Source organism: Flavobacterium adiutor, assembly GCF_048282555.1.
In the GTDB taxonomy this organism is placed as follows: domain Bacteria; phylum Bacteroidota; class Bacteroidia; order Flavobacteriales; family Flavobacteriaceae; genus Flavobacterium.
Genome location: NZ_CP182487.1, coordinates 57,672 through 115,342, shown reverse-complemented (window position 1 = coordinate 115,342; position 57,671 = coordinate 57,672). Strand labels below are relative to the sequence as shown.

Sequence of the window (57,671 nt, the reverse complement as noted above, 5' to 3'; positions counted from 1 at the left end):
CTTGTTTAAAGCATTCAGCTTTTCAGGTCTGTTAATCGTTACTGTAGCGATTTTTTCTTCAATAGAAATTAAAATATTTTTGTAGTTCATGACCGCTGTTTTATGAGTTGGTGATAGGCAGGGAAACTGTAAATGTAGTCCCCTTTCCGTAAGCTGACTCAAAGGTAATTGTTCCTTTGTAATTTTCGATGATGTTTTTTATAATTCCGAGACCAAGTCCCATTCCGCTGGTTTTAGTAGTGAATTTAGGTTCGAAAATCCGGCCTATATCAAGCTTTTGAATTCCGATTCCGTTATCTTTTACTGCGATTTCGACATTATCGTCACGGCGTTTCACAGAAACAACTATTGATTTGTGAAACTGACTTTCGGGAATCGCCTGAGTTGCATTTTTTACCAGATTGGTAATGACCCGAATCAGTTGTGTACGGTCCATTTTGGAAATGATTTCTTCTTCCTCTTTTTCAAAAGAAATATAATCTTCGTTGAAAATATCAAGTGCCAGTTCCACAACCTCAACTACATTTAAAGTCTCATTTTGCTGAGCCGGCATCGAAGCAAAGTTTGAAAAAGCAGAAGCTACAGATGTCATTGTATCAATCTGCTGAATTAGAGTTTCCGAGTAATCGTTCATTTTCTGCTTTACGTCAGGATCATTCGGATCAAACTTTCGTTGAAAACTCTGCACCGTTAAACGCATTGGCGTAAGCGGATTTTTAATTTCGTGCGCAACCTGTTTTGCCATTTCGCGCCAGGCTTCTTCACGTTCGCTTTGCGCTAATTTAATCGCGCTGGTCTCAAGTTTATCTACCATTCCGTTATAAGCTTTGATCAAGAAGTTGACTTCTTTGCTATTTGCCTCTAACACAATCTTTTCGTTCTTCTGATCCAGATTGGTCTCTTCCAAACGATCTGAAATGGTTTTCAGTGATTTTGTAATATACGTTGAAAGGAAATATGCTAATGCGAAAGCCACAATAAGCATAAACGAATACACCTGACTTAAACGAATCAGGAAAGTATTCAATTCGTTGTCGTAATAGCCGTCATCTTCTAAATAAGGAAGATTTAAGATTCCGAGAGGTTTGAATTTTTCATCTTTTATTAAACTATAAGAAGATCTGTTTTTAACACCATTAATCGTTTTAATATCTACAAAACGCTTTTCTATCGAAGAGCGCACCAGTTTTAAAATAAAGTCAGGAATTGGAGGTGCAACCTTATCAACAGCAAAAGACTCCTTTGATGATTTTAGCAGCTTCCCGTCAAGGCTGTAAATATTAATTTCGATTTTGTGAATCTGGGCTAATTCGTGAATTTTGTCCTTAAAAATTAAATCCAGATTGGCTGTTTTTAAAGGATACGTTGTCGTTGCCAGTACATAATTGATGTGTTCCTTAACAGCATTTTCCTTTCGTTCAAGACGTTCCTGATGATATTCTTTGGCTTCATTTTTAAACTGAATAATTGAAATCGAAGCTAATAAAAAAGATGCCACAACAATCAATACAATCATCGACAGGAAAATCCTGATACGAAGGGAGAGCATTGACATTTTGAAGTTTAGCATGTTTTTTTGTTTTTGTTTGTTTCATGTTTCAAGTTTCAGGTTACGTTGCGATTGGCAACTTGAAACTTGAAACCTGAAACTAAAAAAACTATTTCCTCTCTCTAATTCTCTTATAAAAACGAAATCCAAGCATAATTAAAACAGAGAATAAAACAATTCCGATTACGCCGTAGATCCAGTTAATGGCACTTTTTAAAACTACTAAAAAAACAACGGCAAACAAAATAATCGTTGCGCCTTCATTAAACAAACGCATATAGTTGCCTGAATATTTCACCTCATCTTTCTGTAATTGCCTGAAGATCTGATGACATTTTAAATGATAGAGATATAAGAGGAAAACAAAACCTAATTTAATGTGCATCCAGGGCATTTTAAGCCATGCATTTCCTAAATCTGTAAAAAATAGCATCCAAAAAGCAAAAATACTGGCTAAAATCGCTGATGGCCATGTAATAATATACCAAAGGCGGTAACTCATTATTTTGAATTGCGCCTGCAGAATTTCTTTTTCTGGAGATGGTTTTTCACTGGCTTCTATTTGATATACAAACAAACGTACAATATTAAACAACCCTACAAACCAGGTTAGTACGAAAATAATGTGCAGTGATTTTAAGTAATTATAATACTCCATTGTTGTTTTGTTTCAGGTTTCAAGTTTCAGGTTGTTTCTCAAAGTTGAGCATAACTTAAAACCTGAAACTTGAAACAAAATATTATTTTGCCCAATCATTAATCCAATTTGCAACTGTTTCACACCACTCATCATCATCATTCAGACACGGAATTGCCAGAAACTCTTCTCCTCCATTGGCTTCAAAATCTTCTTTAGCACGCATGGCGATTTCCTCTAAAGTTTCTAAACAATCCGAAACGAATGCTGGTGTTACAACCGCTAATTTCTTAATTCCTTTTGCTGGCATGTTATCAATTTCAACATCCGTATAAGGCTCTAGCCATTTATCACCCGCTAAACGGGATTGGAAAGTCAAACTGTATTTATCATCTGGAAGACCTAATAGTTTTACAACCTGTTTAGTCGTTTCATAACATTGGTGACGGTAACAGAATTCATGTGCCGGAGATGGCGTGTTGCAGCAGGAACCATCGATTTTGCAATGTGATTTAGTTACATCGGTTTTGCGAATGTGACGCTCCGGGATTCCATGATATGAAAACAATAAATGATCATAATCAAATCCAACTAAATGTTTCTGAATTGAATCTGCTAAATTCTTGATGTAATCCGGTTTGTTGTAAAACGCCGGAACATCGGTAAATGTCATATTTGGAAATTTTTTCTTGCGAATTTCTTCTGCTTTCACCAAAATAGTTAAAGTTGAAGCCATTGCGTATTGCGGATATAATGGAAAAAGCAATACATCAGTAACGCCTTTTTCATGAAGCTCCTGAAGACCTTTTTCGATTGTCATGCTTCCGTAACGCATTGCCAGAGAAACCGGAACATTTACTAAAGGCTGTACTTTCTTTTGCATTCTTTCTGAAAGAACTACTAACGGAGAACCTTCTTCCCACCAGATTTTCGCATAAGCGTGTGCCGATTCTTCAGGTCTTTTTCTCAGAATAATGCCTCGGACTAATAATGCTCTTAATAAATACGGAACATCGATTACGTATTTATCCATTAAAAATTCATCTAAATACGGTTTTACATCTTTTGGTGTTGGACTTTCCGGAGAACCTAAGTTTACTAATAATACGCCTTTCATTATGTGTTTTGCTTTAAGCTTTGTTTGTTTTTAAAATTTCGTCAAAAGTAAAATTTGCTTCTTTTGTGCAATATGATAATTGTTACTTTTTGATTATTGTTGGATATTCAAAATTGATTTTAAATAATTTGCGAATATTCCTCTAGCAGATTCGGCAGATTCTAATTTGTGCTAATTAGTGAAATTAGTGTTTAAACATTCGCATTAATTGACATCAAATACTTTTTAGGCGTTGTGCCAAATTTCTTTTTGAATGCCGCTATAAAATGACTTCCGGTACTGTAACCGATTTTCAATCCTACTTCGTTTACATTATAAGAACCGCTGTCTAATAATTTTCGGGCAAAATCCATTTTATAATCGAATAGGAATCCGTAAACCGTGTCGCCATAAATTTGCTTGAAACCCATTTTGAGTTTCTTCAGATTCAAACCAATCTGATCTGCTAATTCTTGTAATCCTGGAGGCTCTGCCATATTAGCAATTACGATTTCTTTTGCTTTTCGGATTTTCAAAACATTATCCTCATCAATTAAAAACGGACATTGCTCTGCATTTGGGTCTTCGGTTCTGTTGAAATACAGACTCAGCAATTCGTATCCTTTTCCTTTATAATAAAGGTTTTTAATAGAAGGATGAAGATTATAATGAAAAAGCTGACTCAAAACAATCGCCATTGACGGGCTGATATTTCCTTCGTTGTAATATTTTTTATCCTTATTATCGGGACTTAAAAACGTGATATAATTCGCCTCGGCAGAAAATAAAGCGTGAAATTTCTTGATGGAAACAATTACCGAGATTACCCAGGAATTTTGAGCCAATTCTAAATTAAGTGGCAATTCTTTCTGCGGATTATATAAAAGCAACGATTTTTCTTCTTTAAGTTCTAAAGTATAATTGCCCTGATTGAACAAAAATTTCGCATTTCCTTTTAGCCCGAAATGAAACTGTATCAGACCGTTTCCTATTTCACGCTGCGCAAAAAAAGGTTCTGAACTGTCGTTTTGAAAACGGATAAGCGTAAAATCGTCTTCAATTTTAATTTCCTCCTCCATTGATTTCTTTATTCAGGTTACTATTCCCGTTTTTAATAAAACGAATAATTGGACATTCAAAATTAAATCTTTTTGATGGTTTATCCGATTACCTGCACTTAAATTTATAAAATCTTTATTGTTTGATTATTTAAATGCAAGTTGAAATCACTTATCTTTTTTGATGGAGTTGCCATATTAATAATTACTCCAATTCACTGATTTTAAGCCTAAAATCTGTTTTCTGACTCCAAAATAAATCTGGTATTTTAAGAACAGTGATAATGTTTTAGTTATTCATAACGATTCTAAATTAATGTTTTTCTTATATAAATTAAAACCACTCCTAAAAAGGCACCGTATATCATTTTCAAAATCTCACCATTTTAAAACTTACATATTATGAAAACAAACAAAACAATAAAAAAAATACTTAGGACAGGATTGGTGATTACCCTTCTATTCTTTTCCATTTTGCTTTTTCACATTATTACTGCCAAACCTGCAGTTTATGAAAATCCAAATTTACAGGTAAGCCGAATTGATTTTAAAACAGACATAGATTCTGTTGAGGCCAGACAAATTTGTTCAGACTTAAGATCAATCAAAGGTCTTACTTCGGATTCTATCATAGTGAAAAGAAATGTGGTTGTGTATTTCCACAATAATAAAATCACGAATTCTGAAAAAGTATATAATGAATTAATGAGTAAAAGGCCTTATAATGCGAAGCGTTATATCCTACCAGAAAACTTAGCCAATAAGGAAGTTTGTCCTGTAAATCAAAACAGTATGAGCTATAAATTATCTCAAAAAATAAATCAGTTTTTTAATTAACCCTTTAAATATTTTATTATGAAAAATTTTTCTAAAATTACACTTAGTGTTCTGATAATGGCATCGGCAACTTTAACTTCCTGCAGCAATGATGATGATCCTGCTCCAGTAAAAGCGACTATTTATACTCGTTTAGGCGGAACTACAATGGTTTCAGATCCCGATAACCAAGGACAAATGATTGAACAGGGACGTTTAAGTTTCCGCAAAGTTGTAAACTCTACTATAGGATTAATTGTAGCCGATATTCAGTCAAATGCATCTGGTAATTTACAGGCACACTTTGCACCTCTTTTAGCAGAAACAGGTGATACGCAGGCTACCAATATTGCTAAATTATCAGACAATCTTACTGATTTCTTCTCCTTTAATACAGGCGGTACTAATGCTGTGAATACTTATTCAGGCTTAAATATGGTGGCTGCACATGATCCGGCAGTCAATAAACGTATGGGAACAAAAGCCAGTAATGCAGATTATACAAAATTCGAAGGATATGTTGGTGCTGCAGCTAATGCTAATGGTGTAGCTTCTAATACAGAACTTTACACTGATATTGTAGCTGTATTAGAATCTTTAAGAACGCCAATCGTTCAAAAATAATTGATTTTTCCTCAAAACCCTGCCCGAACAAGGTAGGGTTTTATTTCATGAAGCTGTTTTTATATTTGAATTTCTACCGCAATGAAATTGAATAAGATATAAAACAGAAAGATGATCCGAACTCATAGCGATATTTTTTCGCACGCTATTTAAAACAAAAGTAAGATTGTTATTTAGAATAAATATACATAACAAGGTATCGAATCCTTGATTTCATTATAAATGACAATCAATCCTATTTAGAACAGCCAAAATGAATCAATTTATTCCATAGCGATATAAAAAGTACCTCTAGCGTTGTTTTTATAAATTACTTAGTAATAATTTTGTTGCACTTTTTAACAAAAGTATAATATGGAAAATTTTAATATGTCCAGAACTACCACTTTTTACGCTTTAGGTTTAAGTTATAAAAAAGCAGATGCTACCATTAGGGGAAAATTTAGTTTAGATGCTAAAGCACAATCTGATTTACTTGCCCAGGCAAAAACCGAAGGAATAGAATCATTAATTGTCACTTCTACATGCAACAGAACTGAAATTTATGGTTTTGCCAATCATCCGTACGAATTAATCAAATTACTTTGCGACAACAGTAATGGTTCCGTTGAGGAATTTCGCGAAGTTGCCTATATCTACAAAAATCAGGAAGCCGTAAACCATATGTTTCGTGTAGGAACAGGTTTAGACAGTCAGATTTTGGGTGATTTTGAAATCATCAGCCAGATTAAAATCGCTTTCAACCTTAGTAAATCAGAAGGTTTAATTAATACTTTTATTGATCGCCTTGTCAACAGCGTTATTCAGGCAAGCAAAAAGGTCAAAACAGATACTGAAATTTCTTCTGGTGCAACATCGGTTTCGTTTGCATCGGTTCAATATATTATTAAAAACGTAGAAGATATTGGAAACAAAAATATTCTGCTATTCGGAACTGGAAAAATAGGACGAAATACCTGCGAAAATTTAGTAAAACATACTAAAAATGGTCACATTACGCTTATCAACAGAACGAAAAACAAAGCTGAAATCCTTGCTGGAAAACTAAATGTCATCGTAAAAGATTACGCTAACCTTCAGGAAGAACTACAACAATCTGATGTTTTGGTTGTAGCAACAGGAGCAAAAAACCCAACTATTGACAAAACATTACTGAATTTAAAGAAGCCTTTATTGATTTTGGATTTATCTATCCCAAGAAATGTTAATCCTGATGTGGAACAAATACCGGGTGTAACTTTAATACATCTTGATTATCTGTCACAAATGACAGATGATACTCTTGAAAGAAGAAAACAGCACATTCCGGCTGCCGAAGCGATAATCGAGGATATGAAATTAGAATTCAATATCTGGATGAACGGCCGTAAATATGCTCCAACTATTCATGCTCTAAAAGCAAAACTAAACGATATGGTTGCCGGAGAACTGGCTTTTCAAAAAAAGAAAATGCTCAACTTTGATGAAGAACAAGCTGAATTAATCAGTTCCAGAATTATACAAAAAATCACCAGTCAGTTTGCCAGTCACTTAAAAGACGAAAACACATCGATTGACGAAAGTATTGAGTTTATTGAAAGAGTATTTCAAATCGGACAGCTTGCACCAAAAAATATTCCTTCACCAATTGAAGAAAAATACAAAATCAACCTCTCATAATAGTTAAACAGCATGTTCCTTACTTTTAAGGATCCTAAAAAATATGGCTCAAAAAGTTATCAGAATAGGAACCCGCGATAGTGAGCTCGCACTTTGGCAAGCTCATACAGTCGAAAAAAAATTAAATGATCTAGGCTTTAAAACTGAAATCGTTGCCGTAAAATCTCAAGGAGACATTATTCTCGACAAACCACTTTATGAACTCGGTATCACGGGAATTTTCACCAAAACTTTAGACATTGCCATGATTAATGGCGATATTGATATTGCGGTACATTCGATGAAAGATGTTCCAACGGCTTTACCAAAAGGTATTGTTAAGGCTGCCGTTTTACCAAGAGCAAATGTTCTGGACATTTTGGTTCATAAAGGAAACCCCGATTTTACAAATCCAAGTACTATTGCAACCGGAAGTCTGCGTCGCCAGGCACAATGGTTCAATAAATATCCAAATCATACGGTTGTTGATTTACGCGGAAACGTAAATACGCGGATGCAGAAACTTCAGGATAACGACTGGGATGGAGCTGTTTTTGCTGCTGCAGGTTTGGAACGTATCAATTTAAAACCAGAAAACTACATCAACTTAGATTGGATGATTCCCGCACCAGCACAAGGAGCAATGCTGGTTGTGGCAATGGAAAATGATAATTATACGCTTGATGCACTTTCACAGTTAAATGATATCGAAACTGAAATTTGCACCTACATCGAACGCCAATTTTTAAGAACACTTGAAGGCGGTTGTACAGCACCAATCGGGTCTTTGGTTACCTATAACGAAGACGAAGATACACTGCAATTTCAAGGGGTTTTACTTTCTATTGACGGAAAACAAAAACTGGAAATCAGCAAAACGGTTGATATTTCGGAGTGGAAAAAATTAGGTTACAACTCGGCTCAGGAGATTTTGAATAATGGCGGAACTGAATTAATGCAGAAAATCAAAGAATCCTTGAAAAAATAATGGCAACCCAGGTTCAAATACTATCAACTAAAATACTATCGCCTCTTCATAAGCAGGAATTGATGAAATATGGTATTGAAGTAATCGAAGCCGATTTCATCAAAACCGAAAACAAACCTTTCGAATTAAAATACCTCAACGAAAATCTGATTTTTACAAGTCAGAATGCGGTTCACAGCGTTTTATCACATCCAAAATCAGAAGAACTGAAAAAGAAAAATGTGTATTGCGTTGGACTTAAAACCAAAAATTTATTGACCGATAACGGATTCAACGTTGTTGCCTATACCGGTTACGCTTCAGATTTGGCAGAAATTATCACTTTGATTTACAGCAGTGAGAGTTATACCTTTTTCAGCGGGAATCTTAGAAGAGATACTTTGCCTGAAGCTTTAAAAGAAAACGGAATTAAATTCAATGAAATTCAGGTTTACGACACAACATTGCAGCCGCAGAAAATAAAAGGAAATCCTGAAGCGATTTTGTTTTTTAGCCCGTCTGGAGTTAAAAGTTATCTGAAAGACAATTCCATAAATAAACAAATCTGTTTCTGCATTGGCGAAACCACCGCAGAAGCCTTATCAAAAATCACTAAAAATATCATCATCGCAGATCAGCCTACAATTGAAGACGTAATCGAAGATGTAATTCAGGAATATAAATAACAATAACAAACCTAACAGGTTTTTGAAACCTGTTAGGTTTAAACATAGAAACTCATGTTAAAAAACGACCTATTTTTAAAAGCACTAAAAGGAGAAACAGTTCAGCGTCCGCCGGTATGGATGATGCGTCAGGCAGGAAGATATTTGCCGGAATTTAGAGAACTTCGTGATAAATATGATTTTTTCACACGTTGCGAAACTCCGGAGTTAGCTGCTGAAATCACGGTTCAGCCAATTCGCAGAATTGCTCCGGATGCTGCAATTTTATTCTCAGATATTTTAGTAGTTCCAAGAGCTATGGGAATTCACGTAGAATTGAAAGACAATTTAGGTCCGATTATTCCAGATCCAATTCGTACGATGGAACAGGTAAATCAGGTTTTTGTTCCGGATGTAAATGAAACTTTAGGTTATGTTTTTGACGCTGTGAAATTGACGAAAGAAATGCTGAACGATGAAGTGCCATTAATTGGTTTCGCTGGTTCACCATGGACTATTTTCTGCTATGCTGTTGAAGGAAAAGGTTCTAAAAGTTTTGATACAGCAAAAGGATTCTGTTTTTCAAATCCGGTTGCAGCACATACATTATTACAAAAAATCACTGATACCACTATTTTATACTTAAAAGAAAAAGTAAAATCGGGTGTCAATGCGGTTCAGATTTTTGATTCATGGGGAGGAATGCTATCTCCCGTTGATTATCAGGAATTCTCATGGAAATACATTAACCAGATTGTTGATGCTTTAGCTGAAATTACGCCTGTTATTGTTTTCGGAAAAGGATGCTGGTTTGCATTAAATGAAATGGGTAAAAGTAAAGCTTCTGCATTAGGTGTTGACTGGACTTGTTCTGCAAGAAATGCGCGTTACCTGTCTGGCGGAAATGTTACTTTACAAGGAAATTTCGATCCGTCAAGATTGCTTTCGCCGATCCCGACGATTAAGAAAATGGTTCACGAAATGATCGACGAATTCGGAAAAGATAAATATATTGTCAATTTAGGTCACGGAATTTTACCAAATATTCCTGTAGATCATGCCAAAGCGTTTATTGATGCGGTGAAAGAGTACGGGCAGTAAATAAGTTGAAAGTATTCCGTGTGCATTCCTGCAAGGTTTCCAAAACCTTGTAGGTATAAACTAAATTATCTATATTGAAAACGTCGCAGGATAAGCAATATCAATATGAAATTAGAAGTTTTAGAAAAAGATTGTTATTATCATATATATAACAGAGGAATAAACGGAACAACCATTTTTGAAAATGACACTAACAAGCTTTATTTCTTAAAACAGTTAGCTAAATATTCCAAAGATAAAATTTCAATTTTTGCGTATTGTTTAATGAATAATCATTTTCATTTAGTTATTCGACTTAATTCAGAAGAAAAAGAGGTTACTCAGGCATTTTCAAACTTGTTTAATTCATATGCAAAAGCTTTCAATAAGCAAGTTAACAGAACTGGAAGTTTATTTGAAAAACATTTCAAAAGAATAAAATTAAAAGACGAAAATTATCTGAAACAATTGATTGTTTATGCTCATTTGAATCCGAAACATCATTTTGATTTAGAGTTCAAAAGTTTCCAATTTTCATCCTATCAGACCTATTTATCTGACAAAGAGACAAAAATAGAAAGGAATGAGATTATAAATTTATTTGGAGATTTGGAGAACTTCATTTTTTATCACAATCAAAAGAATGATTTTTTAAACGAAACTTATACTTTTGAATAATAGGTTTCATCTTTCAAACTTTATAAAACCTTAAAGTCTAATAAAATTCTATAAATAGTAATCAATTGATACCTAAAAGGTTTTGAAAACCTTGCAGGAGAACGAACAGAAAATCATGCTCAACAAAGGCTTAAGAGACGAAGAAAAAATTAGAATTGACAATGTGCTCAAAACATTGCGGACTCTTGTTTTTGTACCTCAGCATTTGAATGATTTAGATAAAACAAATATTGAAAATCAATTAAAAGAATTCGCATTAAACATTGAAACTTTAGTTGATTATTCGAATGAAGATTTAATCACTTTATTGATGCGTCTTCATTTTGACTGGGAGCAATTAGAACAGTTTGCAGACTTTTTAATGGATTTTTCAAAAGTCGAAAACTACAATTTTGAAGATAAAGCTTTGGCTGTTTATCAATATATCCAGGCTGAAAGCAAGGTTTTTTCTTTTGGGGTAAATTCGAAAATTGCTTCAGCGAAAGCCAAAAAATAATAACAATGAAAGACAAATTTTACGCATACATACAAAACCTGCAAGACCAAATTGTAGCAGGACTAGAAGCCGTTGACGGAACGACAAAATTCCGTGAGGATTTATGGAAACGTCCGGAAGGCGGTGGCGGAAGAACGCGCGTTATTGAAAACGGAGCTGTTTTCGAAAAAGGCGGTGTCAACATTTCGGCCGTTCATGGGAAATTGCCTGAAACCATGCAAAAGATGTTTGGCGTTGGCGAAGCTGATTTCTTTGCCTGCGGATTAAGTCTGGTGATTCATCCGAAAAACCCAATGGTTCCGACGGTTCATGCCAACTGGCGCTATTTTGAAATGTACGACGAATCAGGAAATGTGATTCAGCAATGGTTTGGCGGCGGACAGGATTTAACCCCATATTATTTGTTTGAAGAAGATGCCAAACACTTTCACCAAACTTGTAAAACGGCCTGCGACAAACACAATCCGGAGTTTTATCCAAAATACAAAAAACAATGCGATGCGTATTTCTGGAATGCACACAGAAACGAAGCCCGCGGTCTTGGCGGTTTATTCTTTGATTATTGCAAAGCAAATGAGTCAATGTCAATGGAAGATTGGTACAATTTTGTAACCGAAGTTGGAAACAGTTTCCTTAAAGCGTATGTTCCTATTGTTGAAAGAAGAAAAAATTTAGAATATACAACAGAAAACAGAAACTGGCAGGAAATCCGACGTGGTCGTTATGTGGAGTTTAATTTGGTTCACGACAAAGGCACTTTATTCGGTTTAAAAACCAACGGAAGAATCGAAAGTATTCTGATGAGTTTACCGCCTCACGTGCAATGGGTTTACGATCATCATCCGGAATCTGGAAGCGAAGAAGAAAAACTGATTAAAGTATTGCAAAATCCTGTCGACTGGATTTAGCACCATACAAATAAGCATAAAAAAGCCCTAAAATTGATGTTTTAGGGCTTTTTCTTTTAGATTATTTAGTACTTAATTCGTCAACTAAATCTAAGGTTTGCAAAATAATATTTTTATCTCCTTTCGATGAGTTGAGCTTTAACTCGAATTTCAGTTTATTATCTACCAGCTTTTTCGCCGAATATAAAGTTACATCTGTAAACTGCTGCGCCAGTCTGTTCAGGCTTTTTATATCAGATGGTTTTGCTTCTCCTGAATTAGAATAAGCTGTTACTAATTTATCCATGCTCACCTGGGCAGCAAAATAATTTTGTTTCAGTTCCTTTTTAACTTCTTTTGAAAATGAATTCTCTTTTGGAAAAATATGATCAATACTGTTTCCGATAATAACGACATCTTTATCTTTAAAAATAAACAAATTACCAAATTCCTGAGTTCCTTTTATTTCGTAGTAATTCCCTTTCTGAGTCAGTCCTTTTTTGCGAACGCCTAATTGTATCAGCTTATCACCAAAAGTAGGGTGAGTTGAAGTAAAAATCACTGAAAATAATGGTATAGCTTTTTTTATGGTTTTCACTACCTCTTTTGACTCAAAATTCTCATCGTACTCATACGTTTTGGTTGTTACTTCTTTTTCTGTAACATCATAAAGAAACATACTTAAATCTCCGTCGAAAAGTGTTGCTGTAGCTTTTTCATCGATAATGGTCGAAATAAGATCAGTTGCGACACCAATATCTTCTTTCAGGATATAGGGATTATTGAAAATTTCAGCGCTCAGGGTCGGAAAACTATTCAGCATTTCCTTAGTATTAAAATGATACGTCAGATAACCAAGTGGCTTTTGAGCAGGAAAATAATTAAAGATATTTTTATTGGCTTTGCGATTACTAATTTTACCCATCAAATCTGCAATTGGTTTGGAGTACTCTACAATTTCCTCAATCCGTGCATTATCATTGTCAAAATAAAAATCGACATTTATCCCTTTTACAAAATTACCCCAGTTTTTCTGACTCGGAAAAAACTTATTATATGTTGTAAATTGTGCCAAAGCCTTATACGCCGAATTAAAACCGTTCAATGCTGCTCCATAATCAACCCAGCAGGAAATATCAGCGTTTTCATGTACTTTATCTGATGTTGGGACCGTAAAACCATTTTCAAAAAGCAATTTTATAAATCTGTTTTGACTGATGGCCTGAATGCTGTCAAAAGCCGTTTGCTCTTTTTGGTAATTCGCATAATAATTATCTGAGTAATCTGCATAGGCAGTATCAACAACTGGAGCTTCGCCCGGAGCTTCTACAATAACTGGGTAAGAATTATCAGTAACAACAACACTATCCATTGCTGTTGTCATTGTATAATCGCTATAAGAGAATCTTTTAGTCAATCCGAAAATAACCAAATGACTGTCATTCCAAGCTATTGTTGTTTTTTTATCACTGGAATTATATACTGAATACTGGCCAAAATCTTCAATTAAAGGTTTCGGAACTGAATCACTTTCTTTGCCATCCTGAAGTAAAAATTTTTTAATATTATCCCTGTTTTTAATTGGAATTGTAATTTGATAATAGGGAATACTATCCGAATAATTCCCATGTGCCGTTATTTTCTCTTCTAACCTTATAAGATCCGCATATTTATTCACCTCCAGTTTCATTTTCCCCTCTTTCGCATTTTTTAAAAGAGAATGATTTAAAACCTCAGCGACACTTACTTTTTTAGAAAGCTGACTTCCATTAAACTGAATAAAATAATCCTGTTTTTTTGAAAGTGTCTGACTTTGGGTTAAACCAAAAGTGAATAAAATGAATAAGATACAAAACTGTTTCATGTGTAAGTATAAATGATTATTGATTTAATTGAATGGTATTGTTCATGAGTGACGATTTTTTAAGAACACTGTACATGCTTTGTTTTAAAAAAACTGTCTTTTTGTTTTTAGAAATTTTGCTGTTCGCATTGGATGCCGATAGAATATTACGGTCAAAAGTGTAAATAGATACGATACTGGCTTTTTCCAGATCTTGTTTTTTCTTTTCGTCTTTAATGAGTTTGTCTGGAATAGGATAGGAAGCCATTCTTTCGAAACTCTTCGAATCAGCAGCAAAATGGATCTGATTTTTTTGCTTGTTCAAAGTATTTACCACTTCGTTTAGTGCTTTCGGATTTTTATAATCTAATTTGATAATAAAAACATAACTGTCAAAATCGGTTTTGGTTGATACATTTGAAATTCCTTCAATTTTTGAGACTTTAGATTTAAATTCATCCAGTTTCTGACTAATTTCCTGTTCATTTGGAATTTTCACACCATCCACCTCTTCGAGCCAGATGGCTGATTTTGTTTTTAACCATGATTGTGAAAAGTCAACCATTAGTGTGTATTCGCCACTTTGGTCGTCGTGATGCTTAATTCTTTCTGTTATTTCAAAACAGCTTGTTAAAAGCAGGCAGCAGCATAATGCAAATATTTTCTTCATGCGGGAAATTTAAATTTCGAGAAACATTCCATAAGAAGATTCTTAATTGAAATTTTAAGAGCAGTACGAATTTAGATAATATTAACGAATTCTCATTCATCCTGAACTCTTTATTTGGACGTTTTTTAATTAACTTTGCGACATTTATTTTAAATTCATCTTTAAAATGAATACGAGCTCTTTACAGACAAATATTCGTTTTAGATTTTATAAAAAACACGCTATGTTCCCATTACAAAGAAACCGCCGTTTAAGAACCAATGAATCTATTCGTTCTTTAGTTCGTGAAACCAGTTTAAGTCCACAGGATTTTATGCTTCCAATGTTTGTGGCTGAAGGAAAAGATGTAAAAGTCGCTATTCCTTCCATGCCCGGAATTTACCGTCATTCATTGGATAACACCATCAAAGAAGTAAAAGAAGCCTGGAATTTAGGTATCAAAGCAGTTAATATTTATGTAAAAGTAAGTGAGAACCTTAAGGACAATAAAGGTGTCGAAGCCTGGAACAAAGACGGATTAATGCAGCAAACTATACGCGCTATTAAAGATGCGGTTCCTGAAATGATTGTAATGCCGGATGTTGCTTTAGACCCCTATTCCATTTACGGTCATGACGGAATTATAGAAAATGGCCAGTTAATCAATGATGCAACTGTTGACGCTTTGACAAGAATGAGCCTAAGCCATGCCGAGGCGGGAGCCGATTTTGTAGCACCCAGCGACATGATGGACGGAAGGGTTCTGGCTATCAGAAAAGCTCTGGAAGAAAATGGACATCATAATGTTGGGATTATGAGTTACAGTGCCAAATATGCTTCAGCATTTTACGGACCGTTTCGGGATGCATTAGATTCTGCTCCGGTAGATTCTCAAAATATCCCAAAAGACAAGAAAACTTACCAAATGGATTATGCTAACCGAATTGAAGGAATTCGTGAAGCATTATTAGACGTTGAAGAGGGTGCAGACATCGTAATGGTAAAACCCGGAATGGCCTATTTGGACATTGTCCGTGAGGTAAAAAATGCCGTTCATGTGCCGGTTGCGGTTTACCAGGTATCTGGTGAGTACGCTATGGTAAAGGCCGCAGCAGAAAAAGGATGGCTGGATCACGACAAAATTATGATAGAGCAACTTTATTGCATTAAGCGTGCTGGAGCTAATATCATCTCTACCTATTTCGCAAAAGAAGCTGCTGCAATTTTAAATAAATAACAATGAAAAAACTATTATTTCTAGCTGCCATTTTAGCTTTTGCATCATGCAAAAAAGAAAGTCAGGAACCATTTGGAAAAGCAACAGAAAACACAACAGAAACTTATTCTGAAGGAGAATCGGCAGAATTCAAAACACCTGAAGATTTAGGAAAAGAAGTTTTCGAAGGGAAAGGAAATTGTACTTCCTGCCATCAGCCTGACCAGAAAGTAATTGGCCCAAGTATCAGGGAAATTGCAAAGATTTATAAAGAAAAAAATGCCGACATCGTTACTTTTTTGAAAGGAAATGGAGAACCTATTGTCGATCCGGATCAGTTTGCTGTAATGAAAACCAATTTTCCGGTAACAAAGGCCATGTCTGATGAAGAATTGAAAGCTATCGAAGCTTATATTTACAGTCACTTGAAATAGTTATAAACAAAAACGGCACTAAGATTTAGCGCCGTTTTTGTTTTTTTTCCTTACCAAATTTTAACCCTCTTTTCTGGCTCAACATACATTTTATCTCCTTTTTTGATATCGAAAGCGTCATAAAAAGCATCAACATTCTGAATTGGAACAACAGCTCTATACATTCCCGGAGAATGAGGATCTGTTTTTACCTGATTTTTTATAGCTTCATCTCTTGATTTTGTTCTCCAGACAGTAGCCCAGGAAATAAAGAAACGCTGTTCTGGTGTAAACCCGTCAATGAGTCCTGGATTTCCATTTGCCTTTAAATACAATTGAAGACCATCATAAGCAGCGTTTATACCGCCTAAATCTCCAATGTTTTCACCTAAAGTAAATTTACCATCAACATGAATTCCCGGCAACGGCTCCAATGCACTATATTGATCTGCCAATGCATCTCCAAGGGCAGTAAATTGTTTCAAATCTTCAGGGGTCCACCAGTCAACAAGATTTCCCTCTGCATTGTATCGGGCTCCTGAATCATCAAAACCGTGTGAGATTTCATGACCTATAACAGCTCCTATTCCACCATAATTCACAGCTTCATCAGCCTGATAATTATAAAAGGGTGGTTGCAAAATAGCAGCTGGGAAAACAATTTCATTGTAAGAAGGATTATAATAAGCATTTACTGTCTGAGGAGACATTCCCCACTCTGACTTATCTACTGGTTTTTTTAATTTTTCAAGACCTTTATTAAAATTCCATTTAGCCAAATTTCTTGAATTTTCAAAGTAACTTCCTCCATCAACAACACCTTTTATTTCTAAAGCAGAGTAGTCTTTCCATTTATCAGGATATCCAACTTTTATGGTAATTTTATTGAGTTTTTCGATAGCTTTTATTTTAGTAGCGTCAGACATCCAGGACAAATTATTAATACGGTTCTGGTAAGCCAGAATGATATTGTGAATCATATCTGTTGCTTTTGCTTTTGCTTCGGCAGGAAATACTTTTTCTACATATAATTTACCAAGAGCTTCTCCAATACTTCGGTTTACAATTTGCAAAGCAATCTCTTCTCTGGGTAACTGTTTCAGGGCGCCTCTCAGGGTTTTACTGTAAAAATCAAAGTTTGCAGCTTCAATATCAGTAGTCAGATGCGATGTTGACCTATTTAATAAAGTCCATTTTAAATACTCTTTCCATTGTGAAACTTTATTTTCAGTAAAAACCTTTTGAAGTGCTTTCATGTAACGTGTTTCTGAAACCACAACTGTATCTAACTTTGCAAGACCAAGCCCGGTAAAATAAGCATCCCATTTAATAGCCGGAGTTAATTTTTGAAGATCTGCTACAGTCATCGGATTGTATTGTAAACGACTATCTCTGCTTTCGACACGGTCTAATCTTGGAGTAGATAAAGCTTTTTCTAATGCTACAATTTCTGATGCGCTTTGTTTTGCTTTTTCAGCAGATTCTCCAATAAACTGCATCATTCTTGCTACATGAAGTTCGTATTTAGCAAGTTTCTCTTTAGAATCTTTATCTTCAGCAGTATAATAATCTTTATCTGATAAACCTAATCGGCTAACGGCGAGAGTTACAGAATTTTTAGAACTGTTTTTTTCATCAGCTCCTATGTATATCTTGAAAAAGTCATTTCCTCCCTGAGGTTCCATTTCGACTAAATACTTTTGAAGATCAGCCAGACTTTTAATAGCATCTATTTTTTTCAGAAACGGCTTCAATGGCTCAATACCTCTTTTGTTTCTGCCAACAGTATCTAAAACTGTAGCGAATAAATTCACTGCCTTACCTTGATCTGTGTTCGATTTATACTTCGGGTTTTTTGATGCGCTTTTCAAAATTTCCATCGCATCTTTATCTGTTTTTTTTATTAATTCATTAAAACTTCCCCAAATAGTACGATCGCTCGGAATTTCGGTTTTATCCAGCCAGGTCCCATTTACATATTGAAAGAAATCCTGTTTTGGGCTAATTTCCTTTTTCATATAGGAAGTATTAATCCCGGGTTCTTTTTGTGTTGTGTTTTGAGCTCCTGCTGTTGCGAATGAAAGCATTGCAGAAAAAGCATAAAACATAGGCGTAGTAAGCACTTTTTTCATTTATATCTAGCTTTTTAGAGTTTCTGCAAACATATTGCTAATATCCGGATCCCTATGTTAAAAATTCGGCTAATAATTTATTAAAGATTGTTTTTCAATTAATTTACGCACCTATCTCTGGTCTAGATGTTAAAAAAAAGTATAACCAAACATTTTTAAAAAGCCCTTTTTGTATTTTTGCTCCAAATTCTTTTTATGAGAGCTCTCCTTTACAAATACCGAAAATTCTTCATCATTTTAGGCGTATTTTCGGCAATCACAATTACCTTATTTTATTTTGCTTTAAAGCCTCAAAAAACATTGCCAATATATAACCCGGCTGATGTAAATCCTGAATTAGTGGATTCTACAGTGCAATACAAAAGTAAATACCACACGATAGCTGATTTTTCTTTCGTTAACCAAAATGGTGATACGATTACTCAGAAAAATTATGAAGGAAAGATTTATGTTGCCGATTTCTTCTTTACAACCTGCGGATCCATCTGTCCAAAGATGACGACCAATCTTGCTGATGTTCAAAAAGCCGTTTTAAATAATCCCAAAGTAATGCTGCTTTCGCATACCGTTTTTCCTGAAACAGACAGTATTCCGGTTCTAAAAGCCTATGCTATAAAACACGGTGTCGTTGACAGCAAATGGAATCTGGTTACAGGCGATAAAAAAGAAATTTACACAATGGCCAGAAAATCATATCTGGCAGTAAAACTTGGAAGACCAGATCAGCTTTATGATATGGTTCATACCGAAAATTTTGTCCTGGTAGATCAAAAACGACGCGTTCGCGGGTTTTATGATGGAACAGACAAAGAAGATATTAAACGTCTTTTAGAAGATATTGATTTCTTGTGTAAAGAATAAAACCCTTATTTTTAGAAACATTTAGCATATTCAGCTGTATTAAATTCCCTTAAATAAAGAATTATTGCCTATTTTTGCAATCTAAATTCAATCTAAATAAGCTTGCAAAACACGATCCACACCCTGAAAAAAGGCGAGAAAGCCATTATCAAAGATTTCGATATAGATTTGATTCCTCTAAAATTATTAGAGATGGGTTGTTTACCGGGCAGCCTGGTCGAATTACTTCAAATTGCTCCTTTTGGAGATCCATTATATTTAGATATTAATGGCTCGCATGTAGCAATCCGTGTTGAAACCGCTCGTGAAATTGAAGTTGAACTTATCAAAAACAATTTATAATGAGCGTTCAGAATATTAATGTTGCCCTTATCGGGAATCCAAATACAGGAAAGACTTCCGTTTTTAATCAGCTTACGGGTTTAAATCAACAGGTGGGAAACTATCCGGGAATTACTGTTGAGAAAAAAATGGGCTTCTGCAAACTTCCCCATAACATCAAAGCCAATATTCTGGATTTACCCGGAACGTACAGCCTCAATGCCAGTTCAATGGATGAAAGTGTGGTGATTGAACTTTTGCTGAACAAAAACGATAAATTATATCCCGATGTTGCAGTCGTAGTTACCGATGTTGAAAACCTGAAACGAAATTTACTGATTTACACTCAGATAAAAGATCTTGAAATTCCAACAATCCTGGTCATCAATATGTCGGATCGTATGAAAAGTAAAGGTATCACACTTGATATTCCGTATTTAGAAGAAAAACTGAAAACTAAAATTGCATTGGTCAGCTCACGCAAAGGTTTAGGAATAAGTGAGCTAAAAGAATTAATTGTTTCTTATAAAACGATTCCGAATGAACCTTGTTTGAATGCTTCGGTTATTGATGAGGTATATTTCGAAAAGTTACAGCATGCATTTCCGAATCAGTTATTATACAAACTGTGGCTGGTGATTACTCAGGATGTAAATTTTTCGAATTTAGACCGAAATGAAATCCGAAGTACTTTTACCAAATCACATTCCGAACTAAAACGTCTTCAGCAAAAAGAGACTATCAAACGTTATCAGTTTATCAATGATGTTTTAAAAGAAGGCTTAAAAGTAGATGCTTCGATGGCAAAAGATGTCAGGGCAAAACTGGATCGTGTACTGACCCATAAAGTCTGGGGTTATGCTATTTTCTTTGCGATTTTATTTTTAATCTTCCAGTCGATATTTAGCTGGTCAACAATTCCAATGGATTTTATTGACAGTACATTTGCTTCTTTAAGCAGCTGGGTTGCCGAAGAACTGCCTAGCGGTATCTTAACTGATTTGCTTTCACAGGGAATCATTCCTGGAATTGGTGGAGTCATTATTTTTATTCCGCAGATTGCTTTTCTGTTTCTTTTTATTTCAATTCTCGAAGAAAGCGGTTACATGAGCCGTGTGGTATTCCTGATGGACAAAATCATGCGCAGATTTGGTTTATCAGGAAAAAGCGTTGTACCCTTGATTTCAGGAACAGCCTGCGCTATTCCCGCTATCATGGCTACCCGTAATATTGAAAACTGGAAAGAGCGTTTAATCACCATTTTAGTTACGCCTTTTACAACCTGCTCAGCCAGATTACCCGTCTATGCGATTATCATTTCATTAGTAATTCCAAAACAACGTGTTTTAGGCATACTGAATCTTCAGGGGCTATCACTGATGTTACTGTATTTATTAGGATTTGGAACTGCAATCCTGTCTGCTTATATTCTGAATAAAGTTTTAAAACTGGAATCCAAAACCTATTTCGTTGTCGAAATGCCTAGTTATAAATTACCGCTTTTCAAGAACGTTGGAATCAATGTTGTAGAAAAAACCAAAGCATTTATTGTTGGAGCGGGTAAAATCATTCTTGCAATATCAGTTATTTTATGGTTTTTAGCCTCGTACGGACCCGGAAAAGAATTTAATGAGGCAGAAGCCATCGTAAAAGAAAGATTTGTCAATACAACCCTGACAGAAACTCAATTTGAAAACGAAGTAGCTTCTCAAAAACTGGAGAATTCCTATATAGGATTAATGGGAAGGGCTATCGAACCTGTCATTCAGCCTTTAGGTTACGACTGGAAAATCGGGATTGCTTTAATCAGTTCGTTTGCAGCACGTGAGGTTTTCGTGGGAACTCTGGCGACCATTTACAGTGTTGGCGACACAGATAATGAGTCAACTATAAAAAGTAAAATGCAGGCAGAAGTACGTTCTGATACCGGAGAAAAAGTCTTTAATTTTGCAACCGGAATCTCATTACTGCTTTTTTATGCTTTTGCCATGCAGTGTGCAAGCACACTGGCCATCACAAAGAAAGAAACAAACTCCTGGAAATGGCCGGCAATTCAGTTAGGCTTTATGAGTGCATTTGCTTATCTGACTGCCTTAATTGCCTATCAAATTTTAAAATAATGAGTCATGATTCAGAAAATTATAGCTTTTGCCATATTGGGTTTTGCGGTTGTTTTTTTGATTAAAAAATTCTTCTGGAAACCTAAAAAGAAAAAAAACTGCGGTGACGGTAATTGTGGCTGCAACTGATTTTTATTATTTCACAGAGATTCACTAAATAACACAAAGCTTCACAGAGATTTTTAAATTTCTTTGTGAAGCTTTGTGATTTTTTTTGTGTGACTTTGCGGAATAAATTTACTTAATCCCCTCCCATTCTGAATAAAACTGAGCCAGGAAGGTTTCCATAAAACGATGCCTTTCTTCTGCGATTTGTTTTCCGGTTAATGTATTCATTTTATCTTTTAAAAGCAAAAGCTTTTCGTAAAAATGATTTATCGTAGGCGCATTATTATTTTTGTATTCTTCTTTAGTCATATTGGTTACAGGTACAATTTCAGGATCATATAATGCCCTGTTTTTAAATCCTCCATAGTTGAATGCCCTGGCAACGCCAATAGCACCAATAGCGTCCAAACGATCCGCATCCTGAACAATATCTAATTCGACAGAAGAGAAGTTATTTGCAAAATTTCCGCCTTTGTACGAGATATTTTCAATGATATTGACAACATGCCGAACAATATCCTCCTTTACATTTTCTGATTCTAAAAACAAACGTGCCGTTTTAGGACCAATGGTTTCATCCCCGTTATGAAATTTGCTGTCGGCGATATCATGAAGCAAGGCCCCTAACTGAACTATAGTTAAATTACAATCCGTATTTCCGGCAATCAAAAGAGCATTTTTATATACCCGTTCTATATGAAACCAGTCATGTCCTCCTTCAGCATTATTAAGTTTTTCTTTTACAAATTGAATTGTTTTGTGTATTAAAGCTGAATTATTCATAGTATTTGAAGCTTAACTTTATGTTTTCTTTTTAATTTTAAAAAGGAATCTTTTGGTTAAATTGTAATTGCTCTTTATTTAAAAAATCGAGATCCAAATATTAAAAAAATGTTGATTATCAAAGATTTAAAAATCTCAACAATCAACATTTTTAATGGTCTATATTCTAAACGCAACAAAATTGCGTTTTTAAAAATATAAGCTTTTTATAGTAAGTTACAATCTTGCCGGTTCAACCCATTTGAAAATATGTGACTCTTTTGGGATGACAATTCTTTCAGAGATTCTTGCCATACGAGCCGGAAGTTTCATTAAGTACTCACGAGCTTTTTCTGCTTCATCTGTTAAATTAGAAATCTTATCAATTTCCCACTTATCAATTAATTTCTGAAGTATTTCAACATAATCCGCTGCAGTGTAAACTCCGATACGCTGAGCAGAATCTGAAAATTGTTCGAAAGCTGAACTAATCTTTTGACCTGATTCTCTTAAGAAATGTGCAGGCATAACGATTTTTTGTTTCATCATGTATTGAAATGCCAGCATCATTTCGCTTGGATCAACCTGAAAAATACGGTTGACAAACTCGCTATAGGCATGATGATGACGCATTTCGTCGCCAGCAATCATTTTACACATTTTAGATAACTTTTTATCGCCAAAATTTTTAGCTATTTGAGATACCCTGTTGTGGGAAACATACGTTGCTAATTCCTGAAAACTAGTGTAAACAAAGTTTTTATAAGGATCTCTTCCTGTTCCGATATCAAAACCATCGTTGATCAAATGTTGTGTTGTCATTTCGATTTCACGCATGTTCACACGACCTGACAAATACAGGTATTTATTTAGCAAATCACCATGACGGTTTTCTTCGCCGGTCCATTGCTTTACCCATTTTGCCCAACCATTTCCCCCATTTTCAACCTGATCGACCTGATCAACTCCCTCTACATCCATGAGCCAGGATTCATACGTTGGCAATGCTTCTTCAGTGATTGTATCTCCTACAAGCGTTACCCAGAAATCATACGGAAGTTCTTTGGCAATTTCACGCAGTTCTTTTACCTCCTCAAAGAAGTTATCTCCCTGAGAATTAGGCAGAAAATCTGTTGGTTGCCAAATTTTTTCAACCGGAATTAAATACTGTTCAACGAAGCTTTCCACGTTTTTTTCCAAAAACTGCATCACTTCTAATCTAATGTTTTTTATAGACATTACTTTATTAAAATTTGGATTTAAGCTTTAGTTAAAAACTTAAATCTGTTTATACTCATTAACTCCCTCTTTTACTGATTTTTCAGTAATCTCCATCAATTCTTCAAATTTATAATCTTTAACTGCCATTGCCTGATGAACAGTAAAAGTTAAATGGTTTCCTAACCCAACCGGAAACATTCCGTAACGAACCATTTTCCATGAATTATTAATACTAACCGGCACTACATACGCAGAAGGCGCGTATTTGCATAAAATTTTTAAACCGCTTTGCGCAAATTCTTTAGGTATTCCGGTTTTGCTGCGTGTTCCTTCAGGAAAAATAACAGCAGATCTGGTATTCTTTTCGATATATTCAGACAAGCCTTTGATTACAGGAATCGCTTGTTTAGGGTCTTTACGGTCAATTAGCACTGATCCTCCGTGTTTCAGGTTATAAGAAACACTCGGTATTCCGCTGCCTAACTCTTTCTTACTTACAAATTTACAATGAAAACGTCTAAAGTACCAAATCATTGCCACGATATCATACATACTTTGGTGATTGGCTACAAAAATAATCGGAGCGCCTTTCGGGATTGTATCTACGCCTGTAACTTTATAAGTCGTCCCTACAAGATTGGTACATCTTAAAAGACTAAAATTCAAATAATCAACACTTTTTTTGTGAGCCTGATAACCAAAAAGATTAAGGCAAATCCATTGTATCGGATGAAAAATCACCAAACACAATCCAAAACATAAATAATAAATTACGGAGATTGGATATGAAATTATCTTTTGCATGCTTAAAAATTAAACGCCAAAAGTAGTAAATATATCTTTAGTGGTATAAAATTTGAAAACATTAACCATTTTTATGGTTTAATTGTACCTTTGCTCCCTGAAATTGCAAATTTTTTCTGAATTAAATGAACTTCACTTACCCTAAAAATGAACGCTTAAAGAGCAAAACCACCATTGGATTACTGTTTTCTGAAGGAAAATCGGTTTCAAAATACCCGTTGCGTTTGGTTTACTGTCAGGCAGAAGAAAATTCAGAACAAAAAATTAAAATTGGGGTTTCGGTTTCAAAGAAATATTTCAAAAAAGCTGTTGATCGTAATTACTTTAAACGGGTTTTAAGAGAAACCTACCGGCTAAATAAACATTTGCTTTGGGATAATGTGCATCAGCCTTATTCACTGATGTTTTTTTACCAGACAAAAGAACAATTAACTTACGAAGAAATTAATACCAAAACGGTTCAGCTGTTTGAGAAATTTATTCAGCAGATAAATAAAACTCCAGATTCTGAGAACAAAACAGAAATCTAAATCTTCAAACATAACTTTGTATATCAAATTAGATAAAGAATTATAAAAAAATTGTAGTTTTAACTCTAAATTGGAACTTTATGAGATATATTTTCTGTTTTTTCTTTTTTGGATTATTTTTTTCTAACTGCGCAAAAAACAGTGAAGAAAATGGGACTGCTGATATGGCAGTCACCTCAGTAAAATTACCTGCAAAAGTGGAATCAATATCAGGAACAGATATAAATTTTCCACAAAAAATCATCAAAAATGCTTCTCTTCGATTTGAAACTAATGATTTAGAAAAGACTTTTAATGAGATACAAACTGCAATCAAAGAAAACAAGGGAAATGTTCAAAACGATTATCAGGAAAAGAATTATCACAACATCAGCAGAAATATAACAGTTCGCGTTCCAAGCCAGAACTTTGATTCTTTTTTAAAGGCCATATCAGAAGGTGTTTCTTATTTTGATGAGAAAAACATCTCTTCTCAAAATGTTACAGAAGAATTTATTGACTTAAATTCAAGACTAAATACAAAACGAAAACTTGAAAATCGTTATTTGGAAATATTACAAAAAGCCAATAAAATAAGCGAAATCCTGGAAATTGAAAAACAAATTTCAGCTATTCGAGAAGAAATTGAAGCCAAAGAAGGACGATTGAAATATTTAGAAAACAGAGTCTCAGAAAGCACTTTTACGATTAACTTTTACAAAACTATTGCTGAGAAAGAAGGTGTAAAAATTTCGTACGGTTCTAAAATCTGGACCGCTATTAAATCAGGATTTTTTAGTCTCTCAGAGTTTTTAATATCAATCATTAGTCTTTGGCCATTTATTATCCTATTCGTTGTTCTGGTATATTTTATTAGAAAACGATTTAAAAGAAAAAAAGCATAAATCATGTACCCTTATTTTAAAAAGAAATTCATCATACCAGCCGCTGCTGCTGGATTTTTATTTGTTGGAGCCAGTTTCAAAGATGATTTCTTTGAGATAGCCAAACAAATAGAAATCTTTACCACTTTATTCAAAGCCGTTAATACCAATTATGTCGATGAAACCAATCCGGGTGACCTGATGGACAAGGGTATTAAAAGCATGTTGGGAAGTTTAGATCCTTATACTGTTTATTTTAATGAACAGGATGTGGTTAATTTTAAAATCAACAATACTGGTGAATATACAGGCATTGGTGCAATGATTGCCCGTAAAAAAGATCGTTTAATTGTTCGTGAACCATACAAAGGTTATCCCGCAGATAAAGCCGGATTAAAAGCGGGCGACGAAATTATTCAGATTGGAGATGTTTTGATTGCTGATTTTAAGGACGATGCTTCACAATTACTGAAGGGAACAAAAAACACTAAAATCAAAATAAAATACCTGCGTCAGGGAAAAACCTATACTACTGATCTGATTTTGGATGAAGTGGATATTAAATCGGTTCCGTTCTTTGGAAAAATTGATGATAAAACCGGATATATCGTTTTGTCTCATTTTAGCAGAAAAGCAGCCTTTGAAGTAAAGGAAGCTCTTGAAAAACTTAAAAGTGACGGCGCAACACAGCTTGTATTGGACTTAAGAGGAAATCCAGGCGGATTGTTAAACGAAGCCATTGATATCTGTAATTTATTTGTTCCAAAAAATGAAGTGATCGTAACAACAAAATCCAGAATAGAAAAACATAACAATACCTACAAAACGACTAAAGAACCAATAGATACACAGATTCCGCTGGCTATTTTGGTAAATGGAAAAAGTGCTTCGGCATCAGAAATTGTTTCGGGTGCTTTGCAGGATCTGGATCGAGCAGTGATTTTGGGAAGCCGCAGTTTTGGAAAAGGTTTGGTGCAACGCACAGTTGAATTAACGTACGGAACACAGTTAAAAGTAACGATTTCGCGTTATTACACTCCTTCCGGACGTTGTATTCAGGCATTAGATTATGCGCATAAAGATAAAAACGGAGTGGCTCAAAAAACCGATTCTAAAAACTTCAATGCTTTTAAAACCAGAAAAGGGAGAATCGTTTATGATGGCGGAGGTGTTTTGCCGGATATTGAACTGGATGAAGCCAAAATGAGTCCAATTACAAATGCGCTATTAAAAAATGACGGGATTTTTGATTATGCCACTAATTACTATTATAAAAACCCAAATTTGGGAGATAAAATTCCAACCATCACAGATGCTGATTATACTGCTTTCAAGCAATATTTAAAAGTCAACAAGTTTACTTTCGATACGGAAACCGAACTGGCGTTGAAAAATACTTTGGCTGCAGCTAAAAATGAAGAAATAGACGAAGCAATTGTTATCGAATACAAGCAGTTATTAAATGCACTTGAAAAAAGTGAAACTACACTATTAGACAAAAACCAAAAGGAAATTAAAAACCTGATTTTGGAGGAACTCATCAAAAGATACCAATATCAGGAAGGATTATATCAATATTACCTTAAAAACAATTCAGAAATTAAAAAAGCGGTGGCCGTCTTGAACAATCAAACTGAGTATAAAACAATTTTAAAAATGTAACAAAATGAAACTTTGCAGCTCCGTATTTCTGTTATTTATTTACAATTTATGGGCGCAGCAAAAACCTATCGAAACCGTTTATTTTGATTTTGACAAATATATACTTAACAGTCAGCAAATCAAAACCATCTCTGATTTTGCAAAAAATATAGACACTGCAAAAATAGAATCAGTTCAAATTTACGGTTATTGCGATGATCGTGGCACAGATGAATACAATTACCGTTTATCAAGGGAGCGCGTTAATACCGTTCAGAAAATATTGGTTTCTACAGGATTTAACAAAAGCAAAATAATCATTCTTGAAGGAAAAGGACGAGTAATAATCAGGAGTGATACTGTTGAAAACCTACATGAAACCAGGTCTAAAAACCGAAGGGTCGATTTGATAGCCGTTAAAAAAAACAGTTACGGAAAAGGAATTCGTAATTCATTACAAAGTGAATTAGACGTTGGTGATAAAATTTTACTGGAAAACATATTGTTCGATCTTGGGAGTTCAAAACTAACGTACAATTCTAAAAAAGAATTAGATAAAATTGCTACCATTCTGCAATCCAAAAAAAACATTCAGTTTGAAATCAGAGGTCATGTGTGCTGTACTCCTGAAATGTACACAGACGGAATAGACCAGGAAAATAACGAAAGAAGACTTTCCTGGAACCGTGCCAAAACCGTGTTTTTCTATTTGGCATCAAAAAAAATATCCAAAAGCCGTATGACTTACCAAGGCTGTGGAAACAAATATCCTCTTGGAAAGGGTGATAATTTAGATCGCCGTGTTGAATTTAAAATTACTAAAATTTAGTTTAACTGCATCTCAATATGCGGAATATCATCCTCAAGATACATTTCACTCGTTTGCACGAACCCGTGGCTTTCGTAGAATTTTTTCAGATATAACTGTGCACCAATTGTAATTTTATCTTTTCCAAAATTGTACTTTATGGCTGCAATTGCTTCTCTCATTAAATCATGCCCCCATTTTCTGTCACGATAATCTGCATCTATTACGACCCTGCCAATTGAAGCATTATCAAAACTAATCCCTGCATCAAATAAGCGCACATAGGCAACAATTTTATCATCATATTCGCCAATTAAGTGTAAGGCTTTCTCGTCTTTACCGTCGAGATCTAAATAAACGCAATTTTGTTCTACTACAAATATTTCACTTCTTAGTTTCAACAAATCATATAGCTCATGAACAGTTAATGCCTCAAAAGGCTTTATTTTCCATTTTAATTCCATTGCGTATTATTTATTACTTATTCTAATTAGAAAGAGCCAAATTAATTTAAAAAAACTGAAACAGAAAGAATAATTCGTTTCAAAAAAATCCCGATTACATGAAGCAATCGGGAAATTATTTAGTTATTTAAAGGTATATGATTCAGACTATTTCTTCTTCATAATGATTTCCATGCTTTTATATTCCTTGCCATTTTTTGTATCGTACATTTCCATTTTTCGGGTTGTTGCGTCCAAAATAGTATAAACTTCCCGATATGGTGTTTTTTTTCCGTTTAACGGATTTACCATATCGCCTTTAAGTTCCATACTTTTTGTTTTGTCATCATATTTGCCTGAGGCAATCATCATGCCTGTTCCCATATTATCAATAAAAGTAGTGGTGTATTCTTTACTTGCATTATTATAGGCTAATGTAGATTTTCCTTCAAATGGTTGTCCCATTATGGTTCCCTGATAACTAGCTTCCTGATAACGACCTCCAAGAATCATCTTTATATTAGCGGTTGAACTTGCCTTTTCAGGTTTACCTCCTTCTTCTTCCCAAAAAGTCATATCACAGTTCCATGTTCCGGTTTCATCTGACATCATTTTATGCGGAGAACCTGGAGTAGCATAATCCATCCAGGCTTTCATTTGTGCAGCAGAATCTAAAGGTTTTTCAGCAATTGAATCTTCTGTTTTTATACTATCAGCAGGATTAGTGGTTTCTGATTCTGTTTTTATTTCTTTTTTACAGGAAGAAAAACAAAAAACTAACATCAATAATTTTATAGATAAATTTTTCATAATTAACTGGTTAAATGTTCGTTACAACCAAAATTACGAAAAATAAAATTTATCTCTTCTCTATTCTGACTGATTTTATAATGGCTTCTAATTCTAACATTAAATCCCGTTCCTGATTTGAAGGTGAATAACAAAAGCCCTCAATAACCAAAATACGATTGTAAGCTTCATCAAGTATAGCATAATTAATGAAAGGTCCAGTCATGAAATCGTTTTTTAATTCCCAGGTTCCTTTGGTTTCAAAAGTTTTTTTGCCATTTAATGTTGTTAACGAAAAATAAGGTGCATAGTCTTCGCCCGTAATCATATGCGTATTGGGTTCCCGCCCTTTAATATAATGCCCTACAGAGTCACGCATTCTGATAATATTCCCTACAACGTCAAGATTCTTAGTAAGTCCTTTTAACGGAATCTGATAAATAAGCAGACTTGTGTTACCACTAATGATTTCTTTTTTAAGCCAGATGAAATTTTTCTTGTGCAGCATATATTCATATCCAACCGGGATTTGAAGATCAATACGAAATTTATTTTTGATAACAGCAGGATTCAAAAGTGATTTGCTGTTTTCCTGCTGTAATTTCTTAATCTCTGTTTCCCGAATTGTCCGAATGATTTCCGGAGAATTCAATTCGATACTGCAAATGAGGTCTTCAATAGATTTTCCGTAGATCCTAAAAGTGTTGTAAGGCAAAGTTTTATTGCTGGTTTTAACCTCAAATTTCTCTACCGTTGACTTTTTAACTATAATAATACTTCGGCTATCAGTAACAAAACCTTCAAGGAGTTTTGCCGGATATTGGTTAATTGTAAACAAGGGTTCTTCTTGTGTAAGGCCTAAAACCGGTGAAGCAAATTTATTTCGAATGCTGTCACCAACTTCACCATACCACAACTGATCGTCAATAATGATAGAAATTGTATTGGTTTTTCCTGGTTTTGGCTTTTCCTGGTTTTCGTTTTTTTGAAAACAGGAAACCAGTAAAACGGAAACTAGCAGAAACAAAAAATGGGTTTTATTCATTTTTATACTTTTATGAAATAAAACCCAAATTTAGGTAAGATATTTTATTATCCGTTTATTTTAAGCTTCATTCCTGGTTTTATATCCTCGTCTTTAATTCCGTTCCATTTTTTGATATCTGAAATGGTCACACCTGGATATTTTTTTGAAATACTATATAATGAATCTCCTTTTTTAACATAATAATCTTCTCCAATAGTTTTAGCAGCGTTTGCTTTTTTCTTAAATGAATCAATTGAATTAGAAGCAACAGCAGTCGTTTCAACAACAGTAGTTTCCTTTTTAGAAACGATTAATGATTTACCTAATGCAATATTATTTGAGTTTAAGTTATTCCACTCTTTTAACTCTGCCAGTGTTACGCAGAATTTTTTAGCAATACTACTAAGATTATCACCGTTTTTCACCACATATTCTACCTCGATTTCATTTTTATCAGATGTTTCAGCAGATGCGATTGCTGTTTCGACAGGTTTCTTAACTACGTCCTGAGTAGCTTTTGAAACTAAATTCTTAGGTTTTATTTTTAAAGATCTTCCTAATACCAGTGCATTACTTTTAAGATTGTTCCATTCCTTAATATCTGCTACCGCAACATCATATTTTTGGGCAATTGAACTTAAATTGTCTCCTTTTTGAACGATATAAGATTCAAGATCTAACGGTTCAGGAACTTTTACTGGTTTTGCTTTTACTTTTGGAGTTAGTTTCTGTGCTAAACGAGAAGGCATTTTATAAATACCTGAATCGTATTTTGCGTAGGCATAAATTTTATCCTCGTTAGCTACAAAAGTGGCAATTTTATCTTTTGGCAAACGTAAAAAGTGCTGTTCATTTTGATAATAAGGCACTACTTTTAATTTATAGGAAGGATTAAGAAGTTCTAATTGAGATTGCGGCATGTCTAACAAATCAGCAATCTGCTTAAAAGTCATTTTTTCTTTAATACGAATAGTATCTGTTTCAAAGTTTTTTAGAACAGCTCTTTGAGGATTGATTCCATGCTCTTTATGGTATTCGAAAAGATACATTGTTGCTAAAAAAGCCGGTACATATCCTTGTGTTTCTTTTGGAAGAAAATTACGAATATCCCAGTATTTGGTTTTTCCTCCTGAACGGCGAATTGCTTTTGTTACATTTCCAGGACCTGAGTTGTATGAAGCCAATACTAATTCCCAGTCGCCAAAAACACTGAACATTTTAGTCATATACTCTGATGCGGCAGCAGTTGCTTTAAGAGGGTCACTACGTTCATCTATATAGGAATCAATTTTAAGATCGTATTGTTTTCCTGTACCATACATAAATTGCCAAAGACCTGTTGCGCCCATTTTAGAAACTGCTTTAGGATTTAAAGCAGATTCTACAACGGCTAAATATTTAATTTCCAAAGGAACATTTTGTTTTGCAAAAGCATCCTCAAATATTGGAAAGTAATATTCTGATAAAGCCATTAATCGGGAAAACGATTTTTTACGATTCTTAAGAAATGACTTTATTATATTCTCCAGTCCCTGATTGTATTCTATTTCAAAAGGAGACTTTTCGTTCATTACCTGAAGCCTTTGTTTTAAAAGCTCTGTTGGCAACTCCTGATCAACTGTAACATCTTTATTGATTGTCTGAATATCCTTAGTCAAATCCTCATATATATCCAGGCTTGTTAATTCATTCATCCAAAGACTGTCAACACGAATGGCTAAGTCATTTTTAACAAATGATTTTTTTACTGAATCTAAGTACGAGATCTTTACTTCAGGCTTTATTTCAGTATTTGCTTTGACTACATCTTGTGCAAAACCCGCTATTGAAAAAAAGACTGAAACTGTTAAGGAAATTTTTCTTATAATCATATAACACTTTTTTAAAATTCTATAATACAAATAATTACAGAAATGGTATTTTTACAAACTTAAGCAGAATAAGCGTAAAAACCGCTAAAAAAAATGTTAATTGTTGTTTTTTTAATCTTGAATAGCAGCAATACCAGGCAAAACTCTACCTTCTAACATTTCAAGCATTGCGCCTCCTCCTGTTGATACATAGCTCATTTTGTCTTCGAAACCAAATTGTTTTACAGCAGCAACAGAATCTCCACCACCAACTAAAGAGAACGCTCCTTTTTCAGTAGCTTCAGCAATATAATCACCTAAAGCGATAGTTCCTTTTGAGAAAGTTTCCATTTCAAAAACGCCCAAAGGACCATTCCATAAAATGGTTTTTGATTCTAAAATTACTTTTTTGAAGTTCTCCAACGATTTAGGACCTGCATCCAGTCCCTGCCATCCATCAGGAATTGCAGTTACATCAACAACCTGAGTATTTGCTGAATTTGAAAAATCATCTGCGGCAATTACATCAACCGGAATATGAACCTGAACGCCTTTTTCTTTGGCTGCTTTTAAAATATCAAGAGCTAAATCTAATTTATCATCTTCACATATAGATTCTCCAATTTTACCGCCTTGGGCTTTTATGAATGTAAAAGTCATCCCTCCGCCAATAATCATGTGGTCAACTTTATCCAGAATATTTTCGATAACCGTGATTTTAGAAGAAACTTTAGAACCTCCTAAAACTGCCACTACAGGTTTTTCACTGTTGTTCAACACTTTATTTAAGCTTTCAATTTCTTTTGCTAATAATGTTCCGAAACATTTTTCAGTTGGGAAAAATTGTGCAATGATAGTAGTAGAAGCGTGCGCTCTGTGAGCCGTTCCGAAAGCATCGTTTACATAAATATCTCCTAAAAAAGCCAATTCTTTTGCAAAAGCAACATCTCCAGCTTCTTCTTCAGCATGAAAACGTAAGTTTTCCAATAATAAAACTTCTCCCGGTTTTAAGTTTTTAGCAGCGGTCTCAGCTGGTTCACCAACACAGTTTTCAGCAAACTGAACAGTTACCCCTAAAATTTCTGAAGCTGTTTTTAAAATATGTTTCAATGAATATTTTTCTTCAGCACCTTTTGGCCTTCCTAAATGTGACATTAAAATTACGCTTCCGCCCTGCGCCAAAATAGCATCAATAGTTGGTTTTGCAGCTTCAATACGTGTCGCATCTGTTACGTTGAAGTTTTCATCCAAAGGCACATTAAAATCAACACGGATTATTGCTTTTTTATTTTTAAAATCGAAATCGTTTAGAGTTTTCATTTGATAATTTTTTTATGGTTTTTTTGAAAGAAAACAAATATAGAACTTTTACAGTTCTTATAAATTCTGATAAACTAAAAAACGAATAATTTAAAGAACGAAATCGTTATAACTTCACAAATAAGTTCTTTTATTAAGTATTAAACACAAATTTTGATATGAATTAAGTTGCAATAAAACATCAAAAAGCCTTTTTTACCCACTATCAAAGTAAAAAAGGCGGAAACAATAGGTGGTTTTTGTTTTTGAAAAGACGAATTATTCTTTTTGAATATAACAAATTGACAAATGCGGCTGAACCTTAAACATCATGGTTTCGTACTCATTTGTTTCTTCTGTATTTTTGGAAACTATAAAATTTCCTTCTATAATGCCGAAATAACTCAATAACGGAGAATAAAATGTGATTCCGATTCTATGCTTTGAAATATCTGTAACATCGCTGTTTATAATATCTAGCTGATAATTAGTAAAAGGAAAATACTGATTCCCCAATACATCTGAAACCCTGTAAAAATTGCCCTTTAATTGCTGGATATAACCATCGGCAGCAATTCCAACTAAAAAATGCAGCTGAGAAGCCTTTTCATTAAAAGAAAGCAACTCTCTGAAAGTGTTTTTAGCGTTTTCTGCAGAATTGAATTGCTGACTTTGCATTCTGTACTCTTTAAAAGTATCTTCAAAAACATATCTGTCCCATATTATTGTAGAAGAACTATCAATAATGACACGATATGCCAGTCTTATTTTTGATATTTTCATAAATTCTTATTCAACAATTCTCTTTAAAAATACTTCAAAAACTAATAAAATAGCATTTTCAGATAAAGCTTCCCATTCTATTACTTCAGCATTTTCCATGCTTAAACCATCTCTGGATTCTAAAAGTCGGTCTTCAACCTCAAAAGCGCCATTAACGACAAATACGAAAACTCCATTGTCAGGATTTTTCAAAGTATAAAAGCCTTTTTTCCTTCCATCGTAAACACCAATAAAACAAGACGTTTCTTTAATTTCAATTAATCGGATTAACTTATTTCTGATGGTCAAATCGATTTCTGATTTGTGAAAATATTTTTTTAAACATTGTGTTTCCTTTTGAAAATGAATGGTAAGAAAGCTAACGTTTTCACTTTCGTACGGATTGAAAATTTCCACAGTCTTTTCGTCATCAGCAGCTATCACCTTTATTTGTTCAACTCTCAAAAATTCACCATTACCAAGATTGTCCTTATACTCTATTCCACCAAATAAAGGTAAAATAATTAAGCTCGAATTTGCTTTGATAATTCTGGAAATACAATGTTGGGGAGCTAATATTTCTTCATTTAAAATCTGCAAAGAGCCAAAAGGTCTTCTGGACAAATCCTGATACTGGTCAAAATTAAAGGTCGCAAAACAATTGTACTTTTCTGATTTGAAAACACCTCTTGTTTCTGACTTATATATCTTAGCTGGAATCTGCTTAATCATCTTAAACTATATTTACTGACTTTTAACTAGCCACATTAATAGTATGTTTGAGCACAAAACCTTCTGCAATACTGCCTGTAACTGTTGCCAATTCCTTCGAAAAACCATCAGAAAATACATTGTCCGAAGCATTATACGTATAACCTGACATACCTTTGGTGTATCCGTTAGCTGTTGAAGCATTTACCAAAGCCACTGCACTGCCGGAACCTTCAGGAAATGCAATTTGTGTAACCAGTAATGAGGTTCCGCTAGCGTTATAAATGTGTACATGAATATGTGTCGCCCTGCCTGAATACCAACCCGGAAATATAGAGGTAAAAGTCACTAAACCATTATCATCTGTGGTTTGCCTTCCTCTTAAAAAATGTACAGCAGTATAATTTACAGACTGCATACCTGTTCCTCCATACTCAGAATAATAACCATCTTTATCGCAGTGCCAGATATCAACAATTGCCCCTTTTAAAGCCTCGCAGCTTGCTTTTGTGTTTTTGATGGTAATATTGATCGTAAAAGCGACTCCAGTTCTGTCCATCACTATATTTGATTTTACCAAAGAAGATGGGCTAATCGTCGGAAACGGACCTTCTGTTTCAGACGGAGTAACAGAGCAATCGCCTGAAGAACTAGAGTTAGAACCCGTATCACTAGCAATTACGGTATCTGTTGACGCTTCTGAAGCATCATCATCTTTACTGCATGCGTTTATAATTGGAATAGCAAAAGAACCTATTCCTACTAAACCTAATCCTCTTAAAAAATCTTTTCTTTCCATAACTTCTGGGTTTTAATGTTTTATCAATTAAATGATTAACAGTAATTTTAAAGTAAAATTATTCGAAATTATAGTGTTGGAAAAAGTTTGAGGTAATCAACAATAATTATGAGGTAAACGAAGAGAAAAAATAAATTTGTAGTAAATTTATTCCATTATTAATGTCCTTGTTTTTGATTTAAAAGTTCAAAAAATGCAGCTTCGTAACTGGCACTTAATGGTATTTCTGCGTGATCTATATAAATAATTTTATTTCTGATTTTTTCAATTTTAGAAATCGGAATAATGAACGAACGATGAACACGAATAAATTCGGTTTCAGGTAATTTTTGAAGTAACGCCTTCAAAGTCATTCTGGCCACAACCGTTTTTTGGTTTTTAATGTGAATTTTAAGATAATCATCCAAACCTTCAACATATAAAATATCCGAAAAGAGAATCTTAATCAGGCTATAATCAGCACGGATAAAAAGATACTGCTGCTCCGGATTTTGATTTTGAGTCTTAAATTGTAAATATGCCTTTTCAGCAGCCTGCTGGAATCGGGAAAACGAAATGGGTTTTAAAAGATAATCTGTCGCGCTTAATGTAAAACCTTCAACAGCAAATTCAGAATAGGCCGTTGTAAAAATAACCATAGTTTTGTGTGGCAGTTTTTTATAGAAATCTAATCCTGAAATGGATGGCATATTGATATCTAAAAACAATAAGTCAACCGGATATTTTTTAAGGTATTTAAAAGCTTCATCAGATTTTGTAAACGTTTTTTGCAAATCGATATACTCAATTTCTGCACATAAACTTTGCAAAATTTCTAATGCCAAAGGTTCATCATCTAATGCTATTGCTTTTATCATCCTACTTGAATACTTAATTTTACAATATACTTATCTTGAGTATCTTCAATATTTAACTCATGTTTATTCGGATATAATAACGCCAGCCTTTCAATTGTATTTTGCAGGCCAATGCCTGTTTCTGACTGGATCGAAAATGTCTTTTTATTCGTTACCTGCATTTTGAGTACATCATCAAAAATATCAATATAAATACCAATCTCTGAAGTCTGATCCGGATTTACACCGTGCTTGAAAGCGTTTTCAATGAATGAAATTAAAATCAGCGGTGTGATTGCCTTTCCAAAAGGACTTCCGTTTACCTGATAATCGACACTTACTGTGTTACCCAGACGCGTTTTTTGTAATGATATAAAATTACTGATATAATTGATTTCTTTACTCAAATCGATTACCTCGTCATTCGCATTCGTAATGATATAACGCATTAGCTCGGAAAGCTGTATGACAGCATCGGGAGTTTTATCATCTTTTTTTAAGGCCAGGGCATAAATGCTATTAAGTGTATTAAATAAAAAATGCGGATTGATCTGCGCTTTTAAAAAAGCCAGCTCTGACTTCATCTTTTCTCTTTCTACATTTTGTAATCTTCCCGAGATAGCAAATAACAAACTTGAAATCACTCCCAGTAAATATACTAAAGCTGTATGCCCGTACTGAGTTGGCGGTCCGCCCATAACATCGAAAGACATGGGTTTCTGGTGCATCATTCGAAAATCCGGAGGCGGTTTCATTCCTTCCCTAAAAGGTTCCCGATGATGTAAAAAGTGTTTTGTGTGATCTCTAAAATCTAAAAAATTATGATCCGGGTGATCTAAATATCTTGAAATCCACAAAAAAAATATAAGAAAACAAGCTGTCATTATAAAATACAATAATTGCTTGTTTTGAAAATAATATTGTGGAATTAAATAATAGTAGTTAAAATAAAAGAAACACAATAAACTAAAATAAATAAAAAAATAAATCCGATCGTGTACATTCGAATACAAATTGGGCCAGGCAAAAATTGTTTTGACCGATGTAAATGCATAGGGCAAAAATAAAAAAGCAAGACACAAACCTATATGCAGGGCATAAACTGAAAGTTGTTTTTTCATATATGTGAAAGTTGTTTTTTAACTCATATATGGTATCGCCATTATATTTTATTGCAATTGCTAAACAAAACTTGTAAATGGCGGTTTCATAAATCGAATTGATTTATTCAAAATTAATGATCCTGATAGTTTATATCAAATTATTGAGGTAAAACCTTGTAATCCTGCGATTCTGTATAAATAGTTACTAAAAAAGGCTTTAAAACAATTTGTTCTAAAGCCTTTTTTAATAATTCATTAATCATGAACCGGACTATCTGTACAAGGACAACTGCTTAATGCCTGAAGGAAATCAAATCCAAGTGTGACAACGTGAGTTCCTGAGTTATAATATCCTAAATCGTTAAACATTACCTGATAGGAATAGGCAAAATAAATTTTAGACTTCATGAAACCTGCCATTGGCCCCAATGATAAAGGTTTTGGGAACTGGTCATTCAGCATACGATACGAAACTCCTATCCAGTAATATTCTTCATAGCGGTTATAACGCCTGTATTTAAAATTGATATCCGTCGCAGAACGTTTATCATTGGCAAAATACTGATAAAATATCGATGGCTCATATTCAATACGATTGTTTTCTGAATCTCTAAATGTGAAGCCAGTATATACCTGATAATTAGATAGTAAATCTGGTTCGTCTGTTCTCTCAATGGTAAGCTTTTTCTTTAAAACGTTATTGGCATTAAAACTAAAATAAAAATCCTTATTGCGGTACAAGGCACTTATATCAAAGTTATTATTACCAGTATAACGGTCATCTGTTACTGAAGGATCAACTGGATTTCCATTTGGATCATTTGGATTTGAAAAATTACTTGTCTCTAATCTAAACGTATTAAAGTTATATGAAATACCAAATGATAGGTATTGCTTTGAATAATAGTCCAAAATAATATGATGGGCAAATGATACCTTAGCTCCGGTTTGTTTGGTGTTACCATTGCTATCATTATAAAGAGATATACCAACCCCTGAACGATCCAAAAGCCTAAAATCCACATACGCAGACTGGTTATCCGGTGCGTCTTTAATGCCGACCCACTGCGTTAATCCGTTAACCCTTATTCTAACATTATCACCAATACCTGCATAGGCTGGTGAAATCACAAAAGGATTATCTGCTAAATACTGCGTAAACACCGGTAGGTTTAACTCCTGGCTGTAACCTGATGTTACAGCTAGGAGTACTAAGGATACTATTAATTTTTTCATTGTAATAATTTTTTTAGATAACATCACAGGGGCTGTTATTTTGTTATCTGTATAGTGTGAAATGTCCAACAAACTCTCTATCATCTTTCTTGTCATTTAGTTTAAGAACATACCAGTAATCACCTGTTGGTAATTCTTCACCGTTGTATTTACCATTCCATTTCTGACCGTAACGATATTTTGCAATCTCACGACCGTATCTGTCGAAGATAGAGAACTCAAGGTTGTTGTAAATATTCGTACAACCAGGACCCCATTCGTCATAAAGACCGTCTCCGTTTGGTGTAAAGTAATTCGGGATACAAACGTCTACATAAGTCATAGGCACAATTAATGTTGCCGTACAGCCATTTTGATCTCTAACTATCACTTCATAATCTCCAGATTTGTAGATTTTGTATGTGTTAGAAGATGTAAACTCTTCTCCGTTGAAACTGTACATATAAGCTGGTGAACCACCTGCAGCCGTAACCGAAATTACGTTCATTTCCTGCTGTCCTCCAGTTAATCCCAGAGTTAATGGAGCAATTGGCTTAATATAGAAACTAACGTCTGCACTACATCCATTAGTATGTGTTACTGTTACTTTGTGCGGACCATGGTTAAGATTTGTAAAGATTTTATCCATCTGAATTGCACCTCCGTCAAGAGCATAATGAACATCTGCAGGATTTGTAATACTTGCATCAACAGTAATAGTTACTGAATTAGCAGCAGCATTATTCACACAGTCATAGTTAATTTCTGCTTTTGGATTCAGTACCACACCTTCAGGTATGTCAACATCAAATGGTTCTATACATTTTGAGTTATTACCATCTTTAATATAAACTATATGTTGACCTCCTGCCATATCTGGGAAAGGATATGTCACTCCTGTAACATTATCATAAGAACCCGGTATAACAGTATAAGGACCATCTTGATTATCTAAACTATAACTATATGGAACTGTTGCGCCTTTTATTGCAATTACGAATCCACCATCATTAGCTCCTTTACATCCTTCCGGTGTTACATCACCAACAAGTGCTATTGTTAAAGCTTTAGGCTCAGTCACCTCAATCTCCTGAGGAAGGTAATAACAACCTGATTCGTCCTGAGCAAGTACCTGATAAACACCTGGTTTTAAATTGTTAAACACATTGCTACTCTCGAACCTATCCAGGTCAGGAGAGATTGCATACATAATTTTACCAGTTCCACCTGTAGCGGTAATTACAATTTTACCATCATTAGAACCATTACATGTCACAGGTATAGAAGTTGATGTGTATGATAAAGGATTGATTACTGTACGGATTTCTACTTTTTCTGAATCTTTCGGACAATCACCACTATCCACATGAACAACATAATCTGTACCAGCAGCCAGATCTGTGAAGTTACCATTGGCTTGTGGTCCCTTAACAAGAGCTCCATTTCTTAATAGTGTATAAACATAGTTTCCTAAACCACCTGTTGCTACAGCAGTAATAACTCCTGTTTCATCACCTGCACACCTAACATCAGTCTTAGTCACAATGTCTACTTTAAGCTCTTCTATTGGAGAAACTTTGATACCAGCAAATCCACCAACACAATTATTAGTATCTCTTACATAGTACTTATAATCACCTGGTACTACATTGGAAATAACAGCTGGAATTGCGGCAGTAAATGAACCCAAGACTGTACCAAAGTTAGGATCAACGCTATATTCATAAGATCCAGTTCCTCCGGTTGCACTTAGCGTTAAGCCAGCCTGAGTTTGACAAGTAGGATCTGATGACTGACGTAACTCAGCAGTTATAATTGTTGGTTCGTTAATAGTTACATTAGTCGAAACCTCCCTACAATTAAATCCATCAGTTACCGTAACATTATAAGTTCCTGCTCCTAAACCAGTAAAGATTGGTGAAGTTTGTGGCCCTGAAGAATTTGTTTCTGTAGGTGAAATTATGGTATTCAAAGTGTACAAATAGTTAGTTCCCTGACCACCTGCAGCCGCTACAGTAATTGTAGCACTTTTGTCACCATTACAAAGCAACATCGTTGCACTTGGAGTAATATTTACCAAAATTGGTTGTGGAATTTCTAAAACTACATTAGTACTTACAGAACAGCCTTTTGTATCTCTAACACTTACAGTATAGGTTTCAGCTGTTAAGTTAGGGAATTCATAAGTAGCAGACCAGTCAGAAATTACAATACCAGCATTATTTACTAATTTATACTCGTATCCGCCAGCCCAACCGCCAGTTGCTGTTGCAACAATTCTTCCGTCATTATTACCTGTTATACAAGTAATAGCATCATGAGTTTCTGCAATTTGCAATGCTGCATCAGGCTGTCCAATTGTGAAGGTAGATGACACTGTACAGAATGGACTGTCGATTAATGTTGCTGAAACAGTATATTCACCTGCCGTCAGATTTGTTAGAGTCAGCGGTCCTGCTGTTGCAGAAGTTCCTGAGCGAACTACTGCTCCCAATAATGATACTGTATAATTGAATCTTCCAGCTTCATCAGGATTACCAATATTGTCTATTAAAGTAACGGTAACCGCACCTTCATTCGAACCATAACAAACGATATCACTATCTTTTACAATATTTAAGTCGAAAGTATTTGGCTGATTAACATAATGTACTTTTTGAATACTACATCCTGTTGCCGGATTTAATGCTGTAATGATATAGTCTCCAACGGCTAAACCTGTAAAATTACCTGTTGTATTAGGAGCGAATGTAATTGTACCACTCACATCTGTTAAAGTATATTCAATACCAGCTATCGCAGTACCGGAAGCATCTACTGCCGTAGCAGTTATACTTTCTGGATTAGTACATGTAATAGCTGTTTTCACAACATCTATTTTATCTAACTTAATGTATGGAGCAATTGTTATTGGTGTAGTATAAGTACCCATACATCTATTACTGTCATAAACATTTACGGTATAAGTTCCGCCAGATAAATCAAATTCAGTATATGTATTTGAAGAACCGCTTTGAACCTGAGTTCCGTTTTTGATAAATTCATAAGTTACATACGTACCTGAACCACCGCTTACTCCTGTTGCAGGATCAACTGTAATCGTTGCGAAGTTAGATGTATTGCCATTTGTACAAGTAAATTGCGAAACAGCAACTGCATTTACAGCTACAATACCTGGTTCATCAACCGTAATTGTTTTAGTATCCTCACAACCTCTTTCAGATCTTACTATCACAGTATGAAGTCCGCCAGAAATTCCCGTAAAGACTGGAGAATCCTGAGGTGTACCTCCATCGAGACTGTAAGTATATACAGGATTATCGTTAATCCCCTCTGCAGGAGTATCCATAGTTGCAGTGATAGTACCATCACTTAAACCGTTACATGTTACAGGTGTTGATGTCAACGCAAATCCTGTAACTTTTGTAGCTGGTTTCAGATCTATAGTTACAAATACTTCACATAAAGTAGTGGTATCCTTAACGCCTATAATACGAGATCCTGAATGAACTCCTGTTAAAGGTGTAGCTGCTCCGAAAGCACCTCCATCGATGTTATAAACATAGTTTCCTGATCCTCCTGTTGTTGACACAGCTATAACACCATCACCATCTGTACAAGAAGGAGAAGTAGTTACCGTTGGTGTTAGAATCAATGGCTCTGCAATAGTAACCGGAGTAACAGCTGACGAACAACCATTAGCATCTTTTACTGTTACATTATAGGTACCAGGAGCATTAACCGTGATAACATTGTTTGCATCAAAACTTACACCGTCTACACTGTATAATAATGCTGAATTGAATCCAGTTGCTGTTACAGTAATTTCATAAGTTCCTGTTACACTTGGACATTGTGTAGCTACTGCGCTGACAACAGTTGGGTTTACATCCGGTTGTATAGGCTGAGCATTATTTGCATCACAATTATTGCTATCTAAGACATATACAATCCAGTTTACATCAGCACCATTGTTGGTATCCACCACCAACTGATTACTTGTACCAAAACTTGTTGGAACAGGATCTCCTGCTTTGGCTACTGCATATCTATATGGTGCAGTTCCTCCGTTCGCAGTTACTGTAATTGTAGCATTGTCTTCATTACAATTAATATTTGTTGCAACTGAAGTTGAATTTAATATAGCAACTGGTTCGTTGATTGTAAAGTTAACCGAAGCTGAACAACCCGAAACATCATCGGTAATTGTGAAAGTATAATTACCATAAGGTAAATTAGTATAACTAAACACATCTCCGTTTTGAGTCATAGTTCCTAAATTAGGAGACAATGAAGGTGTGTAACTACCTGCCGTAATATAATTAGCTATTGTTAAATTCACAGCACCAGTGCTATCTCCTTTACAATACACATCATTAACAATTTGATGCGTAACTGATATTTTATCAGCTTCTTTAACAATAATTGTTTTAGTTGTGCTACAACCATTGTTATCTGTTACTTTAATAATATAAGTATCAGGTGTTAAACTTGCAAAACTATTCGTTCCGCTTGGAGCAGTTACTGCTGAAGCTGGCGAAATAATTTCATATGTATATGGTGACGCTCCACCACTTACTGCATTAACAGTTACTGTTGCAACATTTCCTGACGTACAATAAATAGGAGTTGCTGTAATGTCCATATCTGTTGGTGGTAAATATGGATTAACTATAGCTTGTCCTGTTACCTTACATCCATTAGCATCAAGAACTACATAATCAATAGTTTTTGCACTATTTACAGAGAATGATGCTGAAGCTTGGAAAGTAGTTCCTCCATCAAAACTATAAGTATAATCAGATGTTCCTCCACCAGCTGTAATTGTTACTATTGCATCTTTAGCATTATTTGTAGCATCACATCCAAACGGTGTTACAACTGCTGATGCTGTTAAAGTAGCTGGCTCGGTGATCGTTACAGGAATAGCCGCTGAAGGACATCCTTTGGCATCCGTTACCACTACTGAATAAGTTGTTCCTGCAATAAGACCTGTATAGATTCCTGTTGCATTACCACTTGCATTGGCACCTGTGCCGCTTAGGGCATAAGTGTATGGCGCAACTCCGTTTGAAGCTGTTACTGTGATCGTACCGTTGCTTTCTCCATTACAAATTACTGCTGTTGGAACTGCAGAAGCAATTGGTGTTGCAGGTGTAGTCACAACTGCTGCATTAGTTGTTACTGAACAAACTGCTGCATTGCTGTCTGTAATCACAAAGGTATAGCTGCCTGCTGATCCAACTGAAGCGGTAAAGCCTGAACCTGTTACTGCTGTTGGCAATGCTGTTGTTGGCGAACCGTTCAAATACATTATATAGTTATATGGAGCAACCCCGTCTGTAATAACCACATCGATAGTAGCATCAACAGATCCTGCACAATACAAGTCTTTAGTCAGCGTAGCTGTAGCCAACAATTGTTTCTCGATTGTATAATTTACAAATGCTTCACAGCCATTGTCATCCTTGATGCCTAATCTATAAGTACCAGGTGATGTAAAGGTAGCTGTTGATGTAGCAATCGATGATCCGTTTACTGTATATGATTTAACATTGTTATATGTCGTAGTCAACGCATCTAAGTCAACTGTAAGGTCTGATCCTGCATAACACTGTGGCGCTGCCGGATTAATTGTCGGAGCAGCATTGTTGGTGATCATAACATTCTCACTGTGGATACAGCCGTTAGCATCTTTTACATAAACATCCCATGAAAGGTCTGTCAGATTAGTATCTACTGACATTACTGCATTTGTACCATAAGCCGAAGCAACCGGTGCGGCTGAACCGCCTTGTACAACTGCATAAGTATAAGAGCCTGTTCCGCCTGTAACGCCACTAACCGTAATAGTAGAAACATCCTGTGAACAGAACACTTTTGTTCTTGCCACTTCGAAATCAATTGGATCCGGCTCTGTTATAATAATACTAGCATTTGCCGTACAATCTGTTGTTCTATCGGTAACAGTTACTGTATAAGTTCCTGCTGATAAACCTGCAAGAGTAATTACATCACTTGATACAGATTGTGTAAACAGCGACCCTGAAACTGGGCTTGCTACACTGATATCATAATTGCCGGTTGCACTGAATCCTGTAACGGTAAACTGTGCTGAACCGTTATTGGTAGTACCATCTGCTGTATTACATGAAATATCATTTAGCAAAACTCCTGCAATAGCGATTGGAGTAACCGGATCAACTGTATAATTTCTTTCAATTGAACAGCCATTAGCATCGGTTACTTTGAATAAATAAGTACCTGGTGCCAAACCGGTAAACAAAGCATTGTTACCATTATTAACCGTGATTGGCGAAATGATCTCGTATTTAGCCATAGGAACATATCCGCCTGTTACTGTCAAAGCAATATCGGCAACATTGGTCGGACAAACAGGTGCTGTAGTCACAGCAAATGTAATATTGGTCAATGGCAAATATTTGTTTACTGTAGCGCTTCCGCTTACAATACAGCCATTGGCATCCTTAACAGAATAAACAATAGTCTGGTCTGTGCCATTATCTGAAACAACTAATGTATTGACTGAACTATAAACACCTGATCCGTTGAAGCTATAAGTATATGGAGCTGTACCTGTACCAACAGTAGCCGTTACAGTAACAACGGCAGGCTGTGGCACGTTGCCTGAATTACAGCCAAATGGCGTAACTGAAGATGTAGCTGCCAATACTGATGGCTCGGTGATCGTTACAGGAATAGCCGCTGAAGGACATCCTTTGGCATCCGTTACCACTACTGAATAAGTTGTTCCTGCAATAAGACCTGTATAGATTCCTGTTGCATTACCACTTGCATTGGCACCTGTGCCGCTTAGGGCATAAGTGTATGGCGCAACTCCGTTTGAAGCTGTTACTGTGATCGTACCGTTGCTCTCTCCATTACAAATTACTGCTGTTGGAACTGCAGAAGCAATTGGTGTTGCAGGTGTAGTCACAACTGCTGCATTAGTTGTTACTGAACAAACTGCTGCATTGCTGTCTGTAATCACAAAGGTATAGCTGCCTGCTGATCCAACTGAAGCTGTAAAGCCTGAACCTGTTACTGCTGTTGGCAATGCTGTTGTTGGCGAACCGTTCAAATACATTATATAGTTATATGGAGCAACCCCGTCTGTAATAACCACATCGATAGTAGCATTAACAGAACCTGAACAATACAAGTCTTTAGTCAGGGTAGCTGTAGCCAACAATTGTTTCTCGATTGTATAATTTACAAATGCTTCACAGCCATTGTCATCCTTGATGCCTAATCTATAAGTACCAGGTGATGTAAAGGTAGCTGTTGATGTAGCAATCGCTGATCCGTTTACTGTATATGATTTAACATTGTTATATGTCGTAGTCAACGCATCTAAGTCAACTGTAAGGTCTGATCCTGCATAACACTGTGGCGCTGCCGGATTAATTGTCGGAGCAGCATTGTTGGTGATCATAACATTCTCACTGTGGATACAGCCGTTAGCATCTTTTACATAAACATCCCATGAAAGGTCTGTCAGATTAGTATCTACTGACATTACTGCATTTGTACCATAAGCCGAAGCAACCGGTGCGGCTGAACCGCCTTGTACAACTGCATAAGTATAAGAGCCTGTTCCGCCTGTAACGCTACTAACCGTAATAGTAGAAACATCCTGTGAACAGAACACTTTTGTTCTTGCCACTTCGAAATCAATTGGATCCGGCTCTGTTATAATAATACTAGCATTTGCCGTACAATCTGTTGTTCTATCGGTAACAGTTACTGTATAAGTTCCTGCTGATAAACCTGCAAGAGTAATTACATCACTTGATACAGATTGTGTAAACAGCGACCCTGAAACTGGGCTTGCTACACTGATATCATAATTGCCGGTTGCACTGAATCCTGTAACGGTAAACTGTGCTGAACCGTTATTGGTAGTACCATCTGCTGTATTACATGAAATATCATTTAGCAAAACTCCTGCAATAGCGATTGGAGTAACCGGATCAACTGTATAATTTCTTTCAATTGAACAGCCATTAGCATCGGTTACTTTGAATAAATAAGTACCTGGTGCCAAACCGGTAAACAAAGCATTGTTACCATTATTAACCGTGATTGGCGAAATGATCTCGTATTTAGCCATAGGAACATATCCGCCTGTTACTGTCAAAGCAATATCGGCAACATTGGTCGGACAAACAGGTGCTGTAGTCACAGCAAATGTAATATTGGTCAATGGCAAATATTTGTTTACTGTAGCGCTTCCGCTTACAATACAGCCATTGGCATCCTTAACAGAATAAACAATAGTCTGGTCTGTGCCATTATCTGAAACAACTAATGTATTGACTGAACTATAAACACCTGATCCGTTGAAGCTATAAGTATATGGAGCTGTACCTGTACCCACAGTAGCTGTTACTGTAACAACTGCTGGCTGAGGCACATTGCCTGAATTACAACCAAATGGCGTAACTGAAGATGTAGCTGCCAATACTGATGGCTCGGTGATCGTTACAGGAATAGCCGCTGAAGGACATCCTTTGGCATCCGTTACCACTACTGAATAAGTTGTTCCTGCAATAAGACCTGTATAGATTCCTGTTGCATTACCACTTGCATTGGCACCTGTGCCGCTTAGGGCATAAGTGTATGGCGCAACTCCGTTTGAAGCTGTTACTGTGATCGTACCGTTGCTCTCTCCATTACAAATTACTGCTGTTGGAACTGCAGAAGCAATTGGTGTTGCAGGTGTAGTCACAACTGCTGCATTAGTTGTTACTGAACAAACTGCTGCATTACTATCTGTAATCACAAAGGTATAGCTGCCTGCTGATCCAACTGAAGCTGTAAAGCCTGAACCTGTTACTGCTGTTGGCAATGCTGTTGTTGGCGAACCGTTCAAATACATTATATAGTTATATGGAGCAACCCCGTCTGTAATAACCACATCGATAGTAGCATCAACAGATCCTGCACAATACAAGTCTTTAGTCAGCGTAGCTGTAGCCAACAATTGTTTCTCGATTGTATAATTTACAAATGCTTCACAGCCATTGTCATCCTTGATGCCTAATCTATAAGTACCAGGTGATGTAAAGGTAGCTGTTGATGTAGCAATCGCTGATCCGTTTACTGTATATGATTTAACATTGTTATATGTCGTAGTCAACGCATCTAAGTCAACTGTAAGGTCTGATCCTGCATAACACTGTGGCGCTGCCGGATTAATTGTCGGAGCAGCATTGTTGGTGATCATAACATTCTCACTGTGGATACAGCCGTTAGCATCTTTTACATAAACATCCCATGAAAGGTCTGTCAGATTAGTATCTACTGACATTACTGCATTTGTACCATAAGCCGAAGCAACCGGTGCGGCTGAACCGCCTTGTACAACTGCATAAGTATAAGAGCCTGTTCCGCCTGTAACGCTACTAACCGTAATAGTAGAAACATCCTGTGAACAGAACACTTTTGTTCTTGCCACTTCGAAATCAATTGGATCCGGCTCTGTTATAATAATACTAGCATTTGCCGTACAATCTGTTGTTCTATCGGTAACAGTTACTGTATAAGTTCCTGCTGATAAACCTGCAAGAGTAATTACATCACTTGATACAGATTGTGTAAACAGCGACCCTGAAACTGGGCTTGCTACACTGATATCATAATTGCCGGTTGCACTGAATCCTGTAACGGTAAACTGTGCTGAACCGTTATTGGTAGTACCATCTGCTGTATTACATGAAATATCATTTAGCAAAACTCCTGCAATAGCGATTGGAGTAACCGGATCAACTGTATAATTTCTTTCAATTGAACAGCCATTAGCATCGGTTACTTTGAATAAATAAGTACCTGGTGCCAAACCGGTAAACAAAGCATTGTTACCATTATTAACCGTGATTGGCGAAATGATCTCGTATTTAGCCATAGGAACATATCCGCCTGTTACTGTCAAAGCAATATCGGCAACATTGCTCGGACAAACAGGTGCTGTAGTCACAGCAAATGTAATATTGGTCAATGGCAAATATTTGTTTACTGTAGCGCTTCCGCTTACAATACAGCCATTGGCATCCTTAACAGAATAAACAATAGTCTGGTCTGTGCCATTATCTGAAACAACTAATGTATTGACTGAACTATAAACACCTGATCCGTTGAAGCTATAAGTATATGGAGCTGTACCTGTACCAACAGTAGCCGTTACAGTAACAACGGCAGGCTGTGGCACGTTGCCTGAATTACAGCCAAATGGCGTAACTGAAGATGTAGCTGCCAATACTGATGGCTCGGTGATCGTTACAGGAATAGCCGCTGAAGGACATCCTTTGGCATCCGTTACCACTACTGAATAAGTTGTTCCTGCAATAAGACCTGTATAGATTCCTGTTGCATTACCACTTGCATTGGCACCTGTGCCGCTTAGGGCATAAGTGTATGGCGCAACTCCGTTTGAAGCTGTTACTGTGATCGTACCGTTGCTCTCTCCATTACAAATTACTGCTGTTGGAACTGCAGAAGCAATTGGTGTTGCAGGTGTAGTCACAACTGCTGCATTAGTTGTTACTGAACAAACTGCTGCATTGCTGTCTGTAATCACAAAGGTATAGCTGCCTGCTGATCCAACTGAAGCTGTAAAGCCTGAACCTGTTACTGCTGTTGGCAATGCTGTTGTTGGCGAACCGTTCAAATACATTATATAGTTATATGGAGCAACCCCGTCTGTAATAACCACATCGATAGTAGCATCAACAGATCCTGCACAATACAAGTCTTTAGTCAGCGTAGCTGTAGCCAACAATTGTTTCTCGATTGTATAATTTACAAATGCTTCACAGCCATTGTCATCCTTGATGCCTAATCTATAAGTACCAGGTGATGTAAAGGTAGCTGTTGATGTAGCAATCGCTGATCCGTTTACTGTATATGATTTAACATTGTTATATGTCGTAGTCAACGCATCTAAGTCAACTGTAAGGTCTGATCCTGCATAACACTGTGGCGCTGCCGGATTAATTGTCGGAGCAGCATTGTTGGTGATCATAACATTCTCACTGTGGATACAGCCGTTAGCATCTTTTACATAAACATCCCATGAAAGGTCTGTCAGATTAGTATCTACTGACATTACTGCATTTGTACCATAAGCCGAAGCAACCGGTGCGGCTGAACCGCCTTGTACAACTGCATAAGTATAAGAGCCTGTTCCGCCTGTAACGCTACTAACCGTAATAGTAGAAACATCCTGTGAACAGAACACTTTTGTTCTTGCCACTTCGAAATCAATTGGATCCGGCTCTGTTATAATAATACTAGCATTTGCCGTACAATCTGTTGTTCTATCGGTAACAGTTACTGTATAAGTTCCTGCTGATAAACCTGCAAGAGTAATTACATCACTTGATACAGATTGTGTAAACAGCGACCCTGAAACTGGGCTTGCTACACTGATATCATAATTGCCGGTTGCACTGAATCCTGTAACGGTAAACTGTGCTGAACCGTTATTGGTAGTACCATCTGCTGTATTACATGAAATATCATTTAGCAAAACTCCTGCAATAGCGATTGGAGTAACCGGATCAACTGTATAATTTCTTTCAATTGAACAGCCATTAGCATCGGTTACTTTGAATAAATAAGTACCTGGTGCCAAACCGGTAAACAAAGCATTGTTACCATTATTAACCGTGATTGGCGAAATGATCTCGTATTTAGCCATAGGAACATATCCGCCTGTTACTGTCAAAGCAATATCGGCAACATTGGTCGGACAAACAGGTGCTGTAGTCACAGCAAATGTAATATTGGTCAATGGCAAATATTTGTTTACTGTAGCGCTTCCGCTTACAATACAGCCATTGGCATCCTTAACAGAATAAACAATAGTCTGGTCTGTGCCATTATCTGAAACAACTAATGTATTGACTGAACTATAAACACCTGATCCGTTGAAGCTATAAGTATATGGAGCTGTACCTGTACCCACAGTAGCTGTTACTGTAACAACTGCTGGCTGAGGCACATTGCCTGAATTACAACCAAATGGCGTAACTGAAGATGTAGCTGCCAATACTGATGGCTCGGTGATCGTTACAGGAATAGCCGCTGAAGGACATCCTTTGGCATCCGTTACCACTACTGAATAAGTTGTTCCTGCAATAAGACCTGTATAGATTCCTGTTGCATTACCACTTGCATTGGCACCTGTGCCGCTTAGGGCATAAGTGTATGGCGCAACTCCGTTTGAAGCTGTTACTGTGATCGTACCGTTGCTCTCTCCATTACAAATTACTGCTGTTGGAACTGCAGAAGCAATTGGTGTTGCAGGTGTAGTCACAACTGCTGCATTAGTTGTTACTGAACAAACTGCTGCATTACTATCTGTAATCACAAAGGTATAGCTGCCTGCTGATCCAACTGAAGCTGTAAAGCCTGAACCTGTTACTGCTGTTGGCAATGCTGTTGTTGGCGAACCGTTCAAATACATTATATAGTTATATGGAGCAACCCCGTCTGTAATAACCACATCGATAGTAGCATCAACAGATCCTGCACAATACAAGTCTTTAGTCAGCGTAGCTGTAGCCAACAATTGTTTCTCGATTGTATAATTTACAAATGCTTCACAGCCATTGTCATCCTTGATGCCTAATCTATAAGTACCAGGTGATGTAAAGGTAGCTGTTGATGTAGCAATCGCTGATCCGTTTACTGTATATGATTTAACATTGTTATATGTCGTAGTCAACGCATCTAAGTCAACTGTAAGGTCTGATCCTGCATAACACTGTGGCGCTGCCGGATTAATTGTCGGAGCAGCATTGTTGGTGATCATAACATTCTCACTGTGGATACAGCCGTTAGCATCTTTTACATAAACATCCCATGAAAGGTCTGTCAGATTAGTATCTACTGACATTACTGCATTTGTACCATAAGCCGAAGCAACCGGTGCGGCTGAACCGCCGCTTACAACGGCATACGTATAAGAGCCTGTTCCGCCTGTTACACCGCTAACAGTGATTTGCGAGATATCCTGTGAACAGAAAACTTTGCTTGCCGTTGCTGTGAAAGCAATTGCAACTGGCTCTGTAATGACAACACTTGTACTCTCTTTACAATGAGTCGTTCCGTCCTCAACACTTACTGTATAAGTTCCTGCAAGCAAATTAGTCAAAGTAAATACATCTGTTGATGATACAGCAGATTGGGTAAATGATAAACCTGAAGGCACGCTGGTTACAGTAATACCATAATTCCCAGTTGAACTAAATCCTGTAACTGTAAATGAGGCTGAACCATTATTTGTAGTGCCGTCTAAAGCATTACATGAAATATCGTTAATCAGCGTACCTACAATAGCAATCGGTGTTACCGGATCAACCGTATAAGATTCCTCATAAGTACAACCGTTGGCATCCGTTACCCTAAATACATAAGTACCTGCTGTTAATCCTCCAAATGTAGTGGTAGTCTGTTGTGGAACAATAACCGGAGAAGGCGCGATGGTCTCATATTGCAATGTACCTGTTCCTCCTGTATGGCCTGTAATCTCAACTGTACCCGCAGATGTACAAGTGACTGCTGATGTAGTGCTGAACGTTAAATCTGTCGGTGGAACCAAAGATGGAACATTAACACCGTTGGTCAATGTAAACAGACAGCCTTTCGCATCTCGTACAAATACATCAAATGTGATACCTGTATAAGTCTGATACGTATTGGTAGACGAATAATTCAATCCTCCGTCAAAACTATACTCATATGGAGCAGTACCTGTGCCTGCTGTAGCAACAACCGTTACTGTAGCCGGCTGAGGCGTATTGCTTGTACCACAGCTCAACGCTGTAGTAATACTAGAAGTAGCAGCTAAAGCTAATGGCTCGGTGATCGTTACAGGTAATGAATTTAATGTACAATTTCTGGCATTACGAACTGTTACAACATAAGCCGTACCTGCTGATAAACCTGTAAATTTATTTATTGTTTGCTCAGTAAGTCCTCCATCTAAACTATATTTATAAGGACCTTCACCTCCAGTAACATTAACTGTAATAGTTCCGTCAGCAGCTCCATTACAGCTTACATTTGTTACTGTTGTTCCAAATACTGTAGTTGGAATTGGATCTAAATCAAAACTAGTAGTCGTTTGACAAACAGTAGTATTATTAGCATCCGTAACTCTAAACACATAATTTCCTGCTGCTGTAGCCAAATATGGATTAGAAGCAGCTACAAAACCGCTACCATTGAAAGATACTTCATAACTATAATTAGCAGTTGGTGTTGTATTACCTCCTGTAGTTGTTAACGTAATTTCTGCTTCTGGTGTAGTTGTACAATCTAATTCTTTAGTCAATGAAGCCGATAAATTTAGTTTAGGATATACTTGATAATCAACATCTGCTGTACATCCGTTTCCATCTTTAATTACTAAATTATAAGTGCCCGCTGCATTAAATGTAAAACTTGGTGAGCTTTGGAAAGCACTTCCGTTTACACTATAGGTTGGTCCTCCAGCAATATCAGGATCAACTGTTCCTGAAAAAGTAATGGTAAACGCTGTTCCATCATAACAAATTGGAGCTGCAGGTGGTGTAACTGTTGGAGCATCATCAGCATCTAACGTTACAGCTGCAGTCTTAATACAACCATAAGCATCTTTTGCGTAAACAATATAATTACCTGTTACACTTGCTGCAAAAGTTGTATTTGATGTCCAGCCTGCAGTACTTGCTGTTGGTGGAGTCGCTGATGCTAATAAATATTGATATGTATAAGGTGCTGTACCATCTTTCGCCTGAGCAGCAATTACACCATCTTCATTACAATTAACTTTTTTAATTTTTGAAGCTGTAACAGATAAATCAATAGCTGATTCTGTAATATCAAATGGCGCTGAAGCAACACTACAACCTGCATTTGTTGCACCTGCATCTTCAGTAATTAATACAAAATAATTACCAAATGGCAATGTGCCAAAATTATTAACTACCAATGATCCACTTGCCGGTATAGTTGTACTAACTAATCCTCCCACCGGAGTAACAGATTGTGAACTATAAACCTGATAAGTAACAGGTGTTGCTACACCATATGTATGATTCATAGTAAATGTTACATTTCCATTTGCTGCACCTTTACAAGTAATGTTTTGAGCAACTAAATTATTAACAGTTAATGTAGAATTTGTCGGTATTGGAATCGTAGATGTTTCGAAATAATAACAACCTGTAACTTGATCATGGACAATGAAAGTATAAGTCACACCCGCTTTTAAATTAGGTATAGTAGTTTTTTTACTACCTACCGCATCTTCATCATACCAAGGTAATGCCGTTGGAGCAGTATAAGACATTCCTGGACCCGTATAAACAGCAAAATGGAAAGGTCCTGCACCCGTTAAACCTCCTGAAGTTCCAACTGCAACAATTGCTGAACCATCCGCAGAACAATCTGCTGGTGGAGAAATAACGGTAATATCCAAATCATCTGGTGGTGATGCAACCAAAATGTTTTGGTTCAAATTCTGACAACCATTCGCATCAGTAACAATTAATTCATACAAACCAAAATTAACAATATCAAATACTTGTGAATTACCTGTTTGATTTGTGAACTTTTGGTTGTAACCATTAACTCCTGTAACATGGTAAGTATAATTTGGAGTTCCACCTGTTACTCCATTAACAATTATTCTTCCTAATGAAATACCTCCGGCTGCACAAGTAATCGGGTCAACATCAAAATCAACCACAATAGGGTTTGGTTGAGAAATACTAATACTTCCTGTATCTGTACAACCTTTAGCATCTGTAACTGTAATTGTATAATTACCTGCTGCCAAACCTGAAGTCTGAGTTCCATAATTAGTTCCTGTTGTTGTATTTAATACATTGAAAACAAATGGAGCTAATCCTTTTGTATTATCAATTGTTATATTAATTGCTGCAGTATTATCACCATTACAATTAATAGATTGTGTCTGAGAAACACCTGTAATATCTGGGTTAACAGCTGGTGTAACCACAATTGCAGTTGTTGTTGAAGCAGAGCATAAATTAGCATCTGTAACCGTGAAAATATAATTTCCAGGAGTACTTGTAGTAAATACATTTCCTGCAAAAGTTCCTGTACCTGAACTTGCATAAGTAAATGGTCCTACTCCACCTGTTGGAGTTACTGTAATTTGCGCAGCTGTCGGAGCTGGATTACAAGTAATATCTTTATTTAAAACTGCACTTACAGTCAATTGTGGAGCCACTGTAACTGTGTTACTATCTATAGTACAGCCATTAGTGTCTTTTACACGAATAGTGTAAGTTCCTGATGATGTTACTGTGAAAATATTAGATGCCTGGTAAGAAGCCCCTCCATTAATACTATAAGACAATGTTCCTGTCCCACCTGTTGCTGATACAGAAATAGTATAACCTCCAGCTGTCCCTAAACAACCTGCTCCAGAAGCAACAGCTGCTGTTGGCGCACTATCTTTGGCAATAGCAACATCCACTTTAACGGTACATCCGTTTAGGTCTTTCACCCAAACATCCCATTGCGTATTTGTAGTAGGATTCAAATCTGCACTGTTGCTGGCAACGTAATCTGCTGCTGTCGGAGCAACACCATCCTGCTTGTAAGCATATGTATAACCCGGAGTTCCTCCTGTAGCCGTTACGGTAACTTTAGAGGTAGCAACATTACAGTTCGCATTTACCGTTGAAGCTGTAGCTCCTAATAAACTTGGCTCGGTTATAGTCACAGAAGTAGGGAATGTACATCCTGTAGTCTCATCTGTGAAAACAACATCATAAGTACCTACACCAAGATTTGGCAAAGTAAACGAAGCTCCACTCTGAGCCGTAACTGCAGCATTTGTGTTGACTTTATAACTGTAACTAGAACTAAACTGGCTTACATCATATCGGATAGAACCTGTAGAACCTCCATTACAATAGACATCGTTTAGCTTAGTGGCAATCGCTGCAATCTTAGTAGCAACAGGAACCGTATGTGAGCCTGTAGCATAACAACCGCTAGCATCGGTCACTTTGAAGCTATAAGTAACCCCTCCGGCCAATCCGGTGAAAACTCCTGTAGTATTTGATGTCGCTGCTGCTGCTGGTGACGTAATGGCATAAGTAATCGTACCAACTCCTGTACCTGATGCCAAAGCAACTGTAACGGTACTGGTAGTACGAGAAGCCGGGCTGCAATAAATATCGGTATGGGTAATACCTGAAATTACAGGTGCATTCAATCTGTTGATAGTAACTGAACCGGTGAAAGTACAGCCATTATTGTCTTTTACGATATAATCTATAGTCTGGTCTGAACCGTTATCATTAACTGTGAAAGTTCTTGTACCTGTAAAAGCACTTCCCTCAAAACTATACGTATAGGGAGCAGTACCTGTCGTTGGTACATTGATCGTAACAACTGCAGACTGCTTAACGTTTGTAGCATTACAGCTAAAGGCTGTCGCTGTAGCTGTAGTAGTAAGGGCTGTTGGCTGGGTAATGGTAACAGTAACTGAACCTGGACATCCTTTACTGTCTTTAACATAAAAAGTATAAGTGCCTGCTGCCAATCCTGTAAAGGTAGACGTTGCAGTAAATCCGCTGGTAGCATTGTTACTGTAAGTATAACCACCTGAACCGCCAGCACCTGTCAAGGTAACCGAACCATTGGCTGCACCTCCGTTACAGCTAACATTTACCTGCGTAGCTGTTACGGTAGGGTTTGAAATCGCATTGACTGTAGCTGTAGTGGTGACTGTACAGCCTGGTGTATTGGAATCTGTAACTCTAAAAATATAAGTCCCTGCACTAGCTGCTGTATAAACATTACTAGCCATTGGTGCGTATGTAGAACCGCCGTTGTCAGAAACCTCATAAGTATAAGTCGATTTACCTCCTGATACTGTAACGGTAATCTGAGCCTCTGGAGTCGTTGGTGAACAACTAAGCTCTCTGGTTACTGCTGATGTAGCAGTCAACTGTGGATAAACCGTAATTGGTGTGGCAGAAGCTGTACAGCCATTGCCATCTTTTACCCAAACAGTATAAGTACCTGCCGAAACTGTAAAAGTATTTCCTGACTGGAATGTTCCAGTAGATCCGCCAATTCCATATGTCAAACTTCCTGTTCCTCCTGTACCGGTAGCCGCAATCGTAAAACTACTGCCTGATCCTGTACATTGGTTACTCACCGATGCCGTAACTGATGGGGTATTGTCTGTTGTAATGGTAACATCCACTTTAACGGTACATCCGTTTAGGTCTTTCACCCAAACATCCCATTGCGTATTTGTAGTAGGATTCAAATCTGCACTGTTGCTGGCAACGTAAT

General features: G+C 36.1%; 42 protein-coding genes (2 of these 42 cut by a window edge). 19 read left to right on the top strand and 23 right to left on the bottom strand.

Annotated elements, in window-relative coordinates; all coding sequences use genetic code 11:
* The 5 genes from ACNC7R_RS00385 to ACNC7R_RS00365 all read right to left on the bottom strand — a co-directional run.
* Nucleotides 1-90: the beginning of an enoyl-CoA hydratase/isomerase family protein gene (locus ACNC7R_RS00385; protein ID WP_417939017.1), read on the bottom strand. It extends 693 nt beyond the left edge of the window; only the first 90 of its 783 coding nucleotides appear in the window; it begins with the start codon at nt 88-90; its stop codon lies off the left edge, out of view.
* Between the two features lie 10 nt (nt 91-100).
* Nucleotides 101-1,516, bottom strand: a complete 1,416-nt coding sequence (locus tag ACNC7R_RS00380; RefSeq protein ID WP_417943115.1) for a sensor histidine kinase — start codon at nt 1,514-1,516, stop codon at nt 101-103.
* A 142-nt stretch (nt 1,517-1,658) separates the two neighbouring features.
* Nucleotides 1,659-2,207: a CopD family protein gene (locus tag ACNC7R_RS00375; RefSeq protein WP_417939016.1), complete on the bottom strand. Its 549-nt coding sequence runs from the start codon at nt 2,205-2,207 to the stop codon at nt 1,659-1,661.
* An 82-nt stretch (nt 2,208-2,289) separates the two neighbouring features.
* The gene (gene hemH, locus ACNC7R_RS00370; RefSeq protein WP_417939015.1) at nt 2,290-3,303 is read right to left on the bottom strand and encodes a ferrochelatase; all 1,014 of its coding nucleotides are present in this window, start codon (nt 3,301-3,303) and stop codon (nt 2,290-2,292) included.
* A gap of 191 nt (nt 3,304-3,494) precedes the next feature.
* Nucleotides 3,495-4,361, bottom strand: coding sequence for a helix-turn-helix domain-containing protein (locus ACNC7R_RS00365; RefSeq protein WP_417939014.1), 867 nt, complete (start codon nt 4,359-4,361; stop codon nt 3,495-3,497).
* Between the two features lie 381 nt (nt 4,362-4,742).
* On the opposite strand from ACNC7R_RS00365, the gene ACNC7R_RS00360 reads away from it, so the two are divergent.
* The 9 genes from ACNC7R_RS00360 (at nt 4,743) to hemF (ending at nt 12,212) form a co-directional block, all read left to right on the top strand.
* Nucleotides 4,743-5,177 (top strand): hypothetical protein, encoded by a 435-nt coding sequence (locus tag ACNC7R_RS00360; RefSeq protein WP_417939013.1) that lies wholly within the window; start codon nt 4,743-4,745, stop codon nt 5,175-5,177.
* A gap of 18 nt (nt 5,178-5,195) precedes the next feature.
* Complete coding sequence (locus tag ACNC7R_RS00355; protein ID WP_417939012.1) at nt 5,196-5,780, top strand: hypothetical protein; 585 nt, start codon at nt 5,196-5,198, stop codon at nt 5,778-5,780.
* 354 nt (nt 5,781-6,134) lie between these two features.
* On the top strand, nt 6,135-7,439 hold the full coding sequence (hemA, locus tag ACNC7R_RS00350) for a glutamyl-tRNA reductase (protein WP_417939011.1): 1,305 nt from the start codon (nt 6,135-6,137) through the stop codon (nt 7,437-7,439).
* 43 nt (nt 7,440-7,482) lie between these two features.
* Nucleotides 7,483-8,406: a hydroxymethylbilane synthase gene (gene hemC, locus ACNC7R_RS00345; protein WP_417939010.1), complete on the top strand. Its 924-nt coding sequence runs from the start codon at nt 7,483-7,485 to the stop codon at nt 8,404-8,406.
* Nucleotides 8,406-9,071, top strand: coding sequence for a uroporphyrinogen-III synthase (locus ACNC7R_RS00340; protein WP_417939009.1), 666 nt, complete (start codon nt 8,406-8,408; stop codon nt 9,069-9,071). The genes hemC and ACNC7R_RS00340 overlap by 1 nt, the downstream gene beginning before the upstream one ends.
* Before the next feature lie 54 nt (nt 9,072-9,125).
* Complete coding sequence (hemE, locus tag ACNC7R_RS00335; RefSeq protein WP_417939008.1) at nt 9,126-10,151, top strand: uroporphyrinogen decarboxylase; 1,026 nt, start codon at nt 9,126-9,128, stop codon at nt 10,149-10,151.
* A gap of 105 nt (nt 10,152-10,256) precedes the next feature.
* Nucleotides 10,257-10,808, top strand: a complete 552-nt coding sequence (locus ACNC7R_RS00330) for a transposase (protein WP_417939007.1) — start codon at nt 10,257-10,259, stop codon at nt 10,806-10,808.
* A 91-nt stretch (nt 10,809-10,899) separates the two neighbouring features.
* Nucleotides 10,900-11,304 carry a hypothetical protein gene (locus ACNC7R_RS00325; protein WP_417939006.1) on the top strand — a complete coding sequence of 135 codons (405 nt, stop codon included), beginning with the start codon at nt 10,900-10,902 and terminating at the stop codon, nt 11,302-11,304.
* Nucleotides 11,305-11,309: 5 nt separating this feature from the next.
* Nucleotides 11,310-12,212 (top strand): oxygen-dependent coproporphyrinogen oxidase, encoded by a 903-nt coding sequence (gene hemF / locus ACNC7R_RS00320; protein WP_417939005.1) that lies wholly within the window; start codon nt 11,310-11,312, stop codon nt 12,210-12,212.
* Nucleotides 12,213-12,273: 61 nt separating this feature from the next.
* Here the strand turns inward: hemF and ACNC7R_RS00315 are convergent, their stop codons facing one another.
* Complete coding sequence (locus tag ACNC7R_RS00315) at nt 12,274-14,055, bottom strand: hypothetical protein (RefSeq protein WP_417939004.1); 1,782 nt, start codon at nt 14,053-14,055, stop codon at nt 12,274-12,276.
* A gap of 16 nt (nt 14,056-14,071) precedes the next feature.
* Nucleotides 14,072-14,704, bottom strand: coding sequence for a hypothetical protein (locus tag ACNC7R_RS00310; RefSeq protein WP_417939003.1), 633 nt, complete (start codon nt 14,702-14,704; stop codon nt 14,072-14,074).
* A 223-nt stretch (nt 14,705-14,927) separates the two neighbouring features.
* Between ACNC7R_RS00310 and hemB the strand changes: the two genes are divergently transcribed.
* Together hemB and ACNC7R_RS00300 are read left to right on the top strand one after the other, a co-directional pair.
* Nucleotides 14,928-15,920, top strand: a complete 993-nt coding sequence (gene hemB, locus ACNC7R_RS00305) for a porphobilinogen synthase (RefSeq protein ID WP_417939002.1) — start codon at nt 14,928-14,930, stop codon at nt 15,918-15,920.
* Between the two features lie 2 nt (nt 15,921-15,922).
* The gene (locus tag ACNC7R_RS00300; protein ID WP_417939001.1) at nt 15,923-16,333 is read left to right on the top strand and encodes a c-type cytochrome; all 411 of its coding nucleotides are present in this window, start codon (nt 15,923-15,925) and stop codon (nt 16,331-16,333) included.
* Nucleotides 16,334-16,383: 50 nt separating this feature from the next.
* On the opposite strand, the gene ACNC7R_RS00295 is transcribed toward ACNC7R_RS00300, so the two are convergent.
* Nucleotides 16,384-18,444, bottom strand: coding sequence for a M13 family metallopeptidase (locus tag ACNC7R_RS00295; protein ID WP_417939000.1), 2,061 nt, complete (start codon nt 18,442-18,444; stop codon nt 16,384-16,386).
* Nucleotides 18,445-18,639: 195 nt separating this feature from the next.
* Between ACNC7R_RS00295 and ACNC7R_RS00290 the strand changes: the two genes are divergently transcribed.
* From ACNC7R_RS00290 to ACNC7R_RS00275, 4 genes are all read left to right on the top strand, one after another.
* Complete coding sequence (locus tag ACNC7R_RS00290; RefSeq protein ID WP_417938999.1) at nt 18,640-19,305, top strand: SCO family protein; 666 nt, start codon at nt 18,640-18,642, stop codon at nt 19,303-19,305.
* A gap of 102 nt (nt 19,306-19,407) precedes the next feature.
* Entirely contained in the window at nt 19,408-19,647 is a 240-nt protein-coding gene (locus ACNC7R_RS00285; protein WP_025572482.1) for a FeoA family protein, read from the top strand.
* On the top strand, nt 19,647-21,746 hold the full coding sequence (gene feoB, locus ACNC7R_RS00280; RefSeq protein WP_417938998.1) for a ferrous iron transport protein B: 2,100 nt from the start codon (nt 19,647-19,649) through the stop codon (nt 21,744-21,746). The genes ACNC7R_RS00285 and feoB overlap by 1 nt, the downstream gene beginning before the upstream one ends.
* A gap of 6 nt (nt 21,747-21,752) precedes the next feature.
* On the top strand, nt 21,753-21,875 hold the full coding sequence (locus tag ACNC7R_RS00275) for a FeoB-associated Cys-rich membrane protein (protein WP_417938997.1): 123 nt from the start codon (nt 21,753-21,755) through the stop codon (nt 21,873-21,875).
* A 108-nt stretch (nt 21,876-21,983) separates the two neighbouring features.
* On the opposite strand, the gene ACNC7R_RS00270 is transcribed toward ACNC7R_RS00275, so the two are convergent.
* From ACNC7R_RS00270 to ACNC7R_RS00260, 3 genes are all read right to left on the bottom strand, one after another.
* On the bottom strand, nt 21,984-22,637 hold the full coding sequence (locus ACNC7R_RS00270; protein WP_417938996.1) for an HD domain-containing protein: 654 nt from the start codon (nt 22,635-22,637) through the stop codon (nt 21,984-21,986).
* A 216-nt stretch (nt 22,638-22,853) separates the two neighbouring features.
* Entirely contained in the window at nt 22,854-23,855 is a 1,002-nt protein-coding gene (locus ACNC7R_RS00265; RefSeq protein ID WP_417938995.1) for an acyl-ACP desaturase, read from the bottom strand.
* 39 nt (nt 23,856-23,894) lie between these two features.
* Nucleotides 23,895-24,641: a lysophospholipid acyltransferase family protein gene (locus ACNC7R_RS00260; RefSeq protein ID WP_417938994.1), complete on the bottom strand. Its 747-nt coding sequence runs from the start codon at nt 24,639-24,641 to the stop codon at nt 23,895-23,897.
* A gap of 125 nt (nt 24,642-24,766) precedes the next feature.
* Between ACNC7R_RS00260 and rnpA the strand changes: the two genes are divergently transcribed.
* The 4 genes from rnpA (at nt 24,767) to ACNC7R_RS00240 (ending at nt 28,504) form a co-directional block, all read left to right on the top strand.
* Nucleotides 24,767-25,171: a ribonuclease P protein component gene (gene rnpA / locus ACNC7R_RS00255; RefSeq protein WP_417938993.1), complete on the top strand. Its 405-nt coding sequence runs from the start codon at nt 24,767-24,769 to the stop codon at nt 25,169-25,171.
* 80 nt (nt 25,172-25,251) lie between these two features.
* A complete protein-coding gene (locus tag ACNC7R_RS00250; protein WP_417938992.1) occupies nt 25,252-26,055 on the top strand; it encodes a DUF4349 domain-containing protein in 804 nt (267 codons plus the stop codon).
* A 3-nt stretch (nt 26,056-26,058) separates the two neighbouring features.
* Complete coding sequence (locus ACNC7R_RS00245; protein ID WP_417938991.1) at nt 26,059-27,696, top strand: S41 family peptidase; 1,638 nt, start codon at nt 26,059-26,061, stop codon at nt 27,694-27,696.
* A gap of 4 nt (nt 27,697-27,700) precedes the next feature.
* Nucleotides 27,701-28,504, top strand: a complete 804-nt coding sequence (locus ACNC7R_RS00240; RefSeq protein ID WP_417938990.1) for an OmpA family protein — start codon at nt 27,701-27,703, stop codon at nt 28,502-28,504.
* Here ACNC7R_RS00240 and ACNC7R_RS00235 read toward each other — a convergent pair.
* The 12 genes from ACNC7R_RS00235 to ACNC7R_RS00180 form a co-directional block, all read right to left on the bottom strand.
* Nucleotides 28,501-28,947 (bottom strand): GNAT family N-acetyltransferase, encoded by a 447-nt coding sequence (locus tag ACNC7R_RS00235; RefSeq protein ID WP_417938989.1) that lies wholly within the window; start codon nt 28,945-28,947, stop codon nt 28,501-28,503. The genes ACNC7R_RS00240 and ACNC7R_RS00235 overlap by 4 nt on opposite strands.
* Nucleotides 28,948-29,094: 147 nt before the next feature.
* Complete coding sequence (locus tag ACNC7R_RS00230; RefSeq protein WP_417938988.1) at nt 29,095-29,736, bottom strand: DUF1579 domain-containing protein; 642 nt, start codon at nt 29,734-29,736, stop codon at nt 29,095-29,097.
* Nucleotides 29,737-29,785: 49 nt separating this feature from the next.
* Nucleotides 29,786-30,760 (bottom strand): DUF4837 family protein, encoded by a 975-nt coding sequence (locus tag ACNC7R_RS00225; protein WP_417938987.1) that lies wholly within the window; start codon nt 30,758-30,760, stop codon nt 29,786-29,788.
* Between the two features lie 47 nt (nt 30,761-30,807).
* On the bottom strand, nt 30,808-32,613 hold the full coding sequence (locus ACNC7R_RS00220) for a LysM peptidoglycan-binding domain-containing protein (protein ID WP_417938986.1): 1,806 nt from the start codon (nt 32,611-32,613) through the stop codon (nt 30,808-30,810).
* A 111-nt stretch (nt 32,614-32,724) separates the two neighbouring features.
* Nucleotides 32,725-33,912 carry a phosphoglycerate kinase gene (locus ACNC7R_RS00215; protein WP_417938985.1) on the bottom strand — a complete coding sequence of 396 codons (1,188 nt, stop codon included), beginning with the start codon at nt 33,910-33,912 and terminating at the stop codon, nt 32,725-32,727.
* A 258-nt stretch (nt 33,913-34,170) separates the two neighbouring features.
* Nucleotides 34,171-34,674: a hypothetical protein gene (locus ACNC7R_RS00210; protein ID WP_417938984.1), complete on the bottom strand. Its 504-nt coding sequence runs from the start codon at nt 34,672-34,674 to the stop codon at nt 34,171-34,173.
* Between the two features lie 6 nt (nt 34,675-34,680).
* Nucleotides 34,681-35,385, bottom strand: coding sequence for a hypothetical protein (locus ACNC7R_RS00205; RefSeq protein ID WP_417938983.1), 705 nt, complete (start codon nt 35,383-35,385; stop codon nt 34,681-34,683).
* A 22-nt stretch (nt 35,386-35,407) separates the two neighbouring features.
* Complete coding sequence (locus ACNC7R_RS00200; protein ID WP_417938982.1) at nt 35,408-36,163, bottom strand: intradiol ring-cleavage dioxygenase; 756 nt, start codon at nt 36,161-36,163, stop codon at nt 35,408-35,410.
* Nucleotides 36,164-36,321: 158 nt separating this feature from the next.
* Nucleotides 36,322-37,020, bottom strand: a complete 699-nt coding sequence (locus ACNC7R_RS00195) for a LytR/AlgR family response regulator transcription factor (RefSeq protein WP_417938981.1) — start codon at nt 37,018-37,020, stop codon at nt 36,322-36,324.
* Complete coding sequence (locus tag ACNC7R_RS00190) at nt 37,017-38,120, bottom strand: sensor histidine kinase (RefSeq protein ID WP_417938979.1); 1,104 nt, start codon at nt 38,118-38,120, stop codon at nt 37,017-37,019. The genes ACNC7R_RS00195 and ACNC7R_RS00190 overlap by 4 nt, the downstream gene beginning before the upstream one ends.
* 237 nt (nt 38,121-38,357) lie before the next feature.
* The gene (locus tag ACNC7R_RS00185; protein ID WP_417938978.1) at nt 38,358-39,338 is read right to left on the bottom strand and encodes a type IX secretion system membrane protein PorP/SprF; all 981 of its coding nucleotides are present in this window, start codon (nt 39,336-39,338) and stop codon (nt 38,358-38,360) included.
* A gap of 43 nt (nt 39,339-39,381) precedes the next feature.
* Nucleotides 39,382-57,671: the 3' portion of a T9SS type B sorting domain-containing protein gene (locus ACNC7R_RS00180; protein WP_417938977.1), read on the bottom strand. It continues 13,621 nt past the right edge of the window; 18,290 of the gene's 31,911 nt are visible here — the last part of the coding sequence; its start codon lies beyond the right edge, outside the window; it ends in the stop codon at nt 39,382-39,384.

Coding starts and splice junctions, on each gene's coding strand:
- ACNC7R_RS00380 (WP_417943115.1), bottom strand. CDS start 1,516: ATGATTGTATTGATTGTTGTGGCATCTTTTTTATTAGCTTCGATTTCA.
- ACNC7R_RS00375 (WP_417939016.1), bottom strand. CDS start 2,207: ATGGAGTATTATAATTACTTAAAATCACTGCACATTATTTTCGTACTA.
- hemH (WP_417939015.1), bottom strand. CDS start 3,303: ATGAAAGGCGTATTATTAGTAAACTTAGGTTCTCCGGAAAGTCCAACA.
- ACNC7R_RS00365 (WP_417939014.1), bottom strand. CDS start 4,361: ATGGAGGAGGAAATTAAAATTGAAGACGATTTTACGCTTATCCGTTTT.
- ACNC7R_RS00360 (WP_417939013.1), top strand. CDS start 4,743: ATGAAAACAAACAAAACAATAAAAAAAATACTTAGGACAGGATTGGTG.
- ACNC7R_RS00355 (WP_417939012.1), top strand. CDS start 5,196: ATGAAAAATTTTTCTAAAATTACACTTAGTGTTCTGATAATGGCATCG.
- hemA (WP_417939011.1), top strand. CDS start 6,135: ATGGAAAATTTTAATATGTCCAGAACTACCACTTTTTACGCTTTAGGT.
- hemC (WP_417939010.1), top strand. CDS start 7,483: ATGGCTCAAAAAGTTATCAGAATAGGAACCCGCGATAGTGAGCTCGCA.
- ACNC7R_RS00340 (WP_417939009.1), top strand. CDS start 8,406: ATGGCAACCCAGGTTCAAATACTATCAACTAAAATACTATCGCCTCTT.
- hemE (WP_417939008.1), top strand. CDS start 9,126: ATGTTAAAAAACGACCTATTTTTAAAAGCACTAAAAGGAGAAACAGTT.
- ACNC7R_RS00330 (WP_417939007.1), top strand. CDS start 10,257: ATGAAATTAGAAGTTTTAGAAAAAGATTGTTATTATCATATATATAAC.
- hemF (WP_417939005.1), top strand. CDS start 11,310: ATGAAAGACAAATTTTACGCATACATACAAAACCTGCAAGACCAAATT.
- ACNC7R_RS00315 (WP_417939004.1), bottom strand. CDS start 14,055: ATGAAACAGTTTTGTATCTTATTCATTTTATTCACTTTTGGTTTAACC.
- ACNC7R_RS00310 (WP_417939003.1), bottom strand. CDS start 14,704: ATGAAGAAAATATTTGCATTATGCTGCTGCCTGCTTTTAACAAGCTGT.
- hemB (WP_417939002.1), top strand. CDS start 14,928: ATGTTCCCATTACAAAGAAACCGCCGTTTAAGAACCAATGAATCTATT.
- ACNC7R_RS00300 (WP_417939001.1), top strand. CDS start 15,923: ATGAAAAAACTATTATTTCTAGCTGCCATTTTAGCTTTTGCATCATGC.
- ACNC7R_RS00295 (WP_417939000.1), bottom strand. CDS start 18,444: ATGAAAAAAGTGCTTACTACGCCTATGTTTTATGCTTTTTCTGCAATG.
- ACNC7R_RS00290 (WP_417938999.1), top strand. CDS start 18,640: ATGAGAGCTCTCCTTTACAAATACCGAAAATTCTTCATCATTTTAGGC.
- feoB (WP_417938998.1), top strand. CDS start 19,647: ATGAGCGTTCAGAATATTAATGTTGCCCTTATCGGGAATCCAAATACA.
- ACNC7R_RS00275 (WP_417938997.1), top strand. CDS start 21,753: ATGATTCAGAAAATTATAGCTTTTGCCATATTGGGTTTTGCGGTTGTT.
- ACNC7R_RS00270 (WP_417938996.1), bottom strand. CDS start 22,637: ATGAATAATTCAGCTTTAATACACAAAACAATTCAATTTGTAAAAGAA.
- ACNC7R_RS00265 (WP_417938995.1), bottom strand. CDS start 23,855: ATGTCTATAAAAAACATTAGATTAGAAGTGATGCAGTTTTTGGAAAAA.
- ACNC7R_RS00260 (WP_417938994.1), bottom strand. CDS start 24,641: ATGCAAAAGATAATTTCATATCCAATCTCCGTAATTTATTATTTATGT.
- rnpA (WP_417938993.1), top strand. CDS start 24,767: ATGAACTTCACTTACCCTAAAAATGAACGCTTAAAGAGCAAAACCACC.
- ACNC7R_RS00250 (WP_417938992.1), top strand. CDS start 25,252: ATGAGATATATTTTCTGTTTTTTCTTTTTTGGATTATTTTTTTCTAAC.
- ACNC7R_RS00245 (WP_417938991.1), top strand. CDS start 26,059: ATGTACCCTTATTTTAAAAAGAAATTCATCATACCAGCCGCTGCTGCT.
- ACNC7R_RS00240 (WP_417938990.1), top strand. CDS start 27,701: ATGAAACTTTGCAGCTCCGTATTTCTGTTATTTATTTACAATTTATGG.
- ACNC7R_RS00235 (WP_417938989.1), bottom strand. CDS start 28,947: ATGGAATTAAAATGGAAAATAAAGCCTTTTGAGGCATTAACTGTTCAT.
- ACNC7R_RS00230 (WP_417938988.1), bottom strand. CDS start 29,736: ATGAAAAATTTATCTATAAAATTATTGATGTTAGTTTTTTGTTTTTCT.
- ACNC7R_RS00225 (WP_417938987.1), bottom strand. CDS start 30,760: ATGAATAAAACCCATTTTTTGTTTCTGCTAGTTTCCGTTTTACTGGTT.
- ACNC7R_RS00220 (WP_417938986.1), bottom strand. CDS start 32,613: ATGATTATAAGAAAAATTTCCTTAACAGTTTCAGTCTTTTTTTCAATA.
- ACNC7R_RS00215 (WP_417938985.1), bottom strand. CDS start 33,912: ATGAAAACTCTAAACGATTTCGATTTTAAAAATAAAAAAGCAATAATC.
- ACNC7R_RS00210 (WP_417938984.1), bottom strand. CDS start 34,674: ATGAAAATATCAAAAATAAGACTGGCATATCGTGTCATTATTGATAGT.
- ACNC7R_RS00205 (WP_417938983.1), bottom strand. CDS start 35,385: ATGATTAAGCAGATTCCAGCTAAGATATATAAGTCAGAAACAAGAGGT.
- ACNC7R_RS00200 (WP_417938982.1), bottom strand. CDS start 36,163: ATGGAAAGAAAAGATTTTTTAAGAGGATTAGGTTTAGTAGGAATAGGT.
- ACNC7R_RS00195 (WP_417938981.1), bottom strand. CDS start 37,020: ATGATAAAAGCAATAGCATTAGATGATGAACCTTTGGCATTAGAAATT.
- ACNC7R_RS00190 (WP_417938979.1), bottom strand. CDS start 38,120: ATGAAAAAACAACTTTCAGTTTATGCCCTGCATATAGGTTTGTGTCTT.
- ACNC7R_RS00185 (WP_417938978.1), bottom strand. CDS start 39,338: ATGAAAAAATTAATAGTATCCTTAGTACTCCTAGCTGTAACATCAGGT.